Raw genomic sequence first — 57671 nt, forward strand, 5'->3', positions numbered from 1 at the left:
GACGCCGACGTGGCGGCAGTGGCGGCAGTGCCTCGCTCGGACGCCGACGTGGCGGCAGTGGCGGCAGTGCCTCGCTCGGACGCCGACGTGGCGGCAGTGGCGGCAGTGCCTCGCTCGGACGCCGACGTGGCGGCGCCTCGAGCCGAGGTGGTGGAAACGGCGGCCGGAGTGGAGATGGCGGCGGGAGTGGAAGTGGCGGTGGTGGCGGGGGTGTTCACGGTGGACCTCATAGCGCGGTCAGGTGCGGGAACAGCTCGTGGCAGGCGGTGCACCGCATGATCGACTGGCAGCGGGCGGGTCCGAAGGTGCTGTGCGGCCGGGTGGCCCGGGAACCGCAGTGCGGGCAGAGCACCCCGGCGAGCTGGACGAGGACCGGGCCGTCCCCGTGCGCCGGCGCGGGCGGGGCGATGCCGTGGGCGGCGAGCTTGTCCCGCCCGGCCGCCGTGATGCGGTCCGTCGTCCACGGCGGTGTCAGCACCTGACGGACCCGTCCGTCCGGGTGGCCACCGGCGGTGAGCACCTGCTGGATCGCCGAGACGATGGCGGGCAGTGCGGGACAGCCCAGATAGGTGGGTGTGACCTCCACTTCCAGCACTCCGTCGGCACCGGGGGCGACCGAGCGGATCACGCCGAGGTCGCCCAGTCCGATCACCGGCAGCTCCGGGTCCGGCAGGGCCTCCACCAGCGTCCGGATCTCCGATACCGGACGCGCCGGCACCCGCATCTCCGGCGCCGGACGCGCCGGCACCCGCATCTCCGGCGCCGGACGCGCCGGGCCGCGCGGGCCGGACGTCGCCGCCGGGGCGGTACGGCCGCTCACCAGGTGCCTCCGGGGAACTGGCGGTGCACCGACTGCAGTTCGGCGATCAGTGACGGGAACTCCTCGGTGTGCAGGCCCGCCCGGCCGCCGCGGGCCTGCCACGGCGGGGTGGGCACGGTGAGTCCGGCGCGGGCGACGACCTCGCTGGTGCGCCGCTCCCACAGCGGGCGCAACGGAGCCGGTGAGGGCACGGTGCCGGCCGCGACGAGCCGGCGCAGCACCTCGTCCTCCTCGAACAGTTCCGCCGTGTAGGGCCACACCCGGTCCAGGCCCTCCTGCATCCGGCGGCCGCTCTCGGGAGTGCCGAGGCCGAGCCGCTCGGTCCAGGTGTCGGCGTGCAGCCGGTGGAACGCGACCTCCTTGGCGGCCCGCTGCCCGAACGCGGCGAGTTCGGGGTCCGCACACCCGCCCAGCGCCTCGTAGTGGAGGACGGCGTAGTGGGTGTGGACGAGCTGCCGGGCGACGGTCGCCGCGAAGTCGCCGTTCGGCAGCTCGGTCAGCAGGGCGTTGGTGAACTCCCGGTCGGTGCGGCCGAAGGCGAAGTCGTCCTCGCCGCGGCCGGTTCCGTCGGCGCGTCCGCTGAGGGTGAACAGCACCCGGGCCTGGCCGATGAGGTCGAGGGCGATGTTGGACAGCGCCAGGTCCTCCTCGATGGTCGGCGCCCGGGTGATCCACTGGCACAGCCGCTGGCCGAGGACGAGCGCGTCGTCGCCGAGGCGCAGCAGGTGTACGGCGAGATCGGTGTCGGCACGGACGCCTCCCGCGGTGCCGGGTGCCGGGTCAGAGGTCGTGGTCACCGTCGGGGCCTTTCTCGGTCAGCGGCGCGAACTGCTGCGGGTACCGGTACGGCTTGTGCCGGGCGTTGGCGAAGAACGGGTCGCGTTCGTCCGGGGAGGCGGTGTGCACGGCGTCGGAGCGGACCACCCACAGCGACAGCGGGTCGCCGCGCCGCGTGTACAGGTCGCGGGCCCTGAGCAGGGCCGTGTCCGCGTCGGAGGCGCGCACCGAGCCCACGTGCTGGTGGGCGAGACCGCGCCGGGGCCTCAGAAAGACCTCCCAGGAGGCGGGGGCCCCCTCTCCCTCCCGGTTCATACCTGCTCCCCCGTCCCGTCGTGCGTGCTCTTTCCGACACCGACACCGACACCGGCACCGACACCGGCACCGGCACCGGCACCTACGCCGACATCGGCACCGGCAGCCGTGCGGGCGGCGTACGCGGCGGCGGCCGTTCGCACCCAGGCGCCGTCCTCGTGTGCGGCGCGCCGGTGTGCGATGCGCTGCCGGGACCAGTGCGTGTCGTCCCCGAGGGCCTGCCGGTAGACGTCCCAGTCGACGGGCGTGAAGTCGTAGTGGCCGCGCTCCTCGTTCCACCGGATCGCCGGGTCCGGCAGGGTCAGGCCGAGGCGTTCGGCCTGCGGGACGCAGCTGTCGACGAAGCGCTGACGCAGCTCGTCGTTGGTGTGGCGCTTGATGCCCCAGGCCATGGCCCGGCGGGAGACCGCGGCACCGAGCGCGGCGGTCCTGGCGTCGGCACCGCCCGCCTGTGTGTCGGGCGGCCCGAACATCAGCGCCACGGCCGGCAACCACCAGCGGTTCACCGCGTCCTGGGCCATGGACCGCTGCTCCGGCGTGCCTTCGCACAGGGCGCGCATCAGGTCGTAGCCCTGCCGCACGTGGAAGGCCTCCTCCTGGCAGACCCGGCGCATCGCCCGCGCGTACGGCCCGTACGAAGTGCGGCACAGCGGCGCCTGGTTGATGACGGCGGCGCCGTCCGTCAGCCACGCGATGGTGCCGGTGTCCGCCCAGGTCAGCGCGGGGTGGTTGAACGTCGCCGAGGCGCGTTGCTGTCCCCCGTGCAGGGCGTCGAGCAGTTCGTCGCGGTCCACCCCGAGTGTCTCGGCGGCCGAGTAGAGGTACAGACCGTGACCGGCCTCGTCCTGGACCTTGGCGATGAGCACCGACTTGCGGTGCAGGGACGGCGCCCGGGTGAGCCAGGCGCCCTCCGGCTGCATGCCGATGATCTCGGAGTGCGCGTGCTGCGCGATCTGGCGGATCATCATGCGGCGGTAGCCGTCGGGCATCCAGTCCCGCGGTTCGACGGCCTCCCCCGCGGCGACGAGCGCCTCGAACCGGTCGGGCAGATCGTCCCGGCCGAGCGGCGCGTGCGTACCGTCGGCCGCGGTGTCCGCCGATGGCCCGCTCATGCTCCGCCTCCCCGGCCGGTCTCCGCCGCGACAGGGGCGTACGCGTCCCCGACCCGGATCCCTCGCCTGGGCACTGGCATCACTCCTTCGGCACTCCTCGGGCATTCGTGGCGCTGACGTCGCCCGGCAGGTCGGGCACAGCCTCCGTCTCGGAAAGAGGCCCCACGGCGGGTCCGCAATCCCCCGCCCCGCGGCCCGACCGCGTGACAAAGGTCACCCCACCCCGGGGGGATTGCGCCTCGGCGCGACCGCCTCTTGTTCGGGTGACAGGCGACAGACGCGACCCGCTCGGCGGCCGGCTCGCCGCGGTGGAAGGGGAAACCATGAGCACCATCAGGGAGTTGCTGGTCGAGCTCACCGGCACGCAGGAGTTCGCCGACGGCGACCGGGTCGGCGACGACGTCGACCTCGCGGCGAGTGGCATCGACTCCGGGGACCTGGTGCGTCTCGTCCTGCTCGTCGAGCAGCGCTCCGGTGTGGAGATCACGGCCGACGACATGGAGAAGCTGCACTCGATCGCCGATTACGAGCGGTTCGTGGCCGAGCGTTCCGCGGCCGGTGCCGGCGGCGGTGCCTGATGTGGCTGACGCAGCTGCTGGAACGCAACCGCCAGTGCTTCGCGGAGCGGACGGCGCTGGTCGACGAGCGGCGCGAGGTCACGTGGTCGCAGTTGCACGACCGCACGCTCGAACTCGCCCGCGGCCTGGCCGACCTGGGCATCGAACGCGGTGACCGGGTCGCCGTCCTGGCGAAGGACCGCATCGAGGTCCTGGAGAGCTATTTCGCGCTGGCCCGGCTGGGCGCGCTGTTCGTCCCGCTGAACCACAGCCTGACGGTGCCCGAGGTCGCCGGGATCGTCGAACGTGTCGGCGCGGTGGCCGTGCTCGGCGAGTCGGAACTGCTGGACCGGCACCCCGAGCTGCCGGCGTCGGTGCGGATCAGGGTGGCGTTCGACAAGCCCGCGTTCGAGGCGCTGGGGACCATGGCCGCCGACCGGGTCCTGCCGGCCGTGGCCGACACCGATCCGGTCGCCGTGCTGCACACGTCGGCGACCACCGGCCAGGCCAAGGGCGTCACGGTCGACAGTGCCTCGTTCCGCGCCATCGCCCTGGGCTGGCTGGTGATGGCCCGGCCCACGGACGACATCGTCATGGTCAACTGCTGCCCGCTGTACCACGGCAGCATGGTGGTGTCCCTGACCTACATGGCCGCGGGCGCCACCATCGTGCTGATGCCCGGCTTCACCCCGCAGCGGGCGCTGGCCGCCGTGGCGGAGCGCCGCGCGACGCACATGTGGCTGGTCCCGCAGATGCTGCGGTTCATGCTGCAGGCCAAGGGCGCCGAGCGGACCGATCTGTCCACGCTCCGGGAGGTCCTGTACGGCGCGGCCCCCATGCCCCTCGACGTGTACGCGGAGGCCGTACGGCGGCTCGGCTGCGGCTTCCGGCAGGTCTACGGCATGACGGAGGTCGGCGGTCCGTTCGTCACCCTCGGCCCCGACGAGCACCCCGCCCCCGGAGACGTCACCGCGCGCATCCCCTGCGGACGCGTGGTGCCCGGCATGTCCGCGCGCGCGACGGACGAGGCCGGCACGGAACTGCCGCGCGGTGAGATCGGTGAGATCGTCGTGCGCGGGCCGGGCGTCATGCAGGGGTACTGGAACGATCCCGAGGCCTCCCGGGAGATCGACCTCGGCGGCTGGATCCGGACCGGGGACCTGGGCTTCGTGGACGAGGCGGGCCGTATCCACCTCGTGGACCGCACCAAGGACCTCATCATCCGCGCCGGCCAGAACGTCTACCCGTCGGAGATCGAGCGCGCCCTGATGACCCATCCCGCGGTCCGGGACGCCGCGGTCGTCGGCATGGGCGACGAGGACTACGGCGAGGTGCCGCTGGCGTACGTCGTGGCCGAACCGGGGACCGGTACCGTGGAACTCCTCGCCCATGTCGCCCAGCGGCTGGCGCCCTACAAGCGGCCGCGGCGGGTGGAGTTCATCGAGCAGGTGCCGCGCAACCCGGCCGGCAAGATCATCAAGAAGCTGTTGCGGGCCTGACGGCGTGTCCCGGCAGCCGTCGGGCGCCCCGGCTCCCCCGAACCCGGCCGGCCGCCGCGGGCAGGCGGCGGCCGGTCTCGGTCGTCTCGTGGCCGCCCGACTTCAAGCATTCCGGGAGGAGTTGGCGGAGTCGGGGCTGGGCCTGGGGGTCGCGTCCGTCACCGAACCGCGGCTCTCGCCCGCCGGGCCCGGCGAGGCGTCCGCGGTGTCGTCGATGCCGCCGCCACGCCGTCTGGAGTTCCTCGCCGGGCGGCTCGCCGCGCGCCGTGCGCTGCGCGCGGTGGGGCTGGACTGCGGGGAGATCCCGCGTGCCGGGCGGCTGCCGCGGTTCCCGCCCGGGCGAGCGGCGTCCATCTCGCACAGCGCCGGGGTGGCGGTCGCCGTGGCGCGCGCGCCGGGCCGTGACACTCCGCTCGGCTGCGATCTGGAACTGCGTCCGCTCCCCGCGGGTGCGGCCCGCCTGGTGCTGCGCGAGGACGAGGAGGACATGCTGTCCGCCGCGCGGCCGGGGGGCGCGCCGTGGTCGGTGACCGCGCTGTTCTCCGCCAAGGAGGCCGCCTGGAAAGCCCTGCACACCGGCCGGGAACCCCTGCCCGGCGGCGAGTTGCGCGGCCTGCGCGACCTGCGTGCGCGGCCCTGGGCGGACGGCCTGCGCGTCGAGGCGCGGAACGCGGCGGCGCCCGCCGTGCACGTCCACGTGATCACGACGGGCCCGGGCGTCTTCAGCACGGTCCTCGGCCGGCCGGCCCACTGAACCCACGGCCGCACCCGTACCGACCGGACCGGCGCCGGCTTCCATCGCCCGGCGCCGACACCGAGGTCCGCACGCGCACGCGCACCCGGACCAGGGCGTCCGTGCCACGCGACCCGCGCTCGATCGGAGCCCCGTCTCCGGCGCCGAGAGGCCGGTGCCCGGACCGCCGTCCGGCTGGTGGCTCGGGCGCCGACCCGCACCAGGGCCGGCGGGCGCCGGCCCTGGTGCGGGGTCGGCTGGCAGGGGGCCGTCGAGCAGGGGTCCGTCAGGCCGGTGCGTTGACCAGGACCGCCATGTTGCCCGCCGGGTGGCGGTTGTCGTGGATGAGCTGGTGCGCCAGGCCGACCTCCTCGAAGCCGAACGTGCGTGACAGGCACGGGTCGACGACACCCTGGTCGATCAGCCGGGTCACCTCCCGCGCCTCCCGGGCGCTCGCCACGTGCGAGCCCTGCAGGCGCTTCTGCCGCATCCACAGGAACCGCAGGTCCACATCCCCGTTGTAGCCGGTGGTGCCGCCGCAGATGACGACCATGCCCCCGTTGTCGCACAGGTACATGGAGGTCGGGATGGTGTCGGCGCCCGAGTGCTCCAGCACGATGCGCGGGCTGCGGCGCTCACCGAGCACCTCCCAGAAGCGCCGTCCGAAGGCGCGGGCCCCGGTCAGCCAGCGGCCCATCGCCGCCTCGTCCGACGTGTCCGGCATCCGGCCCCAGTGCTCGAAGTCGCGCCGGTCGATCCACCCCTGTGCGCCGAGCTTCACGCAGAACTCGCCGCGCTCCTCGCTGGAGACGACCGCGACCGGGATGCCGCCGACGTGCCGGACGAGCTGGATGGCGATACTGCCGAGACCGCCGGCGCCGCCCCAGATCAGCACCGGGTCGCCGGGCCGGACCGTGTGCGGCTCCCAGCCGAAAAGCTGGCGGTAGGCGGTGGCCGCCGTCGCCATGTAGCAGGCGGACTCCGCCCAGGACAGCCGGGTGGGCTTGGGGTGGCACATGTAGTCGTCGACGACGGCGAACTGGGCGAAGGAGCCGTAGTTCTCCTCGTACCCCCACACCCGCTGAGTGCTGGAGAAGGCCGGGTCGGCGCCGAGCCGGATGTCCTCGGCCGACTCGTCCCAGCGGCTGGCGAGCACGACGACCTCGTCGCCGAGCCGTACGCCGCGCACGTCCTCGCCGACGGCCCACACGATGCCGGACAGGTCGGAGCCGCCGATGTGGAAGTCCTCCACGGCACCGGCCTTCTGCCGGGCGGCGATCACGTCGAGCGGCTGGCCGAGCGCCGCCCAGACGTTGTTGTAGTTGACCCCGGCCGCCATCACCTTGACGAGCACCTGCCCGCGCCGCACCGGGGGGACGTCGACGATCTCGGTGCGGAACGCGTCGACGGGCCGCCCGTAGCGTTCCCGGCGGATGAGGGAGGCGTACATCTGCCTGGGCACGGTGCCGAGTTCCGGCGCGTCACCGAGTTCGTAGAGGTCCTGGGGCGCGATCACGGTCACGTGGGATCTCCTGCACGGTCGGGGCCCCCGGGGGCCCGGTGAACGGGTGTGTCGAGGCCCCCTGGGGCCGGAAGGACGGGGGTCGGCGTGGTGGTGCGGTCGCCGGCCCGGCGCAGCGCCTTGGCGACCGCGGCGCCGATCAGCGCCATGGGCTCGGGTTCGGTCATCTCGTAGTGCCCGCAGGGCACGCTGTGGGTGTGCAGGGTCCCGGCGACGTGTGGCCGCCAGCCGTCGGCCTTGTCGGGCAGCACCGCGAGGTCCCCGGGGAAGTCCGTGGCCTCCTCCCGGGCCGCGCCGAAGAACAGCACGTCCCCGTGGAAGAGGCCGGGCGCGAACTGGGGGGCGAGGCGCAGGTTGTTGCGCATGACCTCGGCGATGGCAGCCGCCTCGGCGCGGGTCACCGGCGAACTCGCCGGGTCCGCCGCGACATCGGCGCCGATGCGGTCGAGGACGTCCGGCACGTCCGGCACATCGGCCGCGCCCGGCGCCACCGGCAGCCCTGCGACCCGCATCAGCAGGGCCGCGACCTGCCGTTCGGCCTCCGCGGCGTCGTACTCGCTGCCGTGGGGCTGGGGAGCGTCCAGCATGGCCAGCAGCTCCACCCGTTCGCCGCGCTCCTGCAGCGCGCAGGCCATGGCGTGTGCCACGAAACCGCCGTACGACCAGCCCAGGAGCCGGTAGGGCCCCTGCGGCTGCGTCTCGCGGACGAGGTCGACGTAGGAGGCGACCATGGCGGCGGCGTCCGGCGCGGGCGGGCGGGAGCCGTCGAGCCCCGCGGCCTGGATGCCGTAGACCGGCTGGTCGCCGCCCAGGTGGGGCAGCAGACCGGTGTACCGCCAGGACACGCCCGCACCGGGGTGGACGCAGAACAGCGGTGCGGCACCGCCCTCGGCGCGCAGCGGCAGCAGCGGTGCGAGGGCGTTCGCGCCGCCGCTCTCCGGCTGCGCGCCGGTGCCGTCGGTCGCGGCGAGCACACCGGCGACGGTGGGCGCGGCAAGCAGGGTCGCGGCCGGGAGGTCGAGCACACCAGCCTGCCGCAGCCGGCCCGCCAGCAGGACGGCGCGCATCGAGTCGCCGCCCAGGTCGAAGAAGTTGTCGTGCACGCCGATGCCGCCGATGCCGAGGGTCTCCTCCCACAGCCGGGTGACCGCCTGTTCGCGGTCGGTGCGCGGGGACACGTGCTCGGTCGTGAGCCGGGGCCGCGGGCCGAGGGAAGGCCCCGCGTCCGGGGCGGCGGCGGTGTCCTGGGCGCCCGGTCCGGTGCGGGCGCCGGGGGCGTCGAGCCAGTGGCGGTGCCGCTCGAACGCGTAGGGGGGCAGCGGTGCCCGCCGGGCCGTGTCCGGGGCGGCGGGCAGCGCGGTGTCCACGCCCGCGCTCCACAGCCGGCCCAGTGCCTCGGTGAGGACGAATCCGTCGGAGGCGTCGGCCTTGGCGTGCCGCATCGTGGTCACCGTCACCGGTGCCTCGGGTGCCAGTTGGGCCGCGGCCAGCTTGGTGAGGGTGTCCGCCGGCCCGATCTCCACCAGGACGGGGCGGCCCCGCTCCCACAGCGCCGTGATGCCGTCGGCGAACCGTACGGTGTCGCGGGTGTGGGCGATCCAGTGCCGGACCGAGGTCGCCTGGGCGTCGGTGATCCAGGTACCGGTGACGTTGGTGACGAACGGGATCCGGGGCGGGCGCAGGGTCACGCCCCGCAGCCGCCGCTCGTACGTCTCCAGAACCGGGTCCAGCACGTGGGAGTGGGCGGCGGCGGGTATCCGCAGCCGGCGGAACGGCATGTCGCGGCGGGCCAGTTCGGCCTCCAGGCGCGTCACGGCGGCGTCGTACCCGGCCACGGTGCAGGCGGCGGGGCCGTTGACCGCGGCCAGGGACAGCTCGTCGTCGAGGAGTGGCAGCACCTCCTCGACCGGCGCCGCCACCCCGACGGTCGCGCCGCCCGCGGAGCTGATCAGCCGGATCCGCTCGGTGACCAGGGGCAGCATGTCGTCGAGGTCGATGACCCCGGCCAGGCAGGCGGCGGTGTACTCGCCGAGCGAGTGCCCGATGAGCGCGTCCGGGCGTACCCCGGCCGCCATGAGGGTGCGGGCGAGGGCGTATTCGGTCACGACGAGGGCGAGGAAGGTGCTCGTGCTGTCCGAGCGCCGCTGCTCGAACAGGGCGGTGCGCAGGTCGGCGCCGAGGACCGGGCGCAGGATGCGCGCGCAGTCGTCGACGGTGTCACGGTAGACGTCCTGCTCGCGGTAGAGTTCCGCGCCCATGCCCGGGTACTGGGTGCCGCCGCCGGGCAGGAGGAACGCCACCCGGGCGGGCTCGTCGGACAGCGGCGGGGTGCCGGGGACGGCGGCGCGCAGCGCCGACAGTGCCTCGTCCCGGGATGCGGCCGTCACCGTCAGGCGGTGGCGCAGCGCGGGCCGGCCGGTGCGCAGGGAGTGCGCCACGTCGTCCAGGCGCAGTTCCGGGCGCCGCTCCAGGTGGCGGGCGAGCCGCTCGGCCTGGCCGCGCAGGGCGCCGGCCGTGCGCGCGGACAGCGGCAGCACCAGGCGCCGTCCGTCCTCGGGCGCGCGGGGCGGGGCGGGCGCGGTGGGCGGCGCCTCCTCGAGGACGACGTGGGCGTTGGTGCCGCCGATGCCGAAGGCGCTGACCGCGGCCCTCCTCGGGTGGCCGGCGGCGGGCCAGTCCTCCAGTGCGGTGGGGACCCGGAAGGGGCCGGCGGCGAAGTCGATGAGGGGGTTGGGCTGTTCGAAGTGGAGGCTGGGCGGTATCTGCCGGTGTTCGAGGGCGAGGACCGCCTTGACGAGTCCGGCGATGCCGGCGGCCGCCCCAAGGTGGCCGATGTTGGTCTTCACCGAGCCGAGGGCGCACGTGCCGCTGCGCCGGCTGGACTGCCGGAAGGCCTCGGTGAGCGCCGCCACCTCGATGGGGTCGCCGAGCCGGGTGGCGGTGCCGTGCGCCTCGACCAGGCCGATGGTGTCGGCGTCGACCATGGCCTGGGCCTGCGCGGCGAGGACGACCTCGGTCTGTCCGGCGGCGCTGGGTGCGCTGAAGCCGACCTTGCGGCGCCCGTCGTTGTTGACGGCGCTGCCCCGGATCACGGCCCGGATGCGGTCGCCGTCCGCCAGGGCGTCCTCCAGCCGCTTGAGTACGACGGCGCCGACGCCGTCGCCGGAGGAGGTGCCGGCGGCGTCCGCGGCGAACGCGCGGCAGTGGCCGTCGGGCGAGAAGGGGCCGCCGGGCACGTACCGGTAGCCGAGCAGCGCGGAGGGGTTGAGGGAGGCGGCTGCGGCGAGCGCGGTGTCGCAGCGGTGGTCGAGCAGGTCCTGGCAGGCGGTGTGCACGGCGACGAGCGCGGTGGAACACGCCGTCTGCAGCGACAGGCTCGGGCCGGTCAGCCCCAGCTCGTAGGAGATGCGGGTGGCGAGTGTGCCGAGGGAGTTGGCGGTGGCCGCGTGCACCAGCTCGACCGACCCGGGCTGCCCGGCGTACCTGGGGTGCACATGGGCGGGGTAGTAGCGGCTGTCCCCGCTGCCCGCGTACACGCCGAAGGTGCCGTTGCCGGTGTCCGTGCCGAGGCGGCCGGCGTCCTCCAGCGCGTGGTACGCGGTCTCGAGCAGCAGCCGTTGCTGCGGGTCGACGACGGCGGCCTCGGCGGGGGTGTAGCCGAAGAACCCGGAGTCGAACCGGTCGATGCCGTCCACGACCGACGCCATGCGGATCAGCGACGGATCGTCGAGGTCGCGGGGGTCGCCGCCGGCGGCGAGGAACTCCTCGTCGGTGACGGGCCGTACCGACTCGTGTCCGGCGGCCAGGTTGTCCCAGAAGGCGTCCAGGTCGTCGGCGCCGGGGAAGCGGCCGGCCATGCCGATCACGGCGACGGCGGGCGCCTCCTCGTCCTGCGGTCCGGTCGTCTCATGCATGGCCTCGGTCCTTCCCCTGCCGTGCGGAGCGGCGGGCCCGGGCCGCGCGCTGCCGCTGTGCCTGTTCCTTGGCGCGTTCCAGCGCGCTCGTGCTCCCGGAGCCTCCGTTGCCCCCGGCGGGCGCCTGCGGATCGCCCGCCTGCGGATCGCCCGCTCGCGGGTCGCCTGTCCGGGGTTCGCCCGTGCGGGTCTTCGCCGCCTGCGGGTCCGCCCCGGCCGGCGGGCCGGTCAGGGCCGCCAGGTGGCGGGCCAGGTCGCGCACCGTCGGGTGGGCGAAGAGGTCGACGACCGACAGGTCGCAGCCGAGGTCCCGGTTGACGGCGTTCTGGGCGGTGACCAGGAGCAGTGAATTGCCGCCCAGGTCGAAGAAGTTCTCGTCCCGGCCCACCCGGTCGCGTCCCAGGACGGCGCACCACAGCTCGGCGAGCCGGCTCTCCAGGCCGAGGACCCGCTCCCCGGTGCCGGTGGCCGCCGCCGGCTGTTCGGCGCTGCCGGCGGCGCGCAGCACCCAGTGGTCGCCCCCGGCGGCGCCGGCGGCCGCCCGGTGCAGCGCGCCGAGGTCGGCGCCCTCCTCCAGGGCGACGCGTCCGGCCAGCCGCCGTACCTGCCGGGCCGGTTCGAGCACATGGCTGCGAACCCAGGGCGCGGTGCGGTCGGCACCGATCAGCAGGTGGGGTTCGTCCAGGGCGCGGGCGAGGTCGAAGGAGCGCAGCGCGGCGGTGCCGTCCAGCACCCGGTAGCCGCGCGCCTCGGTGAGCGCGGTGAGCCGGTAGCCGCTGCTCATGCCGCGCTCGTGCCACATGCTCCAGGCCAGGCTCTGCGCGGGCAGGCCGAGGGCGCGGCGGTGCAGGGCGAGGGCGTCGAGGTAGGCGTTGGCCGCGGCGTAGGCGGTGTTCATGGCGCCGCCGAAGTAGCCGTTCACCGAGGAGAAGGTGACGAAGGAGGTGACCGGGTGGCCGGCGGCGACGCGGTGCAGGGTCCAGGCGCCGCGCGCCTTGGCGTCCAGGGCCGCGCGCCAGGTGGCGGGGTCCAGTTCGCCGACGGGCCGTTCGACCAGGGCGCCGGCCAGATGCAGCACGGACACCAGGGGGACGCCCCATGCCTCGGTGGCCGCGTCGACCGCTTCCCGCACCTGCCGTTCGTCGGTGACGTCGGCGCACGCGTAGCGCACCTCGCCGAGTCGCCGCAGCCGCCGGCCGGCCTCGATGCGGGCGGCCACGGGGGTCCCGTCGGCCGGGTACCGCTCCCAGGTGTCCTCCGCGGGCAGCGGCGTGCGTCCGAGGATCAGCAGCCGGGTGCCTGGCGTCTGCAGGAGGTGGGCGGCGAGTTCGGTGCCGACCCCGCCCAGGCCTCCGCTGATCAGGTGGAAGCCGTCGGCCGCGGGCGGTGCCTCACGGGCCGCCGGGTCGGCCGGCGGGGCCAGCCGCCGGACATGGCGCCGTCCGCCGCGGCGGGCCACCTCGGTGTCGACGGGTGGGTGCGCCGCTTCGGCCGACAGCAGGGCCACCACGTCCTCGTCGCCGTCCGGCTGGAGGTCGAGGTGGACGCAGCGCAGCCGGCCGGACTCCTCGGGCAGCGACTTCAGTACGGCGCCGGCCATGGCCTGCGCCGGGTCGGGACGGTCCTGCGCGGTGACCGCCTGGGCGCCAGCGGTGACGTACAGCAGGTCCACCGGGTGCGGTTCGCCGGGCCGGGAGGTGAGGGCCCGGGCGAGCGCCAGCAGGGAGAGGGCAGCGGCCTCGTCGGGTGCGGCCTCGCCGGGTGCGGTCCGGTTGGGTGCGTCCCCATCGGGTGCGGCCTCACCGGGTGCGGTCCGGTTGGGTGCGTCCCCATCGGGTGCGGCCTCACCGGGTGCGGTCCGGTTGGGTGCGGTCTCGATGGCGTGCCCGGTGTGCAGCGCGCCGAGGTGCACGACGGCGTCGACCGGCCGCCGGTCGGTAGCCAGCGATTCCAGCAGCGCCGCGTGGTCGGCGTCCTCGGTGGGCCGGATCCGGTAGCGGGCGGCGTCCAGCCGCTCGTACGACGTGCCGTCGGTGACCTGGGTGCACAGGCCGCCGCCGGCGCGCAGCGACCGGGCCAGGCGCTCGGCGAGGTCCTGGGACCGCGGATCGCCGCCCGCCAGGACGAGGGTGTGCCGGCCGGGTGCCGGGGGCCGCGGGTGGTGCTGCTCCGCGGGCTGCCATACCGGCCGCAGGAACCAGTCGGGGAGGGTGGCCGCGGTGCCCAGCAGCAGCTGGGCCTCGCGGACCTCGTCGTCGAAGGCGCCCGCCTCGAAGCTCTTGCGCAGCTTGGTCCGCTGGATCTTGCCTATCTCGGTCTTGGGGACGGCGTCGGGGCCGACCGGGACGAGGAAGGCGGGGCTGACGCCGATCTCCCGGGTCACCTTGCCGGCGATCTCGCGCATCGCGGCGGCGCGGTCGGGGCCGGGGGCGAGGTGGAAGAACAGGGCGAGTTCGTCGGTGGGCGAGGACGGGTCGGAGCGGACCGCGCAGGCGGCGGTGAAGCTGCGTACGACGGAGGGCAGTTGCTCGACGCAGGCCTCGATCTCGTGGCTGTAGTGGTTGACGCCGTTGACGATGATGACGTCCTTGGCACGGCCGGTGATGTACAGCTCGCCGTCCCGCAGGAACGCCAGGTCTCCGGTGTCGAACCAGCCGTCGTCGGTGAACGCCTCCGCGTTCGCGGCCGGGTTGTCGTGGTAGCCGCGGGTCACGGAGGTACCGCGGACCTGGAGCCGGCCGACGTCGCCCTCGGCCAGCACCGCGGTGTGCTCGTCGACGATCCGCATGGCGAAGCCGGGGTAGGGCAGGCCGCAGCTGACGAACGTCTCGTCGGTGCCCGGTGCCTCGGCGGGCAGCACGGAGTCGGTGACCACCGAGCACGTCTCCGACATGCCCCAGCCGGGATGCATCACGTCCTGCGGCAGCCCGAAGGGGCGCAGGGCGTGCAGGAAGCCGCGGGCGGCGGCGGCCACCACGACCTCGCCGGCGTTCATCACCAGCCGCATCGGCGTCAGGTCCCACTCCCGGTCCTGGAAGCGGTGGGCCTGTTCGGCCAGGAGTCCGAAGGCGAAGTTGGGCGCCCAGGTGACCGTGACCCGGTGCCGGTGGGCGAGGTCCATCCAGCGCAGCGGCTCCTGCAGGATCCAGGAGGTGGGCGCGTGGATCTGCCGGCAGCCCAGGTAGACGTCCCGCAGGTGGAACATCACCACGCCGGTGACGTGGTCGAGGGGGATCCAGTTCAGGGTGACGTCCCGCTCGCCGAGCCCGTTCATGGCCTCGGTGGCGGCGGACCTGGTGAGGACGCCCCGATGGGTCAGGCGTACGGCCTTCGGCAGTCCCGTGCTGCCGGAGGTCATCAGCATCAGGATGAGGTCGTCCGGCCGGGCGGCGTACCAGTCGCGGTCCTCGGGAGCGTCCCTGAGCGCGTCGGCCGTGGTCAGTCGCGGGTCGGGCCAGTTCTGCCGCTCCGCCACGTCCCGCAGGCCGGCTTCGAGTGCCGGCGAGCACACGATCCAGGGCCGGCCGAGCATCCGCCAGATGCCCTCCAGTTTCGTGAGCGCCGCCGAGGACGTGGCGTAGGAGGCGGGGACGGTGAGGGGTACGGCGACGAAGCCACCCAGGATGCAGCCCCACAGCACGGCGAGGAAGTCCTCGCTCGCGTCGCACTGGAGGATCACCTGGTCGCCGGGGCGCAGCCCGGCCCGCCGCAGTCCGGCCAGGACCCGGGAGGCCTCGGGGACGAGGGAGGCGTAGTCGCGCCGCGTCTCGCTGCCGTCGGCGTGCACGTGCACGATGTCGCCGCCGGCCCGTTCGGCGGCGCGCAGCAGGGCCTCGGCCCAGCCGGCCACGGAGGGCTCGGCCAGTTCCGGGCCTTCGCTCAGTGCCGGTTTCGTGCCGGCGGCCGTGCGGGGACCGGCGGCCGGTGCCGGCTGCGGGGTGCGGCGCGGCGGGCCCGCGTGCCTGCGGCCGAGTTCCTCCGGGGTGTTCTCCACGACGACCTCGGCCGTGCCGACGCCGGGGATGCGGGAGAGGCGCTGCCGCCACGTCTCGGCGGCGGCGCGGTCGACGGCCGGCAGGGCGTCGAGCGCGGCTGAGTCCAGCGTGCCGTCGGCGGTGCGGGGCAGTGTGCTGACCGCGGTGACGCGGACCGCTCCGGCAGCGGCACGGTCCATGATCCGTTCGACGCCTTCGGCGGCCTCGGCGCGGCCCGGCACCACGAACAGCCGCGCGGGGCCTCCGTCGGCCGCGGGCAGGGCGACCGCGTCGCGGATGCCGGGCACGGAGAGCGCCGCGTCCACCAGGCCGGTCGTGTCGGTGCCGCGGGGTGCGGCGGAGCTGCGGGGGGCCGGCGCCGGGAGCCGGCCGAGCCGTACGTCCGGGTCGGCGGCCACGACGTCCAGCACGCGGCGCAGCGTCCGGGCGAACTCCTCGGCCGTGGCCGCGTCGTAGAGGTCGGTGGCGTACTCGACGTGCAGTTCCAGGCCCCCCGGGCTGCCGTCCGGGGTGTGCCGTTCGAGGACGTCGACGAAGAGGTCGAACTTGGCCGTGCCGGTGGCGGTGGGCCGCAACGGCACCGCCCGGTCCTCCAGCCGGAGCACGGCGGGCTCGTTGTTCTGCAGGGCCAGCATGACCTGGAACAGCGGGTGGCGGCCGGGCAGGCGGGGCGGGTTGAGTTCGTCCACCAGGCGGTCGAAGGGCAGCTCCTGGTGGTCCAGGGCGGCCAGGTCGGCCGGGCGCAGCCGGGCCAGCAGTTCCCGGAAGGCCGGGTCGCCGGAGGTGTCGGCGCGCAGCACGAGGGTGTTGGTGACCAGGCCGATCAGGTCGTCCAGGCCGGGTTCCGACCGGCCGGCGACGGGAGCGCCGACGACCACGTCCTCTCCGGCGCCGCACCGGGTGAGCAGGGCGCCGACCGCGGCGTGCAGCACGATGAAGAGGCTGGCGCCCGCGGACTCCGCGAGGCGCAGCAGGTCCCGGTGCAGGGCGGCGTCCACGTACTGCGTGACGTGGGCGCCGCCGCGCGGTGCCGTGGGACGCGGCCGGTCGCCGGGCAGGGTGCACTCCTCGGGCAGGCCGGCGAGGGCCTCGCGCCAGTACGCCACGAGTCGTTCCGCGTGTCCCGTGCCGTCCGGTTCGGGGGCGAGCAGGGCGCGCTGCCAGAGCGCGTGGTCCGCGTACTGCACGGGCAGGGGGTCCCAGGCCGGGGCCGTGCCCGCGCGGCGCGCCGCGTAGGCCGTGGTCAGGTCGTCGGCGAGGGGGCGCAGCGACCAGCCGTCGGCCGCGCTGTGATGCAGCACGAGAAGCAGCGTCCGCTCCACGCCGGTCCCGAACAGCCAGGCCCGCAGGGGGCTTTCACCGGTCAGGTCGAATCGGTGCCGGGACGCCGCGGCCAGGTGCGCGCCGATCTCCTCGGCCGGGCAGTCCACTTGGTGCAGCTCCGGGCGCATCCGCCCCGGCGGCAGGATCCGCTGGCAGGGCACGCCCTCGCTCTCGGCGAACACGGTGCGCAGGCTCTCGTGCCGGTCGGCGAGGTCGCCCAGTGCCGCGTGCAGGGCCTCGGCGTCCGCTTCGGGGCCGAGCGGTACGGCCAGCGGGATGTTGTAGGTCGCCGTCGAGTCGTCGAGCCGGTTCAGGAACCACATGCGTTCCTGGGCGAACGACAGCGGCACGCGTTCCGGCCGGTCGCCGGCGCCGAGGACGGGGCGCCCGGGAGCGGCGCCCGCCGTGTCGTCGAGCCGTTGCGCGAGGGCGGCGGGTGTCGGCCCCTCGAACAGGGCGGTGATGGGCACCTCGGCGCCGGTCCGGTGCCGCAGCCGGGCCAGCAGCCGGGTGGCGAGCAGCGAGTCGCCGCCCAGGTCGAAGAAGTTGGCGTCGGCGCCGACCGTGTCCCGGGGCAGCCGCAGCACCTCCTCGAAGAGGGTGCACAGCAGGGCCTGTTGTACGGTCGCGGGGCGTGCCCCGGCCGCGGCGGCGGTGAAGTCGGGCGCGGGCAGGGCCGTGACGTCGAGCTTGCCGTTGGCGGTCAGCGGGAGCGCGTCGACGGGCACGCAGGCCGCGGGGACCATGTGGTCGGGCAGCCGGGCGGCGGCGTGGGCGCGCAGCTCCGCCGGGCTCGGTGGCGGGCCGCCGGCGGCCACGGTGTAGGCGACGAGCTGCTGGGCGCCGTTGCCGGCCCGGCGTACGACGACGGCGGCCCGGGAGATCCGCGGGTGGCCGGCGAGGACGGCCTCGATCTCGCCGGGTTCCACGCGGAATCCCCGCAGTTGCACCTGCTGGTCGGCCCGGCCCAGGTATTCGAGGGTGCCGTCGGCGCGGCGCCGGGCGAGGTCGCCGGAGCGGTACATGCGGCCGCCGGGCGGGCCGAAGGGGTCGTCGAGGAACCGCTCGGCGGTCAGCTCGGGCCGGTGCAGATACCCGGCGGCCAGGCCCGCGCCGGCGACGTACAACTCGCCGACGGCGCCCGGCGGGACCGGTCGCCGGTCGCCGTCCAGCAGGTACACGCGCAGATCGGCGAGCGGGGCGCCGATGACGCTGCCGCGGCGCGGGTCCGTGAGGTCGGCCGGGGTGATGCGGTGGTGGGTGACGTGCACGGTGGTCTCGGTGATGCCGTACATGTTCACGAGCGCCGGCCTTTCGAGGCCGTGCCGGTCGGCCCACGGGCGCAGCCGCTCGGGGCGCAGCGCCTCCCCGCCGAAGACGACGTGACGCAGCGCGCCCACCCCGCCCGGCTGGGCGCCCCCGGCGTCCGCCGGCCGGCCTTCGGCGTCCGTCAGCGGGCCTTCGGCGTCCATCAGCTGCTCGAAGGCGGACGGCGTCTGGTTGAGGACGGTCACGCCCTCGTCGTGCAGCAGCCTCAGGAAGTCCCGGGGCGAGCGGCTGACGGCGTACGGCACGACGACGAGCCGGCCGCCGTGCAGCAGGGCGCCCCAGATCTCCCACACCGAGAAGTCGAAGGCGTAGGAGTGGAACAGGGTCCAGACGTCGTCGGAGCCGAAGTCGAAGTGCTCGGCCGTGGCGGCGAAGAGCCGGACCACGTTCGCGTGTGCGACGGGCACGCCCTTGGGGCGGCCGGTGGAGCCGGACGTGTGGATGATGTACGCGATGTCCGCCGGGCCGGTCGGGCCTCCGCGGTCGGTGTCGGTCAGGTCGCCGGCCGCCCGTGCGGCGAGGTCCGTCTCGACGGCGGGGTCGTCCAGGACCACGGCGGGGACGTCGTCGCCCAGGTCGGCGGCGAGGCCGCTCTCGGTCACGAGGAGCACGGGGGCCGCGTCCTCCATGACGAGCCGGAGCCGCTGCGCGGGGTGTCCGGGGTCCAGTGGCAGATAGGCGGCGCCGGTCTTGAGGACCGCCAGCAGCGCGGGCAGCAGCCGCGGGCCCCGGTGCAGCGCCAAGGCCACCACCCGGCCGGGTCCCGCGCCGCGCTCGCTCAGGTGCCGGGCCAGCCGGTTGGCCTCGGCGTTCAGTTCGGCGTAGGTGAGCCGGTCTTGCTCGTGGGTCACCGCCACCCGCCCCGGGTGGGCCTGCGCCTGCCGCTCGAACAGCTCGGTGAGCGTCGCGGTGACGGGCAGGTTCCGCGCCGGCCGGCCGCCCGGGTGCTCGCCGGGCAGCAGCAGGTCGAGTTCCCCGAGCGGTGTGGTGGGCGCGGCCGTCGCCAGCCGGTGCAGCAGGGCCAGGAACCGGTCGCGGTGGAGGGCGAGTTCCCGCTCGTCGTAGAGGGCGGGGTTGGCGTCGAAGGCCAACCAGAGCCCGCCGGGCCGGGTTCCGGGCCGCACCGAGATCTGCAGGTCGTCGACGGCGCCGCCGGAGAGGTGGTGCCAGACCGCCGGGTGGCCGCCGAAGTCCAGGGTCTCGGTGAACGGGACGATGTTGAGCACCGGCCCGTACAGCCGGCGCCCGGTGCCCAGCAGGCCCAGGTCACGGCGGATGAACTCGCCCCGGTACTGCTGGTGCCGGCGCAGTGCGGCCAGTTCCGAGGCCACGGTCCGCGCGAAGTCGGCGACGGGTGTGCCGGGGGCGGCGGCCACGCGCAGCGGCAGGACGTCGGAGGCGGTGCCCGGGGTGCGCAGCGCCGCGCTGCCGAGCCGGCTCATGGTGGCCATGCCCAGTACGAGGTCGTCGGCGCCGGTCATGCGGTGCAGATAGGCGGCCACGGCGGCGGTCAGCAGGTCGGTGCGGGTGACGTCGAACCGGGCCGCGGCGGCGGACAGGGCCTCGGCGTCGGCGCCGTCCACTTCCGCGGTGTGCCGCAGGAACGGGGCCTGGGGCGGGGCGGCGCGACGGGTGAGCCGGGCCGGCTCCGGCAGTCCGGCCAGCCGCCGCGTCCAGTGTGCGCGGTCGCGGGCGCAGCGCTCGGAGGCGAGGTAGGCGGTCTCCTCGGTGCGCAGCCGGCTCTCCGGCGCGAAGCCGGTGGGGCCGGGCTCACGTCCCTCGGCGAGCGCGTTGTAGGTGTCCGCGAGACGGCGGCCCAGGAGCTTGTAGCTGTAGCCGTCGAGCAGGATGTGATGGGCCCTCAGCAGCCACATGTGCCGGTCGGCGGCGAGGGTGAGGAGGGTGTGCGTGAACAACGGTCCCTTGTCCGTGTCCACCGGGGTCGCCAGTTCGGCGCGGACGCGCTCCCAGGCGGCGCCCTCCGGGTCGGCGGCGTCGCTGACGTCGACCCGGTGCAGCGGCCAGTCGTCCGCGTCCGGTGCCGGGTGGCAGCGGGGACCGTCGTCGGTGTCGGAGAAACGCAGCGCGAACGTGCCGGCCTCGCCGACGGTGCGGCGCAGCGCGGTCTCGAACAGAGCCGTGTCGAGGGCGCCGTGGATCTCCACCGCCTCCGCCGTGTTGTACGCGGCGCTGTCGGGTGCCAGCCGCTGCGCGTACCAGAGGCCCTCCTGGGCTCCGGACAGCGGTCGACGTTCGTCCTCGCGGAGTGACTCCTCGTGGAGTGACATAGCACAACCCTCACGTGGCAAGCCGTAATGTCCCGGCCGGGGAGAGCCCGGCCGGTCGGACAGGGGGGTGCGACCTCGCCGACGGGGGCGGGAAAAGGACGGTCGCACGCCGAGGGCGTGGCCAGGTCGCGGCCCCACCGCCGGTTACGAGGTCCTCACGCTGCGGCAGCCGGGCGGATCCGGTCAAGCCCGGCCCGGTCCCGGAGGGCGAATTCAGGTTTTTCCCTGAAGTACGCGGGGGCGGGGATAGAACCGCCGCCGGCAAGCTCTAGGGAAATTCCGGGACTTTCGCGCGTCGCCCGTCCACGGGTGGATTCGTGCGGCCTCAACCGTGCACCCTCGAACGGACGTTGAGTCGATCCCGCGATCGGTGACGAGCCGTCGGTGATTCGGGATGTCGGGAGTGGGCGGACGGAATGAGGGCCGAGGACATGCACCGTGCGTTGTGTCCGGTGGAAGCGCTGTACGTCGGGCAGAGAAGCAGGGCGGTGCTCTCCACCTCCTTGCGCGGTCACATCGACGCCGAGGCGCTGTCGGCGGCGTTCGACGCGGTCACGCGGGCGCATCCGTCGCTGCGGACACGCATCGTGCCGGACGGCGGGGGCTTCGCGCTGAGCCTGCTGGACGAGGGCGAGCGGCCGCGGCTGACCACCCGGACCGGACTCGCCGAGGACGCCTACGCCGCGGAGCTGAACACCCCGCTGGCACTGGGCGGGCCGCTGAGCCGGGCGGTCCTGGTGAGCGCGCCGGAGGGCGACGGTCACCTGTTCGTCCTCTCGGTGGACCACACCATCACGGACGGGCACAGCAGCATCGCGCTGCACAACGAGATCTGGGACCGCTACCGGGCCCTGGTCGAGGGCGAGGAGATGCCGGGCGCCGCGGCCGGGGCGCCGGACGCCGAGCCCCACTGGCCCGAGCCCGTCAGCCGGTTGCTGCCCGCCGCGGATCCGGCCGAGACCGCCGGGTATCTCGAGGGGCGCATCGAGGAGTCGCGGCGGCACCCGGTGGAGCTGGTCCCCTACGACGTGCCGCCGGCGGCCGCCACCGGCGCGGCAAGCGGTCCGGGCCGCACCGGCGCGGCCGGCGACGGGCACATCGAGGTGTGCCGGCTGACCCTCGACGAGGAGCGCACCACCCGGCTGCGGCACACCGCGCGCCGGGCCGGCGTGTCCGTGCACGCCCTGGTCTGCGCGGCCCTTCTCGCGGCGGCACGCCGCCGCCTGCCGGGCGACGGGCCGCGCACACTCGGCTGCCTCTCCCCCGTCGACCTGCGGTCCCGGCTGACGCCGCCGCTGCCCGCCGCGGTCATGGTGCCCGCCGTCACCACGCATCTGCAGACCCTGGACGTCTCCACGGAGGCGGATCCCACCACGCTGGCCCGCACCGTCCACGCCCGGCTCGGTGACTTCGTCGCCGGGGCCGGCCCGCACCACGAGATGCGGATCACGCCGGAGATCCCCGGCCGTCCGACGCTGCAGCTGGCCACGGTGATCGCCACCAACATGGGTGTCGTGCGCGGCCCCCGGCTGCCGGCGGGACTGCGGGCCACCGACGTCCGGCTGGTTCCCGCCCGGGAGCAGTACTTCCCGCAGGCGGGCCGCAGCCCCCTCATGGCGTGTGTCGTCTCCTTCGAGGGACGGCTCGCCATCGAGTTCCCGCACTTCACCGCCTGCTTCAGCCCCTCGTTCACCGAGGCGTTCCGCGACGAGGTCCGCGCCGGGCTCGCCACCTTCCTCGACGCCCCCGAGCCCGTCCCGGCGCGGGCGAGCTGAGGGCGGGTCGACGGGCCCGCCACATCCGACCGGCCACCGTAAGGAGCCTCCTTCCGACATGAGCACCGTCAGCGACATCCCCACGCCCCTGGCGCTGCTGCCCCGAGCCCAGGCGGGCGACGAGCAGGCCATGAACCAGCTGCTGACCGGGATCACCCCGTACGTCGCCCGGTTGTGCCGGTCCGTCACCCACGACGACGGTGCCGACGCCACGCAGGAGGCACTCCTCGCCGTCTACCGCGGTCTGCGCACCCTGCGCGAGCCGACCGCGTTCTACGGCTGGGTGCGGTCGGTGACGGTGCGCGAAGCCGTCCGCACCGCGAAGCGCACCGGCGCGGAGGGAACGTATCTGCGGGTCGAGTCGGGCCAGCAGGCCAACCCGCTGGACGCCGTGCACATCAGCGACGTGCTGGAGCGGCTGTCCACCTCGCACCGGCAGGTCCTCACCCTGCGGGCGTACGGCCTGAACGAGGAGGAGATGGCGGAGGTCCTCTCCCTGCCGGTGGGTACGGTGCGCTCCCGCCTGCACCGCGCCCGGCTCCGGTTCCGGGAGGCCTGGCAGCCCTCGGCGGCCTAGGGCGGGTCACCCGCGGTGCCTGCGGGCGGGTCCGCCGCGGTACGCGCGGACCGCACACCAGCGGTGCCCGCGGGCGACCTGAACGGCCGCCGGCGGGAGACTGCCACCGGCGGCCGTACGGCACGGGGCGTCACTCGATGAACTCCGGCAGCACCTGCGGGGGCCACTGCCCCGCAGCGAAGAGTCCCGACGCGTGGGCGCGCGCCACGAGGGCGGGACGGTTGGGAGCGTCGAACCGGCGCAGCAGCAGTCCCACGCGGTACTCGACTCCCTGACGGCTCAAGTAGAGGCGGCCGGCCAGCTGTACGGTCGACGCGCCTCCGGCCACGCCTTCGAGCACGCGCGCGTCGAGTCCGCTCAGCGTCAGGTCGTGGGGTTGCGGCGGCCCCATGTCCGCGACGGGACGGAGCAGGATGACCAGTCCGGCGGGGCCGGCCGGACCGGTGACCGCTATGGCCGTCAGGTCCGCGCAGAAGGTGCGGCCGCTGTCGCTCAGGCCGGTCACCCGCTCCGTGAACCAGTTCGAGCGGCCCTCGGAAAGGTCGGTGAAACGGTGTCGCAGACGTGCGGGAGAGCGCACCTGCAGCAGTTCGCACAGCTCCCGTCCGTATATCTCGCCGGGGCTCGAACCGAACTGCTCGGCGAATTCCGTCTCCGCGGCCGTGATCGTCAGGTCCTTCGGGGACGCGTGGGCCGTGTAGGTGCGGCGCCTGCCCCGGCCGGACGGCTCGCCGCGGTCTGCGGCCGCCTTTCCGCCGGCGGTGGATGAGGCGGTGATGCTTGTGGTCACCACTGACATACCGTCTTCCCTTTGCACATGGGGGGTTGTGATGCACCGCTCCGCGTCCGGGCGCTCGGGCGCCCGGGACCGGAGGAGGCGCCTGGCCATACAGGATCGGTCGACAACCATGACAGTTGCCTTTTGGACAACGTTGTCAGACACACTCGGCCGCACGGCTTCCGCCGGACACAAAGGCGCAAGGGGGCACGGAAACCTCCGGCGGGCGAGGGTGATATCGCATCAGGTCGGCACCTTGGAGACTAAGGTCGGACAACCTCCCTGGCAAGTGTTTGCCTACGTGGTCAACTACATTGCCAACGGTTTTGGCCATGGCTCCTTTTCGGCCACCCGCGAACCGGCGCCCGGGAGTCCAGAAAGGCGACTCGCGCGGAAACCACGGCAAATGACAGGGGAAATCTCGCGCACACAACTGTGTTGCCCCCATTGCCAAGGCTCCCTAAAGTATGGGCAACTTCCGGACGCCGCCCCGTGAACACATGGCGCGAAGAAGACTCAAAAGGACCTCAGGGATCAGAGGGCGAAATGCTTGAGCAGCCGCACTTCGGCCGACAGCTGAGGAGGCTCCGGCTGGAGCGGGGCCTGAGCCAGGCAGCAGTCGTCGGCGAGGGCATGTCCACGGGATACCTCTCACGCCTGGAGTCGGGTGAACGCAGGCCCACCGGGCGCGTCGTCACCTACCTCGCACAGCAACTCGGCGTGGACGTGTCCGCGCTGACCGAGCCCCGCGCCGGAGGTTGCCTCAGCCACGCACTCGCCGCGGCGGCCTCGGCCCCGCCCGGCACGGACAGCGCCGCGGACCTGCTCCGGGCGGTGCGGGACGACGGACGCGACGATCCCGCCGGCCGCTGGCAGGCGCTGTGGCTGCTCGGTCGCATCAGCAACCGGCACGGTGACTACGAGCAGGAGCGCGGCCACCTCGCGGAACTGATCGAACTGAGCGACCTGATCGGGGCGCCGGACCTGAGGGTGCGCTCGAACGTCCGGTACGCCCGCTGCCTGTGCGCCCTCGGCGACATGCGAGCGGCCGAGCCGCCTGCCGCCACCGCCCTCGCCGTCGCACACGGCGCGCACCTGCCGACGGCGGACACCATGGCCGCGCTGACGGCGCTGATCAGCGTCGAGACCGAGCTGGGCCGGCTGGACTCGGCCGACCGCCATGTCCGGGAGATGGAGCGGGACCTGCTGCCCGGCGCCGCCCCCTCCCAGGCGGCGGAAGCCCTGTGGACGGCGTCCGTGGTCAGCGACCGCCAGGGCGATCACGCCACCGCCCAGTCCCGGCTGGAGGCCGCTCTCGGCCTGCTCCAGGGCAGGGACGGCCTGGCCCTGTGGACCCGGCTGCGTACGTCCGCGTCGGCCGCCGCGCTCCAGATGTCACCGCCCCGCGTCGAGGCGGCCGGACGGTGGCTCGGCGAGGCCGAGATCATCCTGGAACTGATCGGCACCCCGCTGGAGTTGCAGGAGCTGCAGGCCCTGCGTGCCCATCTCGCCTTCCACACCGGGAGGCTGGACGACGCCCGCGCCCTCTGCCAGGGCCTGCTGTCGCTCGGGGATCTCCGGCTGCCCCACGGGGACCGGGTGCGGCTGGCCGTCCTCGAAGGCCGGTTGATGATCATGGGCGGCCGGACCGAGCAGGGCATCGCGGCACTGCGCCGGCTCGGGGAGCAGGCGACGGACGCGCGCAACCTCGACCTCGCCACCCACGTCTGGCAGTCCCTGGCCACTACCCTGGCCGACGCCCGTGCGCCGGGTGCGGTGCGGTAGCAGGATCCGGGCGCCGTACGGCCTGCTCATCGAAGGACCCGTACCCCCGCGTCACCGGCGGGCGGCTCGCGCACGGGACCTCAGCGGCCGCCCAGGGGCGAGGACGGGCCGGGCAGCCGGCCGTCGTCGCCCGGAAACAGCCGCAGCCGTACGACCTGACGGTCTGCCATGCTCTGCAGGCGACCTTCCCCAACCGCTCAGCTGGACAGGATTCCTTCGCATGCAGTCACCGAACCGCATCGGGCGCCGCGGGCTGCTCGGCTCGGCTCTCGCCGTGGCCGTCACCGGGGCGGCGGCTGCCTGCAAGCCGGGCACAACGCCGAGACGCGGCAACCCTGCGGTACCGGAACCGGTGGCGTACCTGCGCACGTCCTGGTCCGCCGACCCCTTCGCCCGCTGCTCCTACTCCTATCTCGCACCCAGCAGGCTCGGCGCGCGGGCACGCACCATGCTCGCCGCGCCCGTGGCCGACCGCCTGTACTTCGCCGGTGAAGCGACGTCCTCCGAAGCGCCCTCCACGGCCCATGGCGCCCTGGAAAGCGGACGACGCGCAGCCGCACAAGTCGCCGGAGTCGCCGAGGAGGGTGAGCACATCGTGATCATCGGGTCCGGATTCGCCGGACTCGGCTGCGCTCGCGCCCTCGTCGACCAGGACTACCGGGTGACGGTTCTCGAAGGGCGAGACCGAATCGGCGGGCGCGTCTGGACGCGGCACATCGCCGGAGCGCCGGCGGAGATGGGAGCCTCCTGGATCCACGGCTCCTCCGGCAACGTCATGACCGAGGTGCTCGGGGAAACCGGCGACCCCGGCTACACCTTCGACTACGAGAACTCCACCGGCGAGGACGAACACGCACTGCGTGAACTCGCCCGGCACGAGAAGAAGCTGGCCGATGTCGACGATCCGGCCGAAGCCACCGTCGCCTCGGTGATGCCGCACAGCCCCTCCGCCGCACTGCGCACCGCACTGAACATCGGTTACCCCCTGGAGTACGCCGCCGAGCCCAGCCGGCTCTCGGTGGAGGCCACTCTCGAGGGCCGGGACCCGAAGGGCCCCGATCTCCTCCTCCCGCGGGGCTACGACCGGATGATCGCCCACGTCCGCGGCGACATCCCGGTGCGCGTACGGCAGGTCGTCACCGGCATCCGGTACGGCCCGGACGGGGTGACCGTGACCCTGCGGGACGGCGATACCGTGCAGGCCGACCGCGCGGTGATCACCGTCCCGATCGGCGTGCTCAAGGCCGCGACCATCGCCTTCGAGCCGGCCCTGCCCGACGCCAAACAGGAGGCCGTCGAAGCCCTGGGAGCCGGCCTTCTCGACAAGCTGTGGCTCGCATTCCCCGAACCCTTCTGGGACACGGGCGTCGACGTCATCGCATGGTCCGACCCCGAGAACCCCAGCCTGTGGTCCTGGTGGGTCAACGGGTACAGGGCCTTCGGCAAGCCTGTGCTCCTCGGCCTCAACGGCGGCGACCAGGCCCGCCGACTCGCCCGGGCATCCGACGACGAGGTCGTCGCCGGCGCGATGAGAGCCCTGCAGCACATGCACTCCTGACCGTACGCGGCGCGTCGGACCGGTCAGCCGCACGTGCCGCTGGGGCGCGCCCGGGTCACCACGTCGCTGACGCCGGTGGTCCCGTCCAGCCAGATCACCCGGGTGCCGTCGGCCGCCGCGGCGGCCAGCTGCTCGCCGCGGTTGCAGGAGACCCGGCTGCGTCGCGTGCCGTCGCCCGTGCGGTCCGGCGTGAACTGCCAGAGCTTGGACAGCGACGCGTTGCCCGTCTCCTCGCCGGGCGTGCGGGCGACCACGGTCACCGCTCCCGCGGAGGCCGTCAGATCGGAGACGTTCAGGGCGCCGGGTCCCTCCTCCGCGCTCAGGTCGGTGATGTCCGAGCCGTCGAGGCCGGCCCGGCGCAGGGTGGTGCCGCCGTTCTGCGGGGACCGGTCGAGCAGCCAGTAGACGTGGTCGCCGGTGACGGCGGTCGGGCCGAGACCGGTCTGCGGGTCGGCCCGTTCGATGACCCGCTCCTCGCCGGTCGCCACGTCGATCACGCGGGTGCTCGACTCGTACACGGCCTTCACCCGCTGCCAGTCCTGGTAGACGACCCTGCCGTCGCTCAGCGACGGGAAGGTGGACCGGTGGTAGGTGCCGCCGCCGATCATGACCACGTTCGCCGGGTCCTTCAGGCTCAGGTAGGCCACGCCCGCCCGGCCGCCGTAGTTGTAGTACGCGAAGGCCACCGTGTCACCGTCGACGTCCAGTGCCGTGCCGACGCTCCGGCCGTGCCAGAGGGTGCGTACGGGTCCGCCGGCCAGCGGCCGGGCCAGGATGTCCACGCCGGTTGCTCCGTGCGCCTGCCAGACCACGGTCCTGCCGTCCGTGGCGGGACTCGCGTGGTAGCGGCCGTCGTTGGGGCTGACGAGTCTGCGCTGCCCCTTGCCGTCCGTCCGCCCGGCCCAGACCGAGTACGGTTCGGCACCGGATTCGTCGCTGCCGGCGGCCACCCACCAGCCGCCGCCCGCGCCGAGCCGCGTGCCGAAGGTGTTGACGCGTTCCATCAGCAGGTCGGAGTCGACGCCGAGGGCCTTCTCCCAGTTCGGGACGATGCCGTGCGCGGTGAAGGCACGCCGGACGGCCGAGACGTTCTTGCCGCCGACCTCGAGGTCCTTGGCGGCGGCGATCACGGCGTTGCGGCCCTGGGTGAAGCCGTCGAGCGGGGTCAGGTACTCCGTCAGCGCCTTGTAGACGATCCGGTCGGCGAGATCGGGGCCGAGGTCCTCGCGGATGTCCCAGAGCGCGCCGCCGAAGAGGGTGGAGTTGAGGTGCACCCCGCCGTTGTCGGTGCCGAAGCCGACACCGAGGAACGATCCGGCCGTGGTGCGCCCGTCGTCGAGGTCGCGCAGGGCACAGGCCCGTGGGCTCCTGGTCCGGCACAGCGCCTGGCCCATGAGGCCGGAATCCGGGTCGTCCATGGGCAGGTGGTAGGCGTCCGACTCGATGGCGTTGCCGAAATAGTCGGCGAGGGCCTCGTTCACGGCGCCGGACTGGCCCGCGTACACGAGACCGGCGGTGTGCTCGATGACGGCGTGGGTCATCTCGTGCCCGACGACGTCGAGCCCGGCGGACAGCGGACGGTACTCGTCGTCGCCGGAGCCGTAGACCATCTTCTGGCCGTCCCAGAAGGCGTTGACGTAGGGCTGTCCGTAATCGGTGGCGCCGACGAGGGAGTTGACGGTCATGCCGTGCCCGTCCAGGCTGTCCCGGCCGAATCCGTCGCGGTAGTAGTCGTAGACCCGCCCGGCGGCCCAGTGGGCGTCGACCGCCCCGGAGGCGGTCGCCTCGGCACCGAACGCCCGGCCGGGCGAGGCGAACTCCCGCAGGTCCTGGGGCCACGCCCCGGACAGGTCGCTCGCCCATCGGCCGCGCGCGTCCCAGGTGGCCAGGGAGTTGTCCGGACTGCTCTGGATGCGGGTGCGGTCCCGCAGCACGTAGGCGTCGCGGGAGTCGTCGTGCGTGATGCCCAACTCGACCGTCGTGCCGTCCAGTCTGACCCCGGAGCCGGTGCCCGGAGCGGGCTCGTCGTCGGTGCGGGCGCGTACCCCGGCCCCGGTACCGGCCGTCGTACGCGGCGCACCGAACGTCTGCAGTCCGCTGTACTGCAGGACCGGGTAGCCGGCCCGTGCGTCGATGTACATCTCGCGCAGCACCGGCTCACCGCCGTGCGCGTCCTCGCCCCGGACGGTGACGTGCCGGGTGAGCACCCCGGTCCCGTTGGGCAGCACGACCAGGCCGTGCGAGGTGCCGGTCAGTGCGGGCTCGTCGTCACCGCCCCCGCCCGTCGCGGTGAACCGGTGTTCGGTGACGTCCCGTTGCACGGCGTCGACCGCCCGCTCGACGGCCAGGGCGTCGTCCACCTCGGTGGTGGTGGCGGTCCGCAGTCCGGTGAAGTACCGGCCGGAGGTACCGGTGACGATCCGCTCGCCGCCCTTGTTCTCCATCCGGACCAGGTAGGTTCCGCCCAGGACCGGCACTCCGTGGTAGGTCTGCCGCAGCCGTACGACCTCCCGGCCGCCGGACCCGAACGTGTCGGCGGGCCGCAGGTCACGGCCCGGATCGGCGATCCGGTAGCGGTCCTTGCGCGCGGCGAGGTACGCCTGCGCCGCACCGGCTGCGGTGCGGGCGGCCGGCGCCCGCTCCCGGATGCCGTCCACGAGAGCGGGTGTCGCCGTCCGCGACCCCGCCACGTCCGTGCCCGGACCCGGCGGCGGTGCCGCGGCGGCGGGGCCCGCCGGGACGAGAAGTGCGGCGGCGCCCAGGAGCGCCGCCGCACATGCCCAACCGTTCCGCTGTGTTCCCGAAGTCGCCGCCGGTCTGCCGGAGCGCGTTCTGGATTGACGCACTGGTGTCCCAACCCCCCAGATTGCACGGTCTGTTGCCGGTGGCGGGCTGCCGCCCGGCAGGCTCATTGGAAACGGTGGTGCGCCCGTGCATCAACAGGGCGGTCGAGCGGACGGGTGGTTTCCGGACCGGTGCCGCGAGGGGGTCTGTCGCGGAAGTGCCGCGGAATTGTCCGTGATCTGTAACAGAGGGATCCCGTGATCAACCTCGCCCGTCCTGACAGGTGCACGGACACCGAGGGACACGACAAGGGGCGGGGCGGACATGGCGCGGCATAGCGGGCGGGGATGGTACGGCCGGGTGGTCGCGGCGGCGCTCGGGGTCACCGCGGTGGCGGCCGCCACCTCGGTGTGGACCGCGCAGGCCGGACAACCGGGGGACGCGAAGTCCGCACCGGGCGCCTCGGCTCGGCAGACGGCGCCCGGGAAGTCGGCGGTGTCCGCCACCATCGCGCACTCCTCGGACGGTGGTGGGCACGCGGTCAACATCACCATCGACGACGGGCCGGACCCGGTGTGGACCCCGCAGGTGCTCCGGCTGCTGCGGGACAACGGCGTGAAGGCGACGTTCTGCATGGTGGGCCCCCAGGCGCAGGCGCACCCGGATCTGGTCAGGCAGGTGGTGGCGGCCGGGCACCGGTTGTGCGACCACACGGTCACGCACGACACGACCATGGACAAGAAGTCCGAGGCCTACCAGTCGCAGCAGATAGTGGACGCCGAGCGGCAGATCACCAAGGCGTCCGGTGGCGTGCGCCCGATGTACTACCGGGCACCGGGCGGCGCCTTCACCCCGTACAGCCGGCACCTCGCGGCCTCGCACGGGATGCGGCCGCTGGGCTGGAACGTCGACTCCAAGGACTTCGAACTGCCGGGCACGGCTTCCATCGTGAACACGGTCAAGTCCGAACTCTCCAACGGTCCCACGATCCTCTTCCACGACGCGGGCGGCGACCGCTCCCAGACCGTGGCCGCACTGCGGACCCTGCTGCCCTGGCTGAAGCAGCAGGGATACTCCTTCGGGTTCCCGGTGCGCTGAACCAACGGTGCCCGCCGGCGGCCCGGGTCGCCGGAGAACGCGGCGGGGCGCCGCCGACCACGTGCCAGGGCAGCGGGTGCCGCCGGCCGCATGTCAGGGCAGCGGAGTACCGCCGGTCGCGTTGCGGACCTCCGCGGTGATGCAGCTCGCGTGGGGTGAGGCCGGGTAGACGTAGGCCGGGGCGAGTTCGGGGGGCCGGGCCGGCCGGCGAAAAGCCGCAGGTCGCCGCCGGGTACCCGCTCCGCGTCGGGCGGCCCCCCGGGCGCTCACTGGCCGGTGGCGCGCAACTGCTCCCTGCGGGCGTTGTTGCAGATCCGCAGAAGGTGCTTGGCGACGGCGCAGCGGGCGGCATCGGCATGGCACTGGCGGCAGGTGCGCATGTGCTCGTCGTACGTGTGGCGCGCGTTCTCGAACGCGTCGTTGGCAGAAGACATGGCCATCTCCGGGCAGGGCGCGTCCTGGGACGGCGCCAAATTGACTGACTGGTACACCCGAAGACAAGGTGATCATGTTACTGGGGGTACTGGGAAACCCGCCTCTCGCGCCCTCCGCCAGCCGCCGTTCCCCTGCGCACCGAGCCGCCGGGCATCTGCGGGACGCTGAAGTCACCGGTCTCGTGAATCCCGAGCGCACGGTCCCCCGCGCCACCTACGCGGCCGTCGGCTTCCTCGGCCTGTTCTGCGCCTTCGCCGTCTGGATCGCCGTCCAGGCGTTCGGCGACGACCGGGTCGTAGCGGCTGCGGGCAAGGATCCGGCCGGACTGTTCTTCACCGCGATCACCACCTATGTGGGCGGCTGGGCTGCCGATCTTCGTGGACGCCCTCGGGGCAGGGCGATTAGCATCGGCGACGGCATCGCGTGCCGGTCACCGGTCGGGTGAGGCATGGAGGCGCCAGGACATGCCCAGGAGGCATTCCTCATGTCAGTCGAGTTGAACCACACGATCGTCCACGCCCGGGACAACCGGGAATCCGCCCGGTTCTTCACGGAACTGCTGGACCTCGAGATCACCACCGAGTGGGGCCCGTTCATCGCGGTCACGCTGAGCAACGGCGTCACACTGGACTTCGCCACCGTCCCCGGGGACGAGATCACCCCGCAGCACTACGCGTTCCTCGTCTCCGAGGAGGAGTTCGAGGCCGCGTACGCGCGGATCACGCGACGCGGCATCGAACACCACGCCGACCCGCACCGGCGGCAGCCGGGCACGATCAACCACAACGACGGCGGCCGAGGTGTGTACTTCATGGACCCGTCGGGCCATGCCATGGAACTGATCACCGTGCCCTACGGAGGCTGGCCGGCCCGGGAGGCCTGAGGCGCGGGCCGGCGGCCGGACGCCACCGCGAGTGGCACCCCGCCGCCGGGCGTGCGCGGTGAGCGCGGGTCTTCGGTCGCGCGCCCGCAGGCCGATCCGCGGGCCCGTGTGCGCGCGGCCCCCCTCCCGGTCCGCCGGGCTACTCGCCCGGTGCCACCGTGCGGGCCATGATGCGCGCCGCCTCGGCCACGAGCGCATCGTCCACCGCTGCGTCCTGGACGCTCTTGGTCGACAGCACGGCCAGCACGACCGGCGTCCCGTGCGCCGTCCAGGCCACACCGATGTCGTTGGCCGTGGCATAGGAGCCGGTACCGGTCTTGTCCGCCAGCACCCATTCCCGCGGCAACCCGGCGCCGAACCGTGCGGCGCCGGTGGTGTTGCCCTTCAGCCAGGCGACGAGCTGGTCCCGGGCGGAGCCGTCCAGGGCCCGGCCCAGGGTCAGCCGCTCGAGGCTCCCGGCGACGGCCTGCGGGGTCGTGGTGTCACGGAGGTCGCCCGGGATGGCGGTGTTCAGCTCGGTCTCCCACCGGTCGAGCCGGCTCACGTCGTCGCCGAGCGAGCGGAAGAAGCGGGTGAGGCCGTCCGGGCCGCCGGTCCGCCGCAGCAGCAGGTTCCCGGCCGCGTTGTCGCTGTACTGGATGGCCGCGGCGCACAGGGCCGCGACGGTCATGCCGGTCCCGACGTGCTCCTCCGTCCTGGGCGAGTTCGGCAGGATGTCGTGCGGCGGATAGTGGACCACCTGGTCCAGCGGTGCACAGCCGCCCTGGTCGCGCAGTACGGCCGCCGCGGCGAACGCCTTGAACGTCGAGCACATCGGGAACCGCTCGCCCGCACGATGGGCCACCGTCCGCCCGGTGCGGACGTTCCGTGCGTACACCCCCAGCCGGGCGCCGTACCGCTGCTCCAGGTCGTGGAACGCGGCGTCGGCGTTACGCGACCCGCCGGCCGGAGCGGCGGTGGCGGGCGTGGCGGCGGCGGTTGCTGCCACGGCCGTGGTGGTCAGCGCGAGTCCTGCCTTCAGCAGGCCACGTCGGGGCATCGGGTCGGTGCTGGTCATGGGCGCGGTCCTCCCGGGGAGTTCGCCGTCGGCCGCTCGCGGTGCCGGCGGTTCGTGGATCTTCGACTCGGACAGCGAAACAGCCGGAGACCACTCATGTCCAAGAGTGAACTGTGAACACCTCATGCCTTATTGATATGACTGCTGGGTGGATCTCTTCGCGCACCTCGAGGCCTACGTGGCGACCGCCGACGAAGCGAGCTTCTCCCGGGCGGCCGACCGGCTCGGCATCGCCCAGCCGCTGCTCAGCCGGCGCATCAAGACGCTGGAAGGCCACTTCGGCGGGTCACTGTTCGACCGTTCGCGGCGGCAGGTCACGACCACGGAACTGGGTGTGCTGCTGCTTCCGTACGCACGGGACGTGCTGGACCGCGCCCAGCGGCTGCGGCAGGCCGCGCACTCGGCCCTGCGGTCGCGGGTGAGTGCCGTGGGGGTGCCCGCGGACTGTGCCCCGGCCGCCCTGGCCCGTGCGATCCGTGCCGCCACCGAGCGGGGCATCACCCTGGGGGTGCGGGAGCTGCCGCCCGGGGAACGGCTCTCGGGGCTCGCCGACGGTTCGCTCGCGTACGCGCTGCTGCGGGTTCCTCCGGAGCAGGCCGCGTTCCGGGTGCCGATGGGACTGGCGTCGGCCGCGGAGGGCCCGGAGCCTCGGCACGGGTCGCGGCGTGCGGCCCATCTGGAGGAGCTGCGGCCGCGCCGGGGCCGATCCGCGGACCCGTCGCCCCCGCCGCCGGTCCTCGTCCTGACGGAGGATCAAGTCGATTGTTTCGAGGACCGTTTGGGCCGGGCCGCGGCACGCGCCGGGCTGCCGGAGGGGCGGATCCGGCCGGCCGGGCCGGCGGCCACCGCGCTCGCCGAGACACTGGCGGGACGCGCGCTGCTGCTGTGCACGGAGCCGTTCGCCCGGCAGCACGGAGCACGGTGGGCACCGCTGGGCGACCGCTCGCTGCACCGCGGGTACGACGTGAGCGCGCCGCCGGGCCGGCAGGGCACGGCGGACGTGCCGGGCTGGCTGACCGCGCTGCTCGGAGCGGCCGTGGGGGCGGCGGCCCCCGGGCCCGGCACCCGGCCGTCCGCGGACCGGGGCGACGACACTCCCGCACGCCTGGCGGCACGCGGATGAGGGACGACCCTTCGGCACGACAGGGGCACCCGCATGAACGACGGCACTCCCCCACGACAGGCGGCGCACGCATGAACGACGGCACTCCTCCACGACAGGCGGCGCACGCATGAACCCGGCTCCGGAGTACGTCGGCGACGACGGTGCCCTCCTGGACGTGGCGGAGACGATCGCCGCCGACTGGGCGGTCCTCGGCGTGCACGGCTCCTTCCTCGCCCTGAACCTCGACACCGGGGAGCGGCTCGGCTTCGACGTCACGCGGGCGATGCCCCTGGCGTCGGTGGTGAAGGTCCCGGTCGCCCTGGCCGTGCTGGACCGGATCGCGGCCGGGGACCTCGACCCCGCGCACCCGGTGACGGTCGACCCGGCCACCAGCAGCGTCGGCCCCACCGGGCTCGCGTCTTTCCGGCACCCGGCCACCGTGGCCGTCGGCGATCTGCTCCAGCTGATGCTGTCGATGAGCGACAACGCCGCCGCGGACGCGCTCCTCGGCCTCGTGCCGGTGGCGCAGGTCGACGCGTCCCTGCGGGCCTGGGGCTGCACCGGTATCCGCGTGCGGCACCGGATGAACCACATGTACGAGTGCGCCGCCGGTGCCGCGGGCAACGACTTCTCCCTGGCGTTGGAACTGGCCGTGCGGGACGCACGCGCGGGCCGGCACACCATCGAGACCCTCGACCCGGCGCGTGCCAACGCCGGTTCGGCCGCGGCGCTGGTCGACCTGCTGCGGCGCGTATGGTGCGACGCGATCTCCGCTCCCCGGGCGACGGCGGAGCTACGCCGGATGATGGGCCTTCAGGTCTTCACGCACCGGCTGGCGAGCGAGCTGCGCGCGGACACGCTGCGGTGGAGCGGCAAGACGGGCACGTTCCTGCACCTGCGGCACGAGATCGGCGTCGTGGAGTCGGCCTGCGGCGCCCGGGTGGCCATGGCCGCGCTGACCCGCGCGGACCGGCGGGCCGGCCAGGCACCGGACATCGACCTCGCGATCGGGGTCGCGGGCCGCGAGGCGTTCGAGGCGCTGCGCCGCTGAGGGCCGGTGTCTCCGCGGGGCGCACGCGGGCCGGTCATGGCAGCAGGCGCTGCTCCTTGGCCACGGCGACGGCGCCCGCGCGGTTGTCCACGCCCAGCTTGTCGTAGATGCGGCGCAGGTGGGTCTTGACCGTGGCCTCGCTGATGTACAGGGCACGGGCGATGGCGTGGTTGGGCAGGCCGCGGGAGAGCTGCGTGAGGATGTCGCGTTCGCGCGGGGTGAGGGCGGGGCGCGGGTTGCGCAGCCGGGACATGACGCGGTCGGCGACCGGGGGTGAGAGCGCCGGGCGACCTGGACGAGAAGTACGCGCAGGCGGGAGCGGCGACGCTCGGCCGCTGACGTCACCGCCGGATCCGGGCAGGCCCGACCGCGGCCGAGGCCACCGGCCGGGGCCGGGCCCGGGGGGGCGCGCACAGCAGGACGTCCGGGTCCGCGCCGAGAGGGCGGACCCGGACGTCCTGTTCAGGTGGACCCGGTGGATCAGACGAGGTCGAACCGGTCCAGGTTCATGACCTTGACCCAGGCGGCGACGAAGTCCTCGACGAACTTCTCCTTGGCGTCGTCGCTCGCGTAGACCTCGGCGAGCGCGCGCAGCTCCGAGTTGGAGCCGAAGACGAGGTCGGCACGGCTGCCGGCCCACTTGAGCTCGCCCGTGGCCGCGTCGCGGCCCTCGAAGGTGGTCTGGTCCTCGGAGGTCGCCTTCCACGTCGTGCCCAGGTCGAGCAGGTTGACGAAGAAGTCGTTGGTGAGGACGCCGGGCGTCTTGGTGAAGGCGCCGAGCTGCGAGCCCTGGTGGTTGGCGCCCAGCACGCGGAGGCCGCCGACGAGGACCGTCATCTCGGGGGCGCTCAGGGTGAGCAGGTTCGCCCTGTCGAGCAGCAGGAACTCGGCCGGCAGCCGGTTGCCCTTGCCGAGGTAGTTGCGGAAGCCGTCGGCCGTCGGCTCCAGCGCCTCGAAGGACTCGGCGTCGGTGTGCTCCTCGGTCGCGTCGACACGGCCCGGGGTGAAGGACACCTCCACCTCGAAACCGCCCTCCTTGGCGGCCTTCTCCACGGCCGCGACCCCGCCGAGGACGATGAGGTCGGCCAGGGAGACCTTCTTGGCGCCGGAGGAGGCGTGGAAGTCCTGCTGGACGCCCTCGAGGACGCGCAGCGCCTGCGCCAGCTCGTCGGGGTTGTTGACCTCCCAGCCGCGCTGCGGCTGCAGGCGGACACGGCCGCCGTTGGCGCCGCCGCGCTTGTCGCTGCCGCGGTAGGTGGACGCGGACGCCCAGGCGGTGGTGATCAGCTGGGACACGCTGAGGCCGGAGTCGAGCAGCTTGGTCTTCAGGACCTCGATGTCGGCGGCGTCGATCAGCTCGCCCTCGCGCTCCGGCAGCGGATCCTGCCACAGCAGGGTCTCGTCCGGGACCTCCGGGCCGAGGTACAGCGACTTCGGGCCCATGTCGCGGTGGGTCAGCTTGTACCAGGCGCGGGCGAAGGCGTCGGCGAACTCCGCGGGGTTCTCGTGGAAGCGGCGGGAGATCGGCTCGTAGATCGGGTCGAAGCGCAGCGCCAGGTCCGTCGTGAGCATGTTCGGGGCGATCTTCTTCGACGCGTCGTGCGCGTGCGGCACCGTCCCCTCGCCCGCGCCGTTCTTCGGCTTCCACTGGTGGGCGCCGGCCGGGCTCTTCGTCAGCTCCCACTCGTAGCCGAACAGGTTCTCGAAGAAGTTGTTGCTCCACCGGGTCGGCGTGGTGGTCCAGGTGACCTCGAGGCCGGAGGTGATGGCGTCGGCGCCCTTGCCGGAGTTGTAGGTGCTCCGCCAGCCCAGGCCCTGCTCCTCGAAGCCGGCGGCCTCGGGGTCGGCACCCACGTGGTCGGCGGGGCCGGCGCCGTGGGTCTTGCCGAAGGTGTGGCCACCGGCGATCAGGGCGACGGTCTCCTCGTCGTTCATCGCCATGCGGCGGAACGTCTCGCGGATGTCGCGGGCCGCGGCCAGCGGGTCGGGGTTGCCGTTCGGACCCTCCGGGTTGACGTAGATCAGGCCCATCTGGACGGCGCCGAGCGGGTTCTCCAGCTCGCGGTCGCCGGTGTAGCGCTGGTCGTCGAGCCAGGTGGTCTCGGGACCCCAGTAGACGTCCTCCTCCGGCTCCCACACGTCCTCGCGGCCGCCGCCGAAGCCGAAGGGCTCGAAGCCCATCTGCTCCAGGGCGACGTTGCCCGTCAGGATCATCAGGTCGGCCCAGGAGATGCTCTGGCCGTATTTCTTCTTGACCGGCCACAGCAGGCGGCGGGCCTTGTCGAGGTTGCCGTTGTCCGGCCAGCTGTTGAGCGGGGCGAAGCGCTGCTGCCCGGCGCCGGCGCCGCCGCGGCCGTCGCTGATGCGGTAGGTGCCGGCGCTGTGCCAGGCCATGCGGATCATGAGGGGGCCGTAGTTGCCGAAGTCGGCGGGCCACCAGTCCTGCGAGGTGGTCAGCACCTCGGCGATGTCCTGTTTCACGGCCGCCAGGTCGAGGCCCCTGAACGCCTCGGCGTAGTCGAACTCCTCGCCGAGCGGGTTGGCCACGGCCGGGTTCTTGGCAAGGATCTTCACATTGAGCCGCTCCGGCCACCACTGGCGGTTGCCGCCACCCTGGGTGGGGTGCAGGGCGCGGTCGTGGGCGACGGGGCAGCCGCCGCCGCCCTCCGCCTTCGCGTCAGTGACGATCGCGTCGTGGTTCTCAGTCATGGCAATCCTTCCGAACTGTGCGGAACTCGGTGCTCAGGAACTGCGGCCGGTGGAGCAGTCGGGGCAGGTGCCCCAGTAGACGACCTCGGCCTCGTCGATGGTGAAGCCGCGGTCGTCGGAGGCGGTCAGGCAGGGCGCGTCGCCTACCGCGCAGTCGACGTCGGCGACGGCGCCGCACGACCGGCACACGATGTGGTGGTGGTTGTCACCCACGCGCCCCTCGAAGCGGGCCGGATGGCCGGCCGGCTCGATACGGCGCACGAGCCCCACCGCCGTCAGGGCGTGCAGCGCCTCGTAGACGGCTTGCAGGGAGATGTGACCGACGCGGTCGCGGACCCCGGAGGCGATCGCCTCGACGCCGAGGTGGTCGCCGTCCCGGACGGTCTCCAGCAACGCGACGCGGGCGGCCGTCACGCGCAGGCCGGCACCACGCAGCTCCTCTGCGGTGGTCGGGGTCGGGGAGGCGGTCATGCGGCGAACCTACCCCCATAAACACGAAAGGTTCAAGAAAACGAGCGATGCAATTTTGGAGAACGCACGGGCACCCGGCGTTCGCTTCCGCACACAGACCGACGCGAATGCCTCCGCACGGACGCGTCTCCGCCGCCGGGCACGCCTGCGGGAAGGCGATGGGACGGTGGCGGCGGGCGGGCCGGCGGTCGGGGCATGCACGCATGATGTGTCCGCACCCGGCCGGCGGCCGCGCGGCAAGCCGCGACGTCCTCCGAAGGGGTGACCGGGGCTGAGGGCGGCTGACCACACCGCACCGCAGGCCCGGCGATGTGGTGATCGCCGCCGCACCGCAGGACCGGTGCAGTTCGTCGTGGATCACCCGGACGTCCCGCCGCATCCGTGAGTCCTTCCGCGGAGGGGCCGACCCGGATGAACCATCCCGTACGGCGCAGGGATCCCACTGCGTGCGAGACTCGGATCCCGTCACCGGGGTGGCAGTCGAGAGGGACACTGGTGGACCTGGACGCCGTCGCCGACGAGCTGTACGCGCTGCGGCCGGAGGAGTTCGTCGCCGCTCGTGACCGGCACGCCCTGGACGCCCGCCGGTCCGGCGACCAGCGCCTCGCCAAGGAGATCGGCGCCCTGCGGCGGCCGAGTCTGGCCGCCTGGGTCAGCAATCTTCTGGTGCGCCGGCAGCCGGAGGAGGTCAAGCCGCTGCTCGGCCTCGGCGAGGAGCTGCGCCGGGCCCACCGCGAACTGGACGGTCCACAGCTGCGCCGGCTCGCCCGCCGGCAGAACGAGGTGATCGGCACCCTCGGCCGCCAGGCCCGGCAGCTGGCCGCGCAGGCCGGGCACCCGGTGGGCGAGGGCGTCCAGCGTGCCGTCGAGGAGACCCTGCACGCCGCGCTCGCCGATGCGGGGGCCGGGCGGGAGTGGGCGGCGGCCCGCCTGGTGAAGCCGCTCAGTGCCAGGATCGGATTCCCGGCCGCCGACGAGGCCCTGCCGGAACGCCGGCCCGCCGCCCCCGCGGCCGGCCCGCCGGACAAACGCGCCCGGAACCGGGAACCCGACAGCCGCGCGGCCCGCGCCGAGACCGCCGCGACCGCCGAGCGCCGTCGCCTTCAGGCCGAGGCCCGCGGCAGAGCCCGGGACGCGGAACGGGAGCTGCGCGCCCGGCAGGAGGAGGCCGAGGCCGCCGGACAGGAGGCTACGGAGGCCCGCTCGCGGGAGGCCGCGCTGGCGGAGCGCGTCCAGGAGCTGCGCGCGGAACTGCGGCGCGCCCAGGAGGAGCGGCGGCAGGCCCGCGGCGACGAGCAGGCGGCTCGGGAACGGGCGGGACGGGCCGAACGGGCCGTGCGCGAGGCCCGGCGCCGGGCGGCGACGGCCACCGCACAGGCGGAACGGCAGGCCTAGGGCGGCTCACACCAGCCGACCGTTGCGGCGAGCTCGCGCAGCAGTCGCAGCTGCTCGGGCGCTGACCGCACGGCGGATCGATCGAGACAGGTGCCCACGGCACGTCCTCGAGCGGCCGGCCGCCCGACTGGCGAACGCCGACCGTCACGACGAGGCTGTCCATGACGTCACCCCCCGTCCGGGGAACGGCCTGTGCCACGACCGGAATCCGGGTCCCGCAAGGCCGCCGGCCGGCACCACGGGAAGCGAGAAGTCATGGCGAGACCCATCTGGACCGGCGTCCTGACCTTCGGGCTGGTCACCCTGCCCGTGGGGCTGTACACCGCGACCGAGGACCACACCGTGCACTTCCACCAGCTCCAGCGCGGCACCTCGGACCGCGTGCGCAACAAGCGGGTCAACGAACGCACGGGCAAGGAGGTCGACACCGACCGCATCGTGAAGGGGTACGAACTCGGCGACGGCGAGTACGTGGTCGTGGAACCGGAGGAGCTGGAGGACATCGCACCGGGCCGGTCGAAGGCCATCGACATCGCCGGGTTCGTCGACCTCCGCAGGGTCGAGCCCGTCTACTTCGCCCGCACGTACTACGTCGGCCCGCGCGGCAAGGAGTACGTGAAGGTCTACGAGCTGATGCGCGCCGCGCTGGAGAGTTCGGACAAGGCCGGGATCGCCACGCTCACCATGCGGGGCAAGGAGTACCTGACCGCGTTGCGCGCCCAGCCCGGCGTCCTCGTCCTGCACACCCTGCACTGGGCCGACGAGGTACGCGACCCCGCCGACGTGGTGGACCTCCTGCCGGACCGGCGTACCAAGGCCGGGGGCAAGGAGCTGCGGACGGCCGAGCAGCTGATCGACGCGCTGAGCATCGACTGGAACCCGGACGACTACCACGACGCCTACGAGGAGCGCGTCGAACGACTCGTCGCGGCCAAGCGGAAGGGCGAGGAGGTCGTGGGCGAGGCGGAACCCCCGGAAGCCACCAACGTCGTCGACCTCATGGAGGCGCTCAGCCGGAGCGTCGAGGAGAGCAGATCCCGTGGGCGCGGCGGCGGCGGCGCCCGGCGCACGGGAGGCTCCGCAGACAGACGGCGCGGCGGCGGCAGTGGCAGCGGCACCGGCAGCGGCACCGGCACCGGCACCGGCACCGGCACCGGCAGCGGCGGCAAGGGGACCGCCGGACGCCGTGGGCAGGCCGCCGGCCGTAAGCGCACCGCCGGGCGCAAGGAGGCCGTGGACTTGGCGTCCCTGTCGAAGGCGGAACTGTACGAGCGGGCGAGCGAGGCAGGGGTGCCGGGCCGCTCGAAGATGACCCGGAAGCAGCTCGCCGAAGCCCTCGCCGGACCGGGAGCAGCGGCCTGACCTGCACCGGCGGACCGTGGGCCCCCGGCACCGGACGGAAGCGCGCGGTTCGCCGTGGCCGCCGGCGGGCCCGCCGGGCGCCGGTGGGGGCGCCCTCACCCGTACGGGTGCGTCCGGTCCGGCCGTCCGTGGCATCCCGGGACCGTGTCGACCGGCAGCAGTGTGATGTTTGCCCGGTGACGTGATGGACCGGGAGCGACCGGCAAGGTTCCCCTCCATGCTCCACGCAAACGCCCCGCGGCAGGTGATCCGATGACCACGGCGACGACCCGGGCGCTCCGGACGCCGTCCACGAGAACCGGCCGGCGACCGGCCCCCTCCTCGTCATCCGCCGCCCGGCCCTCGTTGCCGTCCCTGACCGGGCTGCGCTGGATGGCGGCGCTGCTGGTGTTCGGGCTGCACGTGAACAACTTCGGCTACTTCCGGGGCACCGGCGGGCGCGCGGTGTCCTGGGCGTTCGGGGCCGGTGCCACCGGGGTGTCGTTCTTCTTCGTACTGTCCGGATTCGTGCTGACCTGGTCGGCGCGGCCCGGTGACCGCGCCCTCGCGTTCTGGCGGCGGCGCGTCGCACGCGTCTATCCGGTGCACCTCGCCACCCTGGCCGGGGCCCTGCTCCTGGCGTACACGCTCGCGCACGAGCCACGCCCCACGCCGAAGCAGGCGGTGGCCAACGCGCTGCTGCTCCACTCCTGGTGGCGCCCGTGGTGGCAGACGCTGAACCCGGTCAGCTGGTCCCTGGCGTGTGAGGCCTTCTTCTACGCCGCCTTCCCGCTGCTGTTCCTGCTGCTGCGCCGGCTCGGCGCCCGCGGTTCGGCCGCGCTCGGACTGCTGTCGCTGGCGGCGGTCCTGGTGCTGGCCCGGTCCGAGGTGCACCACTGGTGGACCCATTCGCTCTACTCCCTTCCCGCGGCCCGGCTGCCCGAGTTCGTGCTCGGCGCGGTCGCGGCGCGGCTCGTGCTGCTCGGCCGGTGGCGCGGGCCGGGCCTCGAGGCGTCGCTGGCCCTGGCCGTCATCGGCTACTTCTTCGTCCCGCAGACGGCGCCCGGCTACGCGACGGTGTGCACCGTCATGGGGTTCGTGCTGCTGATTCCGGCGGCGGCCGTCGCGGACCTGCGCGGACTGCCCTCGATGTGGCGGCGCCGACGGCTCGTGCGGCTCGGCGAACTGTCCTTCGCCTTCTACATGGTTCACCTGCTGGTGCTGCGCGCCACCACCCATCTGCTGGGTCCCAAGCCGCACTTCCGCATCCTGACCGGGGCCGGTGTCACCGCGGCCGTGTTCACGGTGTCGCTCGCGCTGTCCTGGCTGCTGTACGAGGCGGTGGAGTGCCCGGCCAGACGGCTGTTGCTGAGGCGGCGCCGGGGATACTCGCCGGCGGCGGAGCCGGTGCGCGCGTGCCGGGAGGCGCCGGCGGCGCCGCGGGACTGATCCGCGTCGGCCCGGGCGGCGCATACGCCGGCGCGTTCCTTTCTTCCGTCGCCCCGACCAGGCATATCCTCGCCGTACGCAGGAACCCGATCCTCTCAAGCAGTCGACGCAACGAGAGGAAGTGCTCATGTCCCAGGTCGAGGAGTCCGTGCAGGTCGAGGTGCCGGTGCACACCGCCTACAACCAGTGGACCCAGTTCGAGACCTTCCCGGCGTTCATGGAAGGCGTCGAGCGCATCGAGCAGCGGACCGACACGCTCACCCACTGGGTGACGAGCATCGGCGGGGTCCGGCGGGAATTCGACGCCGCGATCACCGAGCAGCTGCCCGACGAGCGGGTCGCTTGGACCACGGTGGACGGTTCTGCCCGGCAGGCGGGCGTGGTCACGTTCCACCGCATCGACGACTCCACCACGAAGGTGATGCTGCAGCTGGAGTTCGAGCCCGAGGGCGTGACCGAGACGGTCGGCGACCGGCTCGGCCTGGTCAAGCGGCGTGTATCGGGTGATCTGCACCGGTTCAAGGAGTTCATCGAGGAGCGCGGCGGCCAGGCGACCGGCGCCTGGCGCGGCGAGGTCGGCGGCCCCGGGAGCGGCGGCGGGCTGTGACCGATCGCACTCCCGGGTGACGTCGGCAACACTCAGGAGAGTCCGGCGTGATTCGGGGTAGACGGCTCAGCGACACCGGCCCGGCGGCTTGCAGCCGCCGGGCCGAGACCGCTTGACCCAACGAAGGAGCCGTGCCGGCGTGTGCGGGAAAGAGAACGGGGTGCGGCGGCGGGCGAACGCCGGCCCGTCCGCCCGCCCCTCCATGACGGCGGCAGCCTGCCCGCCCCTCGCCCCGGCGGCGGGCCGCCCGCCACCCGTACCGGCACGACGACGTCCCCGCCCCTCGCCGGCGTGCGGACACCCCCGCTCCGCAGGGTGACCGCCGGTCCCGTGCGCCCAGGTCGGACCCGCCGAACGGACCCGGTACCGTCGGGCCGCGGGTGTCCGGCTCCCGCCGGGCGCCTCCGGCGGACCGCGCGTGGACCGGAGGTCGCGGACGCGGCCGCCGGCGAGCCTGCCGAGGAGTTTGGCCGGCCCCGAACACGGCGGCTACTGTTGCCGTACGGCAATGATCGGCTCGGAGCCGGCCGACCGGCGGCGGCACCCGGCTGTGCGAGAGGAGAGGATGAGAGTGTCCGAGCAGGACGCGGCCGAATCGGCGCCGCAGGTGGTGAGTTCCTTCCTGGAGGAGCGCCGCGAACAGATCGCGCAGCGCTGGGCCGACGCCCCGCTGTTCCGCTCGGTCTTCACCGTCTCCCGCGACGAGGCGGTCGAGGCGTGCAAGGCCGTGGTGGACGCCCTGTCGGAGGTGGCGGGGAGCGGCCGGCTGGAGGACATCGGGGCATCGGGGTTTTGGCCGGTGCGCGAGCAGTTGGGGCGGATGACGCAGACCCGGGCCCGCAGCGGTTCCACACCGGCCCAGATCGCCGACGAGGTGGCCGCGCTGCGCCTTCCGGTGGTCGAGTTGCTGCAGGCGGAGCTTCCCGACCCCGCCACCTCGCGGGGCCAGGAGAGTGTGCTGGCGCTGAACCTGCTGATGTGCACCCTGCGCCTGGTGGTGATGGAGACGGCACTGGACTCGAACGCGGAGCTGATCGAGCGTCAGCGCCAGCAGCTGCTCGAGGTGGCCACCCCCGTCATCAAGCTGTGGGAGGGCACGGTCGCCGTACCCCTGATCGGTACGCTCGACAGCGCGCGCAGCCAGATCGTGATGGAGTCGCTGCTGGAGGCCATCGTCGAACAGCGGGCCCGGTACGCCATCCTCGACATCACCGGCGTGCCCACGGTCGACTCGCTGGTCGCCCAGCACCTGATGAAGACGGTGGCGGCCGCGCGGCTGATGGGCGCCGAGTGCATCGTCTCCGGTATCCGCCCGGCCATCGCGCAGACCATCGTGCAGCTGGGCATCGACCTGGGCTCGGTGCTGACGCGTGCCTCGCTGGCCGACGCGCTCGCCTACACGCTGAGCCGGCAGGGCATAGAGATCTCCCGTCCGGACGCGGGTGCGAGCGCCCGGTGAACCAGTCCACTCCCGGGCGGCCGACCCAGATTCCGGTGCTCACCCTGGGCGACGTACTGCTCGTCTCGCTCCAGGGGGAGCTGCACGACGGCATGACCGAGCAGCTCCAGCACGACATCACGAGCCGTATCGCCACGAACACGGTGACCGGTGTGGTGATCGACATCTCCGGAGTGGACATCGTCGACTCGTTCCTCGGCCGGGTGCTCGCGGAGATCGCCTCCACGGCCCGGCTGCTGGCGGCGCGTACGGTGCTGGCCGGAATGCGGCCCGCCGTGGCGATCACGCTGGTGGAGCTGGGCCTGTCCCTGCCCGGGCTGGTCACCGCCCTGGACGTGGACCGTGCCATGGAACTGCTGTCCCAGAGGGGGACTTGATGCGGACCTCCGGCCATGCTTCCGCGACGATCCTGCCCATCGGCTCGGACGCGGATCTGGCCTGGGTGCGGCAGGAGGTGCGGCAGTGTGCGGCGCAGCTCGGTTTCGGCCTGGTCCAGCAGACGAAGCTGGTCACGGCGGCGAGTGAGCTGGCCCGCAACACGCTGGTGCACGGCGGCGGCGGGCGGGTGGAGATCGCTCCGCTGGACAACGGTCGTTCCCGGGGCGTGCGGATGAGCTTCATCGACGAGGGCCCGGGCATCCGCGACCTGGACCTGGCCATGACCGACGGCTACACCAGCGGGGGCGGTCTCGGCCTGGGGCTGAGCGGCGCGCGGCGGCTGGTGCAGGAGTTCAGCGTGGACACCGAGCCCGGCCGGGGCACGACTGTCACGGCCGTCGCCTGGGTGGCCCAGGTTCCCTCGTCCCGTGCGGGGCTGCGATGAGCCGGGTGTGGGAGATCCCGGTGCACGACGCCACCCGCGTCCGGGACGCCCGGATCGCCGCGCGGGAGGCGTGTGTCCACGCGGGTCTGGCGCCGCCGCGCACGGCCGCCGCGGAACTGGTCGCCACCGAACTGGCCACGAACCTGCTCAAGCACGCGGGCGGGGGCCGCATAGTGGTGAACCTGGTGCCGCCGCCGAACGGTGCTGCGGGGAGCTCGGTGCAGGTCTTCTCGCTCGACCACGGGCCGGGTATCGCCGATGTCGCCGTGGCGCTGCGCGACGGCTACAGCACCGTCGACGCCTCGCTGGGTGCGGGCCTGGGCAGCTGTGCGCGCAGCGCGAACGCCTTCCAGCTGTACAGCACGCCCGGCCGCGGCACGGTGGCGACCGCGCGGATCGACCCGGAGCCGGACGGCCGCGGGACCCCGGCGGCCGGCGTGCCGGCGGGTGGCATCACCATCGCCCTGGCGCAGGCCGAACAGTGCGGTGACGCCTGGACCTGGGCGCGTTCCGGCGGTCTGCTGACGCTGCTGCTGGCCGACGGCCTGGGCCACGGGCCCAAGGCCGCGCACGCGGCCGGAACCGCGGTGGCGGAACTGCGCCGCACCCCGCATCTGCCGCCCGTCGAGATCCTGCGCCGGCTGCACACGGTGCTGCGTCCCACCAGGGGGGCGGCGGTCACCGTCGCCCAGGTGGACACGGAGCGGGCGGAACTGTGCTTCGCCGGCGTCGGCAACGTGGGCGCCCGGGTGTGGACCGGGGAGGGCTGGACCTCCCTCGTCTCCCATCCGGGGATCGTCGGGGCCTACTTTCCGGCGCACATCCCCTTGCGCAGGCTGCCATGGGGTCGGGAGAGCCTGCTCGTTGTGCACAGTGACGGACTGCCCAGCCGCTGGGTCCCGCCGGAGGACCCCTATCTGCTGGGTCACGACCCGTCGGTGGTGGCCGCGGCGATCCTGCGCGACGCCGGCAGCGCCGCCCGCCCCGAACGCGACGACACCAGCGTGGCCGTACTGGCCCCCGACCGCCGGACCAGCGCTCATGACAGCCACCTCTGACACCTGGCCCATCGCCTCCCCCGCCGACGCGATCCGCGCCCGTGCCCTGCTGGCCCGGTACGCGGCGGACGCCGGTGTGCCCGCGCTCGAGCGTGCCCGGTTGCTGGCAGCGGTCGGCGCCCGGCTGCGCCAGGGCCTGGACGAAGGGGACACGCGGCTGACTCTGAGCGCGCATCCGGACGGCAGACTCCAGATCGTCGTGGCCGGGTCCGAGCCGTGGCGGCACACGGTCGTCTGCCCCTCCCCCACGGCCGGTCCGCTGCCCAGTCCGGCCGACCTGGACGACGCCCGGCTCGCCGAGGCGCTGCTGGCCGCCGACGAGGACGCGGCCGCCGCCCTGGCGGCCGTGGACGAGACGGAGGAACTGGTCCGCTTCCACCGGGAGGAGCTGCACCAGACCAACCAGGGTGTGCTGGCGCTGCACGCCGAGCTGGAGGCCGCCGCGCTGGCGCAGCGCGAACTCCTCGACGCCGAGCGGGCCGCGCGCGCGGAGGCCGAGAGCGCCCGCCGGCTGCTGACCTTCCTGGCCAACGCCAGCGCCGCCCTCAACGCCTCGCTGGACCACGACGACATCCTGCGCAAGCTGCCCGAGCTGCTGGTGCCGGAGTACGCCCGGCACGTGGACATCTGGCTCATGGACGACGAACGCACACCGCCGGGCGGCCGGGCGGCGGCCACGGTGGCGGCGGCCCGCACCGGCCGTCCCCAGCATGCCGGCCCGCACCCCGGGGAACTGCCGGGTGTGGACGACCTGCCGGCCTCGGCGCTGTTCCCGGACCGGTCGCTGCTGTGCCTGCCGCTCGGCGCCCGCACCGTGCAGGGTGTGCTGACGCTGACCGCGCCGGGCGACCGCTTCGAGCCGGACACCACCGTGATGCTGCTGGAGGTGGCCCGGCGAGCGGGCATCGCGCTCGACAACGCCCGCCGGTACGAGCAGCACCGGGACGTCGCCGAAGCGCTGCAGCGCGCGCAGCTCACCGACCTGCCCAGCACCGCGGATCTCGCGCTGGCCGCCCGCTATCTGCCGGCCACGCACGGTCTGAACATCGGCGGCGACTGGTACGACGCCTTCCCGCAGCCGGACGGCAGCGTGCTGGCGGTGATAGGGGACGTCACCGGGCACGGGCTGCGCGCCGCGGTGATCATGGGGCAGTTGCGCACCGCGCTGCGCGCGTACGCCGTCGAGGGCAACGGCCCCGCCCGAATCCTGACCCTGCTGCACCGGATGCTGCGCCACCAGCAGCCGGAGCTGTACGCGACCTGTGCCATCGCCCGGTTCACGCCCGGTGAGCCCGGTGTGGTGTGGGCCGCCGCCGGGCATCCGCCGGCCCTCACCCGGGGCCCCGGGGGCGAGGTGCGCGTGCTGGACGTGAAGCCGGGGATCATGCTGGGTGTTCCGGTGCCCTTCGAGTACGAGGAGCAGAGCGTGGAGCTGCCGGCGGGCTCCACGCTCGCGCTGTACACCGACGGTCTGGTGGAGCGGCGGTCGGCCGGGATCGACGCGGGCATAGACCGGCTCGCACAGGCCATGGGCGCGCTCGACGCCGTGGACCTGGAGGACCTGCAGAGCGCGGCCGACTCACTGCTGAAGCCGATGCTGTACGACTCCGAACACGACGACGACATCTGCCTGTTGCTGTGCCGTACGGCCGGATCCTGAACTGCCGGACGTCGCCGGGCGGCCGGACGTCGCCGCACCCCCGGCCGGGAACCGGGACTCCGGCCGGAATTCGGGACCGCGGCCGTGAAATCAGGACCGCGGTCGTGAAATCGGGACCGCGGCCGTGAATTCAGGACCGGGGCCGGGCGCGCGCCCGGCCGCGGTCGTGCCGGCGCGGCGCTGCGGTCAGGCGGCGGACGGGAAGCGTTCCCAGACCCGGTGGGCACCCAGCAGCCGGGTCAGCTGCTGCAGGACGTCCGCGGCGCTTTCGCCGGCGACCACCCCGGGGGCGTCGAGCGGGATGCCGGCCGCCTCCAGGGCGCTCTCGCCGCCCCTGGCCGCTCCGATGGCCTTGCCGTGCCGGTACGCCTCCGCCAGCAGCAGCCCGACCCGCGGGTCGGGGGTGGCCTGCTGGGAGGTGGGCAGGCCCGCCTTGGCGTCCCGGGCGCCGTAGGCGTCGGCGCCGACACCGGGGGTGCCCGCCACCAGCACGGCGTCGAACTCGACGGAGCGGGCGGTGGCGTAGGTCCGCTGCACGGCCACGGCGTCCGAGCCGTCGCCGAGGGGAGCGCCGGTGGGTGCGACGACGAGCGGGACCATGCCGCCGTCCAGCACCGCCCGGCGCACCGCCCGTACGCCGTCGAGGTCGCCGTCGGGGCCGGTGACGATGCCGATGATCCGGCCGTCGCTCGGCCAGGTGCGGCCGAGCTGGGAGAGGGCCGGGCTCGGCTCGACGTCGGCCAGGGGCACGGTGGGCTCGGGCTCGGGCAGGCCGAGACCCGCCGCGACGCCGGCGCACAGCTCCGGATCGATGTTCGCCAGAACCTGCAGCGCTCGCTCCCGGATGGCCGGTTCGTAGCACTTGGCGAGTTCGAAGGTGTAGGCGCCGATGATGTGCTCGCGCTCGACCGGGGTCATGCTGAGCCAGAAACGGCGCGGCTGGCTGAAGTGGTCGTCGAACGACTCGGGCGCCTCGCGGACCTTGGTCGACTCGGGCACCCGGACGGGGGCCTCGACATACGCCTCGAGGTCGGCTCCGGCCGTGAACGGGCAGCCGCCGTCTAGGGAGTTGGGGCGGTAGGGGGCCACCCCTCGGTGCACGGCGGTCTGGTGCATGCCGTCGCGCAGCATGTCGTTGACCGGGGCCTGCGGCCGGTTGATGAGCAGCTGCGGGAAGTTCGGGCCGCCCAGGCGGGTGATCTGGGTGTCCAGGTAGGAGAACAGGCGCCCGGCGAGCAGCGGGTCGTCGGTGACGTCGATGCCGGGGACGAGGTGGCCGACGTGGAAGGCGACCTGTTCGGTCTCGGCGAAGAAGTTCGACGGGTTGCGGTTCAGGGTGAGCAGCCCGATGGGCTGCACGGGCGCGAGTTCCTCGGGGACGATGTTCGTCGGGTCCAGCAGGTCGATGCCCTCGAAGGTCTGGTCGGGGGTGTCGGGGAAGGTCTGGATGCCGAGCTCCCACTCGGGGTGGGCGCCCGACTCGATGGCGTCGGCGAGGTCACGGCGGTGGAAGTCCGGATCGACGCCGTTGATGATCTGCGCCTCCTCCCAGACCAGGGAGTGCACACCCAGCTTCGGCTTCCAGTGGAACTTCACCAGGGTGGCCTCGCCGGCGGCGTTCACCAGACGGAAGGTGTGGACGCCGAAGCCCTCCATCGTGCGGTACGACCGCGGGATGCCTCGGTCGGACATGTTCCACAGCGTGTGGTGGGTGGCCTCGGTGTGCAGGGTGACGAAGTCCCAGAAGGTGTCGTGGGCGCTCTGGGCCTGCGGGATCTCCCGGTCCGGGTGTGGCTTGCCGGCGTGGATGACGTCCGGGAACTTGATCGCGTCCTGGATGAAGAAGACCGGGATGTTGTTGCCGACCAGGTCGAAGACGCCCTCGCTGGTGTAGAACTTGGTCGCGAAGCCCCGGGTGTCGCGGACGGTGTCGGCGGAGCCGCGTGAGCCCAGCACGGTGGAGAAGCGTACGAAGACGGGCGTCTCGACGTCCTCGGCGAGGAAGGCCGCCTTCGTCACGTTCGCCGCCGTGCCGTAGCTGCGGAACACCCCGTGCGCTCCTGCGCCGCGGGCGTGGACCACGCGCTCGGGGATGCGTTCGTGGTCGAAGTGCATGACCTTCTCCCGCAGGTGGTGATCCTGCAGGAGCACGGGGCCGCGGGGTCCCGCCTTGAGCGAGTGGTCGGTGTCGTACAGCCGCGTGCCCTGGGCGTTGGTCAGATAGGCGCCGCTCTGCGCCATCCGGGCCTGGTCGGCGCCGGTGGGCTGACCGGTGGGCGAGACGGTGGCCGGGCCGGTCTGGTCGGGCTTGGGGGGCAGCGGCTCACGGTACTCCGTCGGCTCGGCGACCGGCGGCGACTCGGGGCCCGGCTTGCCGGGAATGCCGTCCTCGGGTCCCGCGGACCCGCCCGTCAGGGCGTCCGTCACCTTGTCCGCCGCTCGCCTGAGGGGGTTGCTCTCGCTCATCAATACCTTTCCTTCGCTGGTCGCGGGGCGGGCCCGGCGCGTGCGGGGAGGGTGTCCGGCTCGACGTGCGGTGGCCGCGCCCCGGGGCATACGGCTGCCAGATCGAACGAAACAGGTGAGGTAAGTCGAAAGTGGTCGGTATGTTGCCGTGTCCAGGTCCCCGGGCCGGGGCGTCCGAAACCGGGAACCGCCAGGGACCCCCGGTCGGGGTGAAGTCGGGCCGTCTCCCATCGAGTTGCCGGGGCGGCAGGCCCGCCGGACACGGGTCCGGTCCCGGAGACCGCCGGGCAGGGCCGAGCGCCCCCTGCCGAGGGGTGTCTTCGTCAGGAGGGCCGGCTTCTTGACCCGGGGAGCGGACGGCCACCGGGCCGCCCGCTCTGGTCACCATAAGCGCTGGCCGCCCCCGACGCAGTTCGGGCGAATCCGGTCACGGGCGGGCCATGGCGCTCAGGGTCTTCGCGGCACCGCCCAGCTGTCCGCACCGCAGTCACGACCCCGCTCGCCCATCTGCGCCGGGTGCGGCTCGCGCACGCCCATCACGACCTCGTGGCCGCCGATCCGGGCACCGGGATCACGGTCACGGCGATCGCGGCCCGCTGGGGCTTCCACCACCCCGGCCGCTTCGCGGCCGTGTACCGAGAGGCCTACCGGCGGTCCCCGCACGAGACCCTGTCCGGGGACTGAGACACGTGAGGCGTCCCGGGCCGCGGCAGGTCTCCGGGCCCGGGACGCCAGACCCCGGCTACGGGAAGGACGTCACCTTGGAGGGAACGGTGCTCGTTCCCGAGGTGGGTGCGCCGGTGCTGTTGACGACGTGGGCGTACTGGCCCATGCCGCCGAGGGAGATCACCTGCAGGTCGTGCATCTTGATGCCGGAGCCCGTGGGCACCTGGAAGCCGTGCTGCTGGACGATCGAGGGGTCAGCCGTGTAGTTGCAGTAGCTGCCGAGGCCCCAGGCCTCGTGGGTGGTCACGGAGTCGGCGACCTTGTAGGCCGCGTAGCCGGTGATGCCGTCGTGGGTGATGGCTGCGGCGTTGGGCGCGTCGTACGCCTTCTCGTTCTGGAAGAAGATCGTGCGGCCGCGTTCTCCGTTCCAGTACACGTCGTACTTGTTGAAGTGCTCGACGAACAGCCCGGTGGCGAGGACGTCGTTGCCGTTGACGCGCAGGCCGTAGTCGGCGCGGTTGGTGTCCCAGCCGACGCCGCCGCCGTGGTCGGCGCGCCAGATCCAGGTGTGGTCGACGACGACGTTGTTGCTGTTGACGACCACGGAGTTGGTGGCGAGGCCGGGTCCGGCGCCGCCGATGCGGACGAACACGTCCTGCATGGTGGTGGGGTTGGCGGAGTGGTCGGCGCCGGCACCGGGGGTGCCGATGCGCAGCAGGGTGTCGGAGTTGACCTGACCGGCGTCGATGAGGAACCCGGCGAGCTTCACGCCGTCGACGTCGGCGACGTGCATGGCGTCGACGCCGTTGTCCGGGACGAGGGTGGCGAGGCCGAGTCCGAGCACGACGGTGTCGGCGCGGGTGACGTCGATGGTCCGGTCGAGGTGGTAGACGCCGGGGGTGAAGAGGAGGTTGAGGCCCTGGGCGAGGGCCGCGTTGATGGTGGTGGCGGTCGCGCCCGGCTTCACGACGTAGAACTGGTCGAGCGGCAGGGAGGTGCCCGCGTTCGCCGGCCAGGAGACGCCTCGGGCGCCTGTGCGCTTGGCCGGTACGAACACCTTGTAGGTGGAGCCGTCCAGGTAGAGGAAGGGCTTCTCGCGGGAGACGGGGGTGGTGTCCAGCGTGGTGTACGGGCCGCTGTCGAAGTTGGTGGCCGGGGCGCCCTGGACGCCGGAGAACGTCATGTTCCACACGCCGTTCGTCCAGCCGCCGACCGAACTGTCGCGGGTGTACCACTGCTGCTGGGAGTACGGGCCCACCGTGCCGTCGATCTTCGAGTCCGCGATGTAGCCGCCGGAGGCCCAGCCGTAGCCGTTCGGGGCGAGGTTGAGACCGCCCTGGACGTGGATGCGGCGGAAGGGCGCCGCCTGGGCGACGGCCCAGCGATCGGTGCCGTTGGACGGCCTTATGGCGAGGTTCTCCGCCGAACGCCAGAAGTTCTGCGTGGCGTTGCCGTTGAACCAGCCCGCGTCGACGGTGACGTCACCGTTGATCTGGGTGTCGTCGGGGTTCAGCCCGAGTCCGGAGATCGAGGTGTAGAAGCCGATCTGGGCGTTGATGCCGTTGTAGGTGCCCGGCTTGAGCAGGAACTGGTAGCGGCCGGTGCCGAACTGGGCCGACTCCTGCTGGGCGAAGACGGTGTCGAACTTCTGCTGCAGGTTCGGGGTGAAGGGATCGACGACGATGACGTTCGGGCCGAGGTCGCCGCCGCCCTGGACCGGCGGGACGCCGGTGGAACCGGTGTGCACGGCGACCTCCCACAGGGAGTACCCGTAGCCGGTGCCGCGTGCGGTGCCGTTGATCCGGACGTACCGGCCGGAGCCGCTGACGTCGTACGAGGCCGTGCCGCCGGTCGCGCCGGTGACGGTCTTCAGCGTGTTCCAGTTCTGGCCGTCCGTGGAGGTGCGGATCTGGAAGTCCTTGCCGTAGGCGGCCTCCCAGTTCAGGTCCACCTTGCACAGGTCCTGGACGGAGCCCAGGTCGACCTGCAGCCACTGCGGGTCGGCGGCCTGGCTGGACCAGCGGGTCGAGGTGCTGCCGTCGAAGGCGGCGGAGGCGGGGGTGCCGGCGTTCTCGGTGGTGGAGGCCGAAGCGGGTTTGCCCTGGGCGGCGTTGGCCGTGCCGCAGGTGGGCTGGGTTCCACTCGTGCTGCCGAACACCTGGAACTCCCATAGGGAGTAGCCGTACGAGGTCGCGCGGTGCACGCCGAGCATGCGCACGTAGCGGCCCTGTCCGGAGACGTCCAGTGTGTCGACGCCGCCGTCACCGCCGGTGACGGCCTTCAGGTCGGTCCAGCCGGTGCCGTCCTTCGAGATCTGGACCTTGTAGTCCTTGCCGTAGGCGGCCTCCCAGTTGAGGACCACCTGGGTGACGGACGCGGTGGCTCCCAGGTCGACCTGCAGCCACTGGTCGTCGGTGGCGGCGGACGACCAGCGGGTTCCGGTGTTCCCGTCCACGGCGCCGGCCGCGCCGGTGCCGTGGTTCTCCTCGGAGGACGCGGTGGCCGACTTCCCCTGGGAAAGGGGGGTTTCGGCCGCGCCGGCCGGTGTGTGGGCGAGGGGCAGGGTGATCAACGCGGCCATGGCGGCCAGCGCCACTCCCAGCGGTCTGAGTCTGTGACGACGTGCTCTCATGCGGCGGCTCCATGCGGCTACCGGGGTCGGGTGGGCGACCCCTCGGCTTAGTTCATGTTTTGATTTAAGTGGTGAGGCAAGCGGGCCACAAGCCTTCGGAAGCCAAATACTTCAATGGCGGGGGTGGGGCGGGAGGGGCGGCCGGGCGGCGCGGTGGGCAGGCTGGTGAGCCGGACCAGGCGGGGCGGGCAGGCCGGGCGGGTCAGGCGGGCCCCCTGAGGCCGGGCCGGGACCTGGTCCGGCCCGGCCTCAGGGGGCCCGGCGGCGGCGGTGCCACGCGTCGAGGGGCCGCGCTCTCGTGCTAACTCGTCCGGTCGCGCTGGTTCTTGACCAGTTCGAGCAGTGCGGCGTGTGTCCGCGCGTCGGCCGCGGCGATCAGGCCGCCCGCTCCGCTGTGCACGGGCTCGCCGTACAGGCCGGTCACCGTGCAGCCGGCCGCCCGGCACAGCGCGATCCCCGCCGCGAAGTGCACGCTCTCGCGCAGGTCGCCGTCGGTCACGTAGGCCGCCCTGCGCCCGGCGGCGACCCAGGCGACGGCGACGGTGCTGGAGACCACCCGGGGCCGGAACCGCTCGGCGAAGCCGGGGTCGCCGAGCAGGCGAACGGCCCGGAAGCCGGGCGCGTTCGGGAACGGCGGGTCCAGGTTGACGTCCACCAGCGCGGAGCCGGCCGACGGCACCGCCGTCTCGTCCGTGCCGTCCCGGTGGACCCGGGTCCGGGTGCCGTCGGTCCAGAAGACCTCGCCGCCGAACGGGTCGGCCGTCGCCGCGGCCGTGACCTCGTCGCCCACGCGCAGCGCGACGTTCACGCCGACGAGCATGGTGTGCACGGCGTAGTTGAGGGTGCCGCAGAGCGGGTCGACCAGCCAGCGCCGAGGGGTGCCGGCGACGCCGGTGGCCCCGCTCTCCTCCCCCGTCACCGCGTCCTCGGGGCGGGCCTCGCGCAGCACGTCCACGATGGCCCGCTCGGCGGCGAGGTCCGCTTCCGTCGCGAAGTCGCCGGCGGACTTCGCATAGTGCCTTAGACGCTTGCCGTACAGGTCACGCACCACGGCCGCGCCGGCCCGGGCCGCCGCCACGGCCAGCCGGGCGTCGGACTCCCCACTCAAGATCGGCATACGAGCAGGATAACCACGACCTGCCCGCGGCCCGGGGAGTCGGGCCCGGCGCAGGACCGGGCTCCGGCCGGACACCTGGATCCGGCCGGAGCGCGCGTGCCGGTCGTGGGCTATGCCCCGGTCGGCGTGAGGGTCAGCATCTGTTCGGTGGCGGTCCGGCCACCGCCGACGGAACTCCCGCTCCGGTCCGTCCAGTTGCGCGGCGCGGTGGTTTCGGCGAGTCGGCCGGAGGCGCCGGAGAGACCCAGCACCAGACCGCTGTGACGGTTGACCAGACGGCAGGTGCCGTCGTGGGACGCGTTCGGGATCACGAACCACTGCTGTCCGACGGTCGGCCCGCCGGCCGGCACCGCGGTGACCGTCGGTCCGGCGCCCCAGGCACGGCCGGCGGTACCTGCGGTGGCGACGCCCAGCAGGCCGCCGTTCGCCGTGTTGGCGATGGTGAACGCGCCGTCGCCGGTCGGGGCGAAGCTCCAGGACGCGCGGCCTGACCTGCCGGGCCGTGCGGTCGAGGTGGTGGAGCCGCCGGAGGCCTGGGCGAGGTAGCGGCCCGCGCCACTGGCTATGCGGTAGTGCCGGCCGGGTTCCACGGGCGAGGTGGCGGGCGTGGAGGAGCCGACGGTGATGTCGACGTACTCACCGGAGGCGTCGTGGGAGCAGCCGAAGGAGCAGTACGAGCGGAAGGCCTTGCCGACGATCGTGGAACTGGTGCGGTTGGCGCCGTCCAGGAACCAGCGGTACCAGGAGGCGTTGGTGTAGGCGCCGGTGTCGCCGATCAGGCGCCACTTCTGGGTGGTCAGATCGTCGGTGGCGTACAGGTACTGCGGCGAGTCGCCGCTCTGGTCGACGGCCTGCGGTTCGCCGATGTACAGGCCGAGATAGGCGTCGTAGGCGATGTTCATCACGAACAGCGGCGAAGTCGGGGGCGTCTTGCCGGCCGCGACCTGTTCGGCCGTGGTGCCCTTGCCGGCCGGGTCGTACTCGGCTGAGGCGGGGGTGTAGCCGGTGGGGTGCCCGGCGTCGACCGGGACGATGTTGCTCTCCCGGCCACCGGTGCCGGGCTGGGTCCAGGCGCCGTCGTACCACTTGCGCCAGGAGCCGGGCGCCATCTTCGCGGAGATCGGGGCCCGCGCCACGTGTTCGTAGAACGCCTTCCAGCCGCCGTTCTTGTCGACGATCCGCGAGCCGTAGTAGACGTAGAAGTATCCGGAGGCGGTGTCGACGAACAGGCGCTGGTCGCCGTCGCCGTAGGAGTACGTCTGGTTCGGGAAGGCCGCCGTGTCGCCGCGCCCGGTGCTGTACGGCGAGGTGATCACGTGGTCCTTGATGGTCCAGGTGCGGCCCCGGTCGGTGGAGACGGCGTAGTCGATGCCGTCGTAGTGCAGCCCGTCGCCGAAGGGCTGCGGGGTGAACTCGTTGTGGACCAGGCCGTACCAGGCGCCGGTGTCGGGGTCGACCCACACCCCGGACAGGTCGCAGTAGTTCTTCTGCGCGTATCCCGAGCCGGCCGGGGCGTACGTCGCCTCCTTGCCGGTGGGGCTGTTGTTGCAGCGCCAGGTGGTGTCGTCGTTGCGGTCGGCGGAGTTGGCCGGGTCGACCGCCTCGCTGAGCTTCTTGTCGTAGCGTGCGGTGTCGAAGTCCGTGCCGGTGTAGAAGTCCCAGACCCGCGGGTCGGCGGCGCCGTAGAGCGCGGCGGACTGCTGGTAGTGGAAGGCGCCGTCCCTGTCGACGTACGGGGTGGCGGGGGTGTCGGTGGGGTGGCTGAACGGTACCGGGGTCCCCACGGTCACGGTGTAGGTGGTGCCGGCGCGGGGCCCGGCCGACGCCGGGGACGCTGTGCCACCGCCCAGGACCAGGGCGACGGTCGCGGCCATGGCGCCGCCTGCTCTGCTCAAGAGTCGCACGGGTGCTCCTTGTTGCCGAAGGGCCGGTTGCACGGAACGATCCGGCCCCGGCGCCACCCCCGGCAATGGACTCCGGTGCCCGCCTCTTGCACTTTCGCGCGCGTGCGTGCCGCCCGGTGCCGCTGGGCGCCGGTCACCGCCCTTCGAGCGGGTCGGCGGCGAGCGTCGTGGCCCAGTGCAGCTGGCGGACGAGTGCCTCGTCCGCTTCCGCTGGACGGCCCGCGACCGGGCCGGGGCGGGACGGGGCGTGGGTGCCGCGGGAGATGCCGCCGCTGACGGTGATGTTGTGCTCCGCCCGGGGGCGGCGATGCCGCTCGTAAGCGGTGAACGCGCTCTCGGGGTCCGGCAGGTCGCGCAGTGCCTTGGCGAGGACGACGGCGTCCTCCAGGGCCATCGAGGCTCCCTGCCCGGTGGCCGGTGAGGCGGCGTGGGCCGCGTCGCCGATGACCAGGATGCGTCCGGAGCGCCAGGGGGCGCCCAGGGGCAGCTCGGTGGCGTTGGTGACCATGACGGCGTCGGCGGCGTCGACCAGGTCCGCAGCCGGCGTCGCGTCCTTGCGCAGCAGCGGCAGCAGCCTCTCGCGCAGCGCGGCGGGCGGCCCCGCGAAGGCTCCTTGGGGCAGCGGGTCGGCGGCCACGCGGGCGAACCAGTAGGTCTCACCCGTCGGCGACACCGCGTAGCCGAAGGCCGTCTCACTGCCCCGCACCATCGTGATCGTGCCGGTCGGTTCGGCCCCGGCGGGCGCGGTGGCGCTGGTGGCGGTGGCGGTGGCGGTGGCGGTGGCGGCGGCGGCGGCGGCGGCGGCGGCGGTGTAACCGTAGTAGACGTGCTGGCCCGCGTGAAC

Annotated in this window: 40 protein-coding genes and 3 pseudogenes (1 of these 43 cut by a window edge); 23 read left to right on the forward strand and 20 right to left on the reverse strand. The window is 73.6% G+C overall.

Annotated elements, in window-relative coordinates; all coding sequences use genetic code 11:
* The coding region (locus tag ACGFT2_RS08215; protein ID WP_393274723.1) for a hypothetical protein at positions 1 to 279 on the forward strand (279 nt) is incomplete at its 5' end.
* Here ACGFT2_RS08215 and paaD read toward each other — a convergent pair.
* The 4 genes from paaD to paaA form a co-directional block, all read right to left on the reverse strand.
* Positions 227 to 724 (reverse strand): 1,2-phenylacetyl-CoA epoxidase subunit PaaD, encoded by a 498-nt coding sequence (gene paaD / locus ACGFT2_RS08220; RefSeq protein ID WP_393274949.1) that lies wholly within the window; start codon positions 722 to 724, stop codon positions 227 to 229. The genes ACGFT2_RS08215 and paaD overlap by 53 nt on opposite strands.
* A 92-nt stretch (positions 725 to 816) precedes the next feature.
* Positions 817 to 1617, reverse strand: a complete 801-nt coding sequence (gene paaC, locus ACGFT2_RS08225) for a 1,2-phenylacetyl-CoA epoxidase subunit PaaC (RefSeq protein ID WP_393274725.1) — start codon at positions 1615 to 1617, stop codon at positions 817 to 819.
* Positions 1601 to 1912 carry a 1,2-phenylacetyl-CoA epoxidase subunit PaaB gene (gene paaB / locus ACGFT2_RS08230; RefSeq protein WP_393274727.1) on the reverse strand — a complete coding sequence of 104 codons (312 nt, stop codon included), beginning with the start codon at positions 1910 to 1912 and terminating at the stop codon, positions 1601 to 1603. Before paaB ends, paaC begins: the two co-directional genes overlap by 17 nt.
* Positions 1909 to 3024 (reverse strand): 1,2-phenylacetyl-CoA epoxidase subunit PaaA, encoded by a 1116-nt coding sequence (gene paaA / locus ACGFT2_RS08235; RefSeq protein ID WP_393274729.1) that lies wholly within the window; start codon positions 3022 to 3024, stop codon positions 1909 to 1911. Before paaA ends, paaB begins: the two co-directional genes overlap by 4 nt.
* A 323-nt stretch (positions 3025 to 3347) precedes the next feature.
* On the opposite strand from paaA, the gene ACGFT2_RS08240 reads away from it, so the two are divergent.
* The 3 genes from ACGFT2_RS08240 (at position 3348) to ACGFT2_RS08250 (ending at position 5834) form a co-directional block, all read left to right on the forward strand.
* Positions 3348 to 3602 (forward strand): phosphopantetheine-binding protein, encoded by a 255-nt coding sequence (locus tag ACGFT2_RS08240; RefSeq protein WP_393274731.1) that lies wholly within the window; start codon positions 3348 to 3350, stop codon positions 3600 to 3602.
* Positions 3602 to 5080: a class I adenylate-forming enzyme family protein gene (locus ACGFT2_RS08245; RefSeq protein ID WP_393274733.1), complete on the forward strand. Its 1479-nt coding sequence runs from the start codon at positions 3602 to 3604 to the stop codon at positions 5078 to 5080. The genes ACGFT2_RS08240 and ACGFT2_RS08245 overlap by 1 nt, the downstream gene beginning before the upstream one ends.
* Positions 5081 to 5168: 88 nt before the next feature.
* Positions 5169 to 5834 (forward strand): 4'-phosphopantetheinyl transferase superfamily protein, encoded by a 666-nt coding sequence (locus ACGFT2_RS08250; protein ID WP_393274734.1) that lies wholly within the window; start codon positions 5169 to 5171, stop codon positions 5832 to 5834.
* 265 nt (positions 5835 to 6099) lie between these two features.
* Here the strand turns inward: ACGFT2_RS08250 and ccrA are convergent, their stop codons facing one another.
* Genes ccrA through ACGFT2_RS08265 form a run of 3 tightly spaced genes read right to left on the reverse strand, consistent with a single transcriptional unit; the run spans position 6100 to position 20184 of the window.
* Complete coding sequence (ccrA, locus tag ACGFT2_RS08255; protein WP_393274736.1) at positions 6100 to 7335, reverse strand: crotonyl-CoA carboxylase/reductase; 1236 nt, start codon at positions 7333 to 7335, stop codon at positions 6100 to 6102.
* The gene (locus ACGFT2_RS08260; RefSeq protein ID WP_393274738.1) at positions 7332 to 11249 is read right to left on the reverse strand and encodes a type I polyketide synthase; all 3918 of its coding nucleotides are present in this window, start codon (positions 11247 to 11249) and stop codon (positions 7332 to 7334) included. The genes ccrA and ACGFT2_RS08260 overlap by 4 nt, the downstream gene beginning before the upstream one ends.
* Positions 11242 to 20184, reverse strand: coding sequence for an amino acid adenylation domain-containing protein (locus ACGFT2_RS08265; RefSeq protein WP_393274740.1), 8943 nt, complete (start codon positions 20182 to 20184; stop codon positions 11242 to 11244). The genes ACGFT2_RS08260 and ACGFT2_RS08265 overlap by 8 nt, the downstream gene beginning before the upstream one ends.
* A 431-nt stretch (positions 20185 to 20615) precedes the next feature.
* On the opposite strand from ACGFT2_RS08265, the gene ACGFT2_RS08270 reads away from it, so the two are divergent.
* Positions 20616 to 21959, forward strand: a complete 1344-nt coding sequence (locus ACGFT2_RS08270; RefSeq protein WP_393274741.1) for a condensation domain-containing protein — start codon at positions 20616 to 20618, stop codon at positions 21957 to 21959.
* 58 nt (positions 21960 to 22017) lie between these two features.
* Positions 22018 to 22536, forward strand: coding sequence for an RNA polymerase sigma factor (locus ACGFT2_RS08275; protein ID WP_393274742.1), 519 nt, complete (start codon positions 22018 to 22020; stop codon positions 22534 to 22536).
* Positions 22537 to 22666: 130 nt separating this feature from the next.
* On the opposite strand, the gene ACGFT2_RS08280 is transcribed toward ACGFT2_RS08275, so the two are convergent.
* Positions 22667 to 23335, reverse strand: coding sequence for a PAS domain-containing protein (locus ACGFT2_RS08280; RefSeq protein WP_393274744.1), 669 nt, complete (start codon positions 23333 to 23335; stop codon positions 22667 to 22669).
* A gap of 525 nt (positions 23336 to 23860) precedes the next feature.
* On the opposite strand from ACGFT2_RS08280, the gene ACGFT2_RS08285 reads away from it, so the two are divergent.
* Together ACGFT2_RS08285 and ACGFT2_RS08290 are read left to right on the forward strand one after the other, a co-directional pair.
* A complete protein-coding gene (locus ACGFT2_RS08285; RefSeq protein ID WP_393274746.1) occupies positions 23861 to 25099 on the forward strand; it encodes a helix-turn-helix domain-containing protein in 1239 nt (412 codons plus the stop codon).
* A gap of 220 nt (positions 25100 to 25319) precedes the next feature.
* Positions 25320 to 26657 carry an FAD-dependent oxidoreductase gene (locus ACGFT2_RS08290; RefSeq protein WP_393274748.1) on the forward strand — a complete coding sequence of 446 codons (1338 nt, stop codon included), beginning with the start codon at positions 25320 to 25322 and terminating at the stop codon, positions 26655 to 26657.
* A gap of 23 nt (positions 26658 to 26680) precedes the next feature.
* Here the strand turns inward: ACGFT2_RS08290 and ACGFT2_RS08295 are convergent, their stop codons facing one another.
* The gene (locus ACGFT2_RS08295; RefSeq protein WP_393274750.1) at positions 26681 to 29314 is read right to left on the reverse strand and encodes a M4 family metallopeptidase; all 2634 of its coding nucleotides are present in this window, start codon (positions 29312 to 29314) and stop codon (positions 26681 to 26683) included.
* Between the two features lie 451 nt (positions 29315 to 29765).
* Between ACGFT2_RS08295 and ACGFT2_RS08300 the strand changes: the two genes are divergently transcribed.
* Positions 29766 to 30539, forward strand: a complete 774-nt coding sequence (locus ACGFT2_RS08300; RefSeq protein ID WP_393274752.1) for a polysaccharide deacetylase family protein — start codon at positions 29766 to 29768, stop codon at positions 30537 to 30539.
* 93 nt (positions 30540 to 30632) lie between these two features.
* Here ACGFT2_RS08300 and ACGFT2_RS08305 read toward each other — a convergent pair.
* Together ACGFT2_RS08305 and ACGFT2_RS08310 are read right to left on the reverse strand one after the other, a co-directional pair.
* A pseudogene (locus ACGFT2_RS08305) lies at positions 30633 to 30749 on the reverse strand (NAD(P)-dependent dehydrogenase); the annotation flags it as partial.
* Between the two features lie 56 nt (positions 30750 to 30805).
* Positions 30806 to 30973, reverse strand: a complete 168-nt coding sequence (locus ACGFT2_RS08310) for a hypothetical protein (protein ID WP_393274754.1) — start codon at positions 30971 to 30973, stop codon at positions 30806 to 30808.
* 185 nt (positions 30974 to 31158) lie between these two features.
* Between ACGFT2_RS08310 and ACGFT2_RS08315 the strand changes: the two are divergent.
* Both ACGFT2_RS08315 and ACGFT2_RS08320 read left to right on the forward strand, forming a co-directional pair.
* A pseudogene (locus ACGFT2_RS08315) lies at positions 31159 to 31350 on the forward strand (amino acid transporter); the annotation flags it as partial.
* Between the two features lie 108 nt (positions 31351 to 31458).
* Complete coding sequence (locus tag ACGFT2_RS08320) at positions 31459 to 31857, forward strand: VOC family protein (RefSeq protein WP_393274756.1); 399 nt, start codon at positions 31459 to 31461, stop codon at positions 31855 to 31857.
* A gap of 139 nt (positions 31858 to 31996) precedes the next feature.
* On the opposite strand, the gene bla is transcribed toward ACGFT2_RS08320, so the two are convergent.
* On the reverse strand, positions 31997 to 32896 hold the full coding sequence (gene bla, locus ACGFT2_RS08325) for a class A beta-lactamase (RefSeq protein ID WP_393274951.1): 900 nt from the start codon (positions 32894 to 32896) through the stop codon (positions 31997 to 31999).
* A 166-nt stretch (positions 32897 to 33062) separates the two neighbouring features.
* Here bla and ACGFT2_RS08330 point away from each other — a divergent pair, with 166 nt between their 5' ends.
* On the forward strand, positions 33063 to 34037 hold the full coding sequence (locus ACGFT2_RS08330) for a LysR family transcriptional regulator (RefSeq protein ID WP_393274758.1): 975 nt from the start codon (positions 33063 to 33065) through the stop codon (positions 34035 to 34037).
* 109 nt (positions 34038 to 34146) lie between these two features.
* A complete protein-coding gene (locus tag ACGFT2_RS08335; RefSeq protein ID WP_393274760.1) occupies positions 34147 to 35070 on the forward strand; it encodes a serine hydrolase in 924 nt (307 codons plus the stop codon).
* 34 nt (positions 35071 to 35104) lie between these two features.
* Here ACGFT2_RS08335 and ACGFT2_RS08340 read toward each other — a convergent pair.
* The 3 genes and pseudogenes from ACGFT2_RS08340 to ACGFT2_RS08350 all read right to left on the reverse strand — a co-directional run.
* Positions 35105 to 35362, reverse strand: a pseudogene (locus tag ACGFT2_RS08340) (response regulator transcription factor); the annotation flags it as partial.
* A gap of 188 nt (positions 35363 to 35550) precedes the next feature.
* Entirely contained in the window at positions 35551 to 37779 is a 2229-nt protein-coding gene (gene katG, locus ACGFT2_RS08345) for a catalase/peroxidase HPI (RefSeq protein WP_393274762.1), read from the reverse strand.
* Between the two features lie 33 nt (positions 37780 to 37812).
* The gene (locus ACGFT2_RS08350; RefSeq protein ID WP_393274763.1) at positions 37813 to 38250 is read right to left on the reverse strand and encodes a Fur family transcriptional regulator; all 438 of its coding nucleotides are present in this window, start codon (positions 38248 to 38250) and stop codon (positions 37813 to 37815) included.
* A gap of 495 nt (positions 38251 to 38745) precedes the next feature.
* Here ACGFT2_RS08350 and ACGFT2_RS08355 point away from each other — a divergent pair, with 495 nt between their 5' ends.
* From ACGFT2_RS08355 to ACGFT2_RS08395, 9 genes are all read left to right on the forward strand, one after another.
* Positions 38746 to 39645 (forward strand): hypothetical protein, encoded by a 900-nt coding sequence (locus ACGFT2_RS08355; protein ID WP_393274765.1) that lies wholly within the window; start codon positions 38746 to 38748, stop codon positions 39643 to 39645.
* Between the two features lie 255 nt (positions 39646 to 39900).
* Positions 39901 to 41007, forward strand: coding sequence for a Ku protein (locus ACGFT2_RS08360; protein ID WP_393274766.1), 1107 nt, complete (start codon positions 39901 to 39903; stop codon positions 41005 to 41007).
* 252 nt (positions 41008 to 41259) lie between these two features.
* Positions 41260 to 42435 carry an acyltransferase family protein gene (locus ACGFT2_RS08365; protein ID WP_393274767.1) on the forward strand — a complete coding sequence of 392 codons (1176 nt, stop codon included), beginning with the start codon at positions 41260 to 41262 and terminating at the stop codon, positions 42433 to 42435.
* 127 nt (positions 42436 to 42562) lie between these two features.
* Entirely contained in the window at positions 42563 to 43042 is a 480-nt protein-coding gene (locus tag ACGFT2_RS08370) for an SRPBCC family protein (protein ID WP_393274769.1), read from the forward strand.
* Between the two features lie 565 nt (positions 43043 to 43607).
* Complete coding sequence (locus tag ACGFT2_RS08375) at positions 43608 to 44501, forward strand: STAS domain-containing protein (RefSeq protein WP_393274771.1); 894 nt, start codon at positions 43608 to 43610, stop codon at positions 44499 to 44501.
* Positions 44498 to 44878 (forward strand): STAS domain-containing protein, encoded by a 381-nt coding sequence (locus ACGFT2_RS08380; RefSeq protein ID WP_393274773.1) that lies wholly within the window; start codon positions 44498 to 44500, stop codon positions 44876 to 44878. The genes ACGFT2_RS08375 and ACGFT2_RS08380 overlap by 4 nt, the downstream gene beginning before the upstream one ends.
* On the forward strand, positions 44878 to 45324 hold the full coding sequence (locus ACGFT2_RS08385) for an anti-sigma regulatory factor (RefSeq protein ID WP_393274775.1): 447 nt from the start codon (positions 44878 to 44880) through the stop codon (positions 45322 to 45324). The genes ACGFT2_RS08380 and ACGFT2_RS08385 overlap by 1 nt, the downstream gene beginning before the upstream one ends.
* Positions 45321 to 46382, forward strand: a complete 1062-nt coding sequence (locus ACGFT2_RS08390) for a SpoIIE family protein phosphatase (RefSeq protein ID WP_393274777.1) — start codon at positions 45321 to 45323, stop codon at positions 46380 to 46382. The genes ACGFT2_RS08385 and ACGFT2_RS08390 overlap by 4 nt, the downstream gene beginning before the upstream one ends.
* Entirely contained in the window at positions 46366 to 48042 is a 1677-nt protein-coding gene (locus tag ACGFT2_RS08395) for a PP2C family protein-serine/threonine phosphatase (RefSeq protein WP_393274779.1), read from the forward strand. The genes ACGFT2_RS08390 and ACGFT2_RS08395 overlap by 17 nt, the downstream gene beginning before the upstream one ends.
* A 186-nt stretch (positions 48043 to 48228) precedes the next feature.
* Here ACGFT2_RS08395 and ACGFT2_RS08400 read toward each other — a convergent pair whose 3' ends face one another.
* Entirely contained in the window at positions 48229 to 50508 is a 2280-nt protein-coding gene (locus tag ACGFT2_RS08400) for a catalase (RefSeq protein WP_393274781.1), read from the reverse strand.
* A gap of 393 nt (positions 50509 to 50901) precedes the next feature.
* Here ACGFT2_RS08400 and ACGFT2_RS08405 point away from each other — a divergent pair, with 393 nt between their 5' ends.
* The gene (locus tag ACGFT2_RS08405) at positions 50902 to 51192 is read left to right on the forward strand and encodes a helix-turn-helix domain-containing protein (RefSeq protein WP_393274953.1); all 291 of its coding nucleotides are present in this window, start codon (positions 50902 to 50904) and stop codon (positions 51190 to 51192) included.
* Between the two features lie 58 nt (positions 51193 to 51250).
* Here ACGFT2_RS08405 and ACGFT2_RS08410 read toward each other — a convergent pair whose 3' ends face one another.
* From ACGFT2_RS08410 to ACGFT2_RS08425, 4 genes are all read right to left on the reverse strand, one after another.
* On the reverse strand, positions 51251 to 53806 hold the full coding sequence (locus tag ACGFT2_RS08410) for a discoidin domain-containing protein (RefSeq protein WP_393274783.1): 2556 nt from the start codon (positions 53804 to 53806) through the stop codon (positions 51251 to 51253).
* Positions 53807 to 54107: 301 nt separating this feature from the next.
* Complete coding sequence (locus tag ACGFT2_RS08415) at positions 54108 to 54923, reverse strand: inositol monophosphatase family protein (RefSeq protein WP_393274784.1); 816 nt, start codon at positions 54921 to 54923, stop codon at positions 54108 to 54110.
* A 110-nt stretch (positions 54924 to 55033) separates the two neighbouring features.
* Positions 55034 to 56818 carry an RICIN domain-containing protein gene (locus tag ACGFT2_RS08420; protein ID WP_393274786.1) on the reverse strand — a complete coding sequence of 595 codons (1785 nt, stop codon included), beginning with the start codon at positions 56816 to 56818 and terminating at the stop codon, positions 55034 to 55036.
* Positions 56819 to 56960: 142 nt separating this feature from the next.
* Positions 56961 to 57671, reverse strand: the 3' portion of a protein-coding gene (locus ACGFT2_RS08425) for an FAD-dependent oxidoreductase (protein ID WP_393274788.1). The gene runs 531 nt beyond the window's last position; 711 of the gene's 1242 nt are visible here — the last part of the coding sequence; its start codon lies beyond the right edge, outside the window; its stop codon occupies positions 56961 to 56963.

The sequence above is a fragment of the Streptomyces sp. NPDC048514 genome, assembly GCF_043199955.1.
GTDB lineage: Bacteria > Actinomycetota > Actinomycetes > Streptomycetales > Streptomycetaceae > Streptomyces.

Coding starts and splice junctions, on each gene's coding strand:
- paaD (WP_393274949.1), bottom strand. CDS start 724: ATGCGGGTGCCGGCGCGTCCGGTATCGGAGATCCGGACGCTGGTGGAG.
- paaB (WP_393274727.1), bottom strand. CDS start 1,912: ATGAACCGGGAGGGAGAGGGGGCCCCCGCCTCCTGGGAGGTCTTTCTG.
- paaA (WP_393274729.1), bottom strand. CDS start 3,024: ATGAGCGGGCCATCGGCGGACACCGCGGCCGACGGTACGCACGCGCCG.
- ACGFT2_RS08240 (WP_393274731.1), top strand. CDS start 3,348: ATGAGCACCATCAGGGAGTTGCTGGTCGAGCTCACCGGCACGCAGGAG.
- ACGFT2_RS08245 (WP_393274733.1), top strand. CDS start 3,602: ATGTGGCTGACGCAGCTGCTGGAACGCAACCGCCAGTGCTTCGCGGAG.
- ACGFT2_RS08260 (WP_393274738.1), bottom strand. CDS start 11,249: ATGCATGAGACGACCGGACCGCAGGACGAGGAGGCGCCCGCCGTCGCC.
- ACGFT2_RS08265 (WP_393274740.1), bottom strand. CDS start 20,184: ATGTCACTCCACGAGGAGTCACTCCGCGAGGACGAACGTCGACCGCTG.
- ACGFT2_RS08270 (WP_393274741.1), top strand. CDS start 20,616: ATGCACCGTGCGTTGTGTCCGGTGGAAGCGCTGTACGTCGGGCAGAGA.
- ACGFT2_RS08275 (WP_393274742.1), top strand. CDS start 22,018: ATGAGCACCGTCAGCGACATCCCCACGCCCCTGGCGCTGCTGCCCCGA.
- ACGFT2_RS08280 (WP_393274744.1), bottom strand. CDS start 23,335: ATGTCAGTGGTGACCACAAGCATCACCGCCTCATCCACCGCCGGCGGA.
- ACGFT2_RS08285 (WP_393274746.1), top strand. CDS start 23,861: ATGCTTGAGCAGCCGCACTTCGGCCGACAGCTGAGGAGGCTCCGGCTG.
- ACGFT2_RS08290 (WP_393274748.1), top strand. CDS start 25,320: ATGCAGTCACCGAACCGCATCGGGCGCCGCGGGCTGCTCGGCTCGGCT.
- ACGFT2_RS08300 (WP_393274752.1), top strand. CDS start 29,766: ATGGCGCGGCATAGCGGGCGGGGATGGTACGGCCGGGTGGTCGCGGCG.
- ACGFT2_RS08310 (WP_393274754.1), bottom strand. CDS start 30,973: ATGTCTTCTGCCAACGACGCGTTCGAGAACGCGCGCCACACGTACGAC.
- ACGFT2_RS08320 (WP_393274756.1), top strand. CDS start 31,459: ATGTCAGTCGAGTTGAACCACACGATCGTCCACGCCCGGGACAACCGG.
- bla (WP_393274951.1), bottom strand. CDS start 32,896: ATGCCCCGACGTGGCCTGCTGAAGGCAGGACTCGCGCTGACCACCACG.
- ACGFT2_RS08335 (WP_393274760.1), top strand. CDS start 34,147: ATGAACCCGGCTCCGGAGTACGTCGGCGACGACGGTGCCCTCCTGGAC.
- katG (WP_393274762.1), bottom strand. CDS start 37,779: ATGACTGAGAACCACGACGCGATCGTCACTGACGCGAAGGCGGAGGGC.
- ACGFT2_RS08350 (WP_393274763.1), bottom strand. CDS start 38,250: ATGACCGCCTCCCCGACCCCGACCACCGCAGAGGAGCTGCGTGGTGCC.
- ACGFT2_RS08360 (WP_393274766.1), top strand. CDS start 39,901: ATGGCGAGACCCATCTGGACCGGCGTCCTGACCTTCGGGCTGGTCACC.
- ACGFT2_RS08365 (WP_393274767.1), top strand. CDS start 41,260: ATGACCACGGCGACGACCCGGGCGCTCCGGACGCCGTCCACGAGAACC.
- ACGFT2_RS08370 (WP_393274769.1), top strand. CDS start 42,563: ATGTCCCAGGTCGAGGAGTCCGTGCAGGTCGAGGTGCCGGTGCACACC.
- ACGFT2_RS08375 (WP_393274771.1), top strand. CDS start 43,608: ATGAGAGTGTCCGAGCAGGACGCGGCCGAATCGGCGCCGCAGGTGGTG.
- ACGFT2_RS08385 (WP_393274775.1), top strand. CDS start 44,878: ATGCGGACCTCCGGCCATGCTTCCGCGACGATCCTGCCCATCGGCTCG.
- ACGFT2_RS08390 (WP_393274777.1), top strand. CDS start 45,321: ATGAGCCGGGTGTGGGAGATCCCGGTGCACGACGCCACCCGCGTCCGG.
- ACGFT2_RS08395 (WP_393274779.1), top strand. CDS start 46,366: ATGACAGCCACCTCTGACACCTGGCCCATCGCCTCCCCCGCCGACGCG.
- ACGFT2_RS08400 (WP_393274781.1), bottom strand. CDS start 50,508: ATGAGCGAGAGCAACCCCCTCAGGCGAGCGGCGGACAAGGTGACGGAC.
- ACGFT2_RS08410 (WP_393274783.1), bottom strand. CDS start 53,806: ATGAGAGCACGTCGTCACAGACTCAGACCGCTGGGAGTGGCGCTGGCC.
- ACGFT2_RS08415 (WP_393274784.1), bottom strand. CDS start 54,923: ATGCCGATCTTGAGTGGGGAGTCCGACGCCCGGCTGGCCGTGGCGGCG.